Origin of the sequence: Bacillus sp. FJAT-27245, from assembly GCF_001273955.1 — a bacterium.
Lineage (GTDB): Bacteria > Bacillota > Bacilli > Bacillales > Cytobacillaceae > Bacillus_D.
Genome location: NZ_LIGI01000001.1, coordinates 3,968,403 through 4,023,733, shown reverse-complemented (window position 1 = coordinate 4,023,733; position 55,331 = coordinate 3,968,403). Strand labels below are relative to the sequence as shown.

50 protein-coding genes, 1 pseudogene and 1 riboswitch (1 of these 52 only partly in view) are annotated in these 55,331 nt (G+C 47.6%); of the genes and pseudogenes, 38 read left to right on the top strand and 13 right to left on the bottom strand.

The features are described 5' to 3' along the window. Positions 1-186 (bottom strand): annotated as a pseudogene (locus ADU24_RS23420) (hypothetical protein); the annotation flags it as partial. Between the two features lie 395 nt (positions 187-581). Here ADU24_RS23420 and ADU24_RS19870 point away from each other — a divergent pair. The 6 genes from ADU24_RS19870 to ADU24_RS19845 all read left to right on the top strand — a co-directional run bounded on the left by ADU24_RS19870 (position 582) and on the right by ADU24_RS19845 (position 7,276). Next, the gene (locus tag ADU24_RS19870) at positions 582-1,448 is read left to right on the top strand and encodes a YitT family protein (RefSeq protein WP_053368264.1); all 867 of its coding nucleotides are present in this window, start codon (positions 582-584) and stop codon (positions 1,446-1,448) included. Between the two features lie 51 nt (positions 1,449-1,499). Beyond that, positions 1,500-1,805: a cytochrome c551 gene (cccB, locus tag ADU24_RS19865; protein WP_053368263.1), complete on the top strand. Its 306-nt coding sequence runs from the start codon at positions 1,500-1,502 to the stop codon at positions 1,803-1,805. Positions 1,806-2,296: 491 nt separating this feature from the next. Then, the gene (ftsE, locus tag ADU24_RS19860) at positions 2,297-2,983 is read left to right on the top strand and encodes a cell division ATP-binding protein FtsE (protein WP_053368262.1); all 687 of its coding nucleotides are present in this window, start codon (positions 2,297-2,299) and stop codon (positions 2,981-2,983) included. Next, positions 2,973-3,857 carry a permease-like cell division protein FtsX gene (gene ftsX, locus ADU24_RS19855; protein WP_053368261.1) on the top strand — a complete coding sequence of 295 codons (885 nt, stop codon included), beginning with the start codon at positions 2,973-2,975 and terminating at the stop codon, positions 3,855-3,857. The genes ftsE and ftsX overlap by 11 nt, the downstream gene beginning before the upstream one ends. 169 nt (positions 3,858-4,026) lie before the next feature. Continuing rightward, positions 4,027-5,367: a murein hydrolase activator EnvC family protein gene (locus tag ADU24_RS19850; protein ID WP_053368260.1), complete on the top strand. Its 1,341-nt coding sequence runs from the start codon at positions 4,027-4,029 to the stop codon at positions 5,365-5,367. A 457-nt stretch (positions 5,368-5,824) separates the two neighbouring features. Continuing rightward, on the top strand, positions 5,825-7,276 hold the full coding sequence (locus tag ADU24_RS19845; protein WP_053368259.1) for a S41 family peptidase: 1,452 nt from the start codon (positions 5,825-5,827) through the stop codon (positions 7,274-7,276). A gap of 444 nt (positions 7,277-7,720) precedes the next feature. Here ADU24_RS19845 and ADU24_RS19840 read toward each other — a convergent pair whose 3' ends face one another. After that, complete coding sequence (locus ADU24_RS19840) at positions 7,721-7,984, bottom strand: excalibur calcium-binding domain-containing protein (RefSeq protein WP_053368258.1); 264 nt, start codon at positions 7,982-7,984, stop codon at positions 7,721-7,723. 362 nt (positions 7,985-8,346) lie between these two features. Between ADU24_RS19840 and treP the strand changes: the two genes are divergently transcribed. The 6 genes from treP to ADU24_RS19810 all read left to right on the top strand — a co-directional run bounded on the left by treP (position 8,347) and on the right by ADU24_RS19810 (position 16,181). Beyond that, positions 8,347-9,768: a PTS system trehalose-specific EIIBC component gene (treP, locus tag ADU24_RS19835; RefSeq protein ID WP_053368257.1), complete on the top strand. Its 1,422-nt coding sequence runs from the start codon at positions 8,347-8,349 to the stop codon at positions 9,766-9,768. A gap of 206 nt (positions 9,769-9,974) precedes the next feature. Beyond that, a complete protein-coding gene (gene treC / locus ADU24_RS19830; protein ID WP_053368256.1) occupies positions 9,975-11,651 on the top strand; it encodes an alpha,alpha-phosphotrehalase in 1,677 nt (558 codons plus the stop codon). A gap of 156 nt (positions 11,652-11,807) precedes the next feature. Beyond that, on the top strand, positions 11,808-12,524 hold the full coding sequence (gene treR / locus ADU24_RS19825; protein ID WP_053368255.1) for a trehalose operon repressor: 717 nt from the start codon (positions 11,808-11,810) through the stop codon (positions 12,522-12,524). Positions 12,525-12,810: 286 nt separating this feature from the next. Further along, on the top strand, positions 12,811-14,004 hold the full coding sequence (locus ADU24_RS19820; protein WP_053368254.1) for a PDZ domain-containing protein: 1,194 nt from the start codon (positions 12,811-12,813) through the stop codon (positions 14,002-14,004). A gap of 288 nt (positions 14,005-14,292) precedes the next feature. Continuing rightward, positions 14,293-15,207, top strand: coding sequence for a VOC family protein (locus ADU24_RS19815; protein ID WP_053368253.1), 915 nt, complete (start codon positions 14,293-14,295; stop codon positions 15,205-15,207). 65 nt (positions 15,208-15,272) lie between these two features. Further along, positions 15,273-16,181: an aminoglycoside phosphotransferase family protein gene (locus tag ADU24_RS19810; RefSeq protein WP_053368252.1), complete on the top strand. Its 909-nt coding sequence runs from the start codon at positions 15,273-15,275 to the stop codon at positions 16,179-16,181. A 57-nt stretch (positions 16,182-16,238) separates the two neighbouring features. Here the strand turns inward: ADU24_RS19810 and ADU24_RS19805 are convergent, their stop codons facing one another. Further along, positions 16,239-16,469, bottom strand: a complete 231-nt coding sequence (locus tag ADU24_RS19805; protein WP_053368251.1) for a hypothetical protein — start codon at positions 16,467-16,469, stop codon at positions 16,239-16,241. Continuing rightward, positions 16,469-16,789: a YbjQ family protein gene (locus ADU24_RS19800; RefSeq protein WP_053368250.1), complete on the bottom strand. Its 321-nt coding sequence runs from the start codon at positions 16,787-16,789 to the stop codon at positions 16,469-16,471. The genes ADU24_RS19805 and ADU24_RS19800 overlap by 1 nt, the downstream gene beginning before the upstream one ends. A gap of 304 nt (positions 16,790-17,093) precedes the next feature. Between ADU24_RS19800 and ADU24_RS23415 the strand changes: the two genes are divergently transcribed. Next, positions 17,094-17,627, top strand: coding sequence for a CueP family metal-binding protein (locus ADU24_RS23415; protein ID WP_197277536.1), 534 nt, complete (start codon positions 17,094-17,096; stop codon positions 17,625-17,627). Between the two features lie 167 nt (positions 17,628-17,794). Here ADU24_RS23415 and ADU24_RS19785 read toward each other — a convergent pair whose 3' ends face one another. After that, entirely contained in the window at positions 17,795-18,622 is an 828-nt protein-coding gene (locus ADU24_RS19785; protein WP_053368247.1) for a sulfurtransferase, read from the bottom strand. Positions 18,623-18,719: 97 nt separating this feature from the next. Here ADU24_RS19785 and ADU24_RS19780 point away from each other — a divergent pair, with 97 nt between their 5' ends. The 8 genes from ADU24_RS19780 (at position 18,720) to ADU24_RS23195 (ending at position 27,564) form a co-directional block, all read left to right on the top strand. After that, positions 18,720-19,229 carry a GNAT family N-acetyltransferase gene (locus ADU24_RS19780; RefSeq protein WP_053368246.1) on the top strand — a complete coding sequence of 170 codons (510 nt, stop codon included), beginning with the start codon at positions 18,720-18,722 and terminating at the stop codon, positions 19,227-19,229. A gap of 90 nt (positions 19,230-19,319) precedes the next feature. Then, the gene (locus tag ADU24_RS19775; protein ID WP_053368245.1) at positions 19,320-19,658 is read left to right on the top strand and encodes a YmaF family protein; all 339 of its coding nucleotides are present in this window, start codon (positions 19,320-19,322) and stop codon (positions 19,656-19,658) included. A 110-nt stretch (positions 19,659-19,768) separates the two neighbouring features. Then, positions 19,769-20,512, top strand: a complete 744-nt coding sequence (locus tag ADU24_RS19770) for a DUF3221 domain-containing protein (protein WP_053368244.1) — start codon at positions 19,769-19,771, stop codon at positions 20,510-20,512. Positions 20,513-20,748: 236 nt separating this feature from the next. Further along, a riboswitch (cyclic di-AMP (ydaO/yuaA leader) is annotated at positions 20,749-20,880 on the top strand. Positions 20,881-21,002: 122 nt separating this feature from the next. Then, on the top strand, positions 21,003-22,829 hold the full coding sequence (locus ADU24_RS19765; RefSeq protein WP_053368243.1) for an APC family permease: 1,827 nt from the start codon (positions 21,003-21,005) through the stop codon (positions 22,827-22,829). A 204-nt stretch (positions 22,830-23,033) separates the two neighbouring features. Then, the gene (locus ADU24_RS19760) at positions 23,034-23,390 is read left to right on the top strand and encodes an STAS/SEC14 domain-containing protein (protein ID WP_053368242.1); all 357 of its coding nucleotides are present in this window, start codon (positions 23,034-23,036) and stop codon (positions 23,388-23,390) included. 240 nt (positions 23,391-23,630) lie between these two features. After that, positions 23,631-26,459 (top strand): response regulator, encoded by a 2,829-nt coding sequence (locus tag ADU24_RS19755; RefSeq protein WP_053368241.1) that lies wholly within the window; start codon positions 23,631-23,633, stop codon positions 26,457-26,459. A gap of 12 nt (positions 26,460-26,471) precedes the next feature. Next, complete coding sequence (locus tag ADU24_RS19750) at positions 26,472-27,284, top strand: CheR family methyltransferase (protein WP_053368240.1); 813 nt, start codon at positions 26,472-26,474, stop codon at positions 27,282-27,284. 142 nt (positions 27,285-27,426) lie between these two features. Then, positions 27,427-27,564 carry a hypothetical protein gene (locus tag ADU24_RS23195; protein WP_156324645.1) on the top strand — a complete coding sequence of 46 codons (138 nt, stop codon included), beginning with the start codon at positions 27,427-27,429 and terminating at the stop codon, positions 27,562-27,564. A 591-nt stretch (positions 27,565-28,155) separates the two neighbouring features. Here the strand turns inward: ADU24_RS23195 and ADU24_RS19740 are convergent. Next, a complete protein-coding gene (locus tag ADU24_RS19740) occupies positions 28,156-29,298 on the bottom strand; it encodes a PP2C family protein-serine/threonine phosphatase (protein ID WP_053368238.1) in 1,143 nt (380 codons plus the stop codon). Positions 29,299-29,864: 566 nt separating this feature from the next. Between ADU24_RS19740 and nhaC the strand changes: the two genes are divergently transcribed. Then, a complete protein-coding gene (gene nhaC, locus ADU24_RS19735) occupies positions 29,865-31,268 on the top strand; it encodes a Na+/H+ antiporter NhaC (RefSeq protein WP_053368237.1) in 1,404 nt (467 codons plus the stop codon). Positions 31,269-31,340: 72 nt separating this feature from the next. On the opposite strand, the gene ADU24_RS19730 is transcribed toward nhaC, so the two are convergent. The 3 genes from ADU24_RS19730 to ADU24_RS19720 all read right to left on the bottom strand — a co-directional run bounded on the left by ADU24_RS19730 (position 31,341) and on the right by ADU24_RS19720 (position 33,291). Next, complete coding sequence (locus ADU24_RS19730) at positions 31,341-31,910, bottom strand: peroxiredoxin family protein (protein WP_053368236.1); 570 nt, start codon at positions 31,908-31,910, stop codon at positions 31,341-31,343. Further along, the gene (locus ADU24_RS19725; RefSeq protein WP_053368235.1) at positions 31,903-32,514 is read right to left on the bottom strand and encodes a hypothetical protein; all 612 of its coding nucleotides are present in this window, start codon (positions 32,512-32,514) and stop codon (positions 31,903-31,905) included. Before ADU24_RS19725 ends, ADU24_RS19730 begins: the two co-directional genes overlap by 8 nt. A gap of 333 nt (positions 32,515-32,847) precedes the next feature. After that, positions 32,848-33,291 carry a hypothetical protein gene (locus ADU24_RS19720; protein ID WP_156324644.1) on the bottom strand — a complete coding sequence of 148 codons (444 nt, stop codon included), beginning with the start codon at positions 33,289-33,291 and terminating at the stop codon, positions 32,848-32,850. Between the two features lie 105 nt (positions 33,292-33,396). Here ADU24_RS19720 and ADU24_RS19715 point away from each other — a divergent pair, with 105 nt between their 5' ends. From ADU24_RS19715 to ADU24_RS19695, 4 genes are all read left to right on the top strand, one after another. Then, positions 33,397-34,026: a nitrite reductase gene (locus ADU24_RS19715; RefSeq protein ID WP_053368233.1), complete on the top strand. Its 630-nt coding sequence runs from the start codon at positions 33,397-33,399 to the stop codon at positions 34,024-34,026. Positions 34,027-34,400: 374 nt separating this feature from the next. Next, positions 34,401-34,745, top strand: a complete 345-nt coding sequence (locus ADU24_RS19705) for a metal-sensitive transcriptional regulator (RefSeq protein ID WP_053369021.1) — start codon at positions 34,401-34,403, stop codon at positions 34,743-34,745. Positions 34,746-34,772: 27 nt separating this feature from the next. After that, positions 34,773-34,979, top strand: coding sequence for a copper chaperone CopZ (gene copZ, locus ADU24_RS19700; protein WP_053368231.1), 207 nt, complete (start codon positions 34,773-34,775; stop codon positions 34,977-34,979). Between the two features lie 116 nt (positions 34,980-35,095). Further along, positions 35,096-37,528 carry a heavy metal translocating P-type ATPase gene (locus ADU24_RS19695; protein WP_053368230.1) on the top strand — a complete coding sequence of 811 codons (2,433 nt, stop codon included), beginning with the start codon at positions 35,096-35,098 and terminating at the stop codon, positions 37,526-37,528. A 109-nt stretch (positions 37,529-37,637) separates the two neighbouring features. Here ADU24_RS19695 and ADU24_RS19690 read toward each other — a convergent pair whose 3' ends face one another. After that, entirely contained in the window at positions 37,638-38,216 is a 579-nt protein-coding gene (locus tag ADU24_RS19690) for a hypothetical protein (RefSeq protein WP_053368229.1), read from the bottom strand. A 269-nt stretch (positions 38,217-38,485) separates the two neighbouring features. On the opposite strand from ADU24_RS19690, the gene ADU24_RS19685 reads away from it, so the two are divergent. From ADU24_RS19685 to ADU24_RS19670, 4 genes are all read left to right on the top strand, one after another. Further along, entirely contained in the window at positions 38,486-38,869 is a 384-nt protein-coding gene (locus ADU24_RS19685; protein ID WP_053368228.1) for a hypothetical protein, read from the top strand. Further along, the gene (locus tag ADU24_RS19680; RefSeq protein ID WP_231689651.1) at positions 38,823-40,214 is read left to right on the top strand and encodes a 4Fe-4S binding protein; all 1,392 of its coding nucleotides are present in this window, start codon (positions 38,823-38,825) and stop codon (positions 40,212-40,214) included. The genes ADU24_RS19685 and ADU24_RS19680 overlap by 47 nt, the downstream gene beginning before the upstream one ends. Before the next feature lie 22 nt (positions 40,215-40,236). Next, on the top strand, positions 40,237-41,175 hold the full coding sequence (locus ADU24_RS19675; protein WP_053368227.1) for a F510_1955 family glycosylhydrolase: 939 nt from the start codon (positions 40,237-40,239) through the stop codon (positions 41,173-41,175). A gap of 137 nt (positions 41,176-41,312) precedes the next feature. Continuing rightward, complete coding sequence (locus tag ADU24_RS19670; protein ID WP_053368226.1) at positions 41,313-41,645, top strand: four-helix bundle copper-binding protein; 333 nt, start codon at positions 41,313-41,315, stop codon at positions 41,643-41,645. Positions 41,646-41,891: 246 nt separating this feature from the next. On the opposite strand, the gene ADU24_RS23590 is transcribed toward ADU24_RS19670, so the two are convergent. Both ADU24_RS23590 and ADU24_RS23585 read right to left on the bottom strand, forming a co-directional pair. Further along, the gene (locus ADU24_RS23590; RefSeq protein WP_269432244.1) at positions 41,892-42,344 is read right to left on the bottom strand and encodes a PCYCGC motif-containing (lipo)protein; all 453 of its coding nucleotides are present in this window, start codon (positions 42,342-42,344) and stop codon (positions 41,892-41,894) included. Positions 42,345-42,628: 284 nt separating this feature from the next. Continuing rightward, positions 42,629-43,090: a PCYCGC motif-containing (lipo)protein gene (locus ADU24_RS23585; RefSeq protein WP_442853745.1), complete on the bottom strand. Its 462-nt coding sequence runs from the start codon at positions 43,088-43,090 to the stop codon at positions 42,629-42,631. Between the two features lie 229 nt (positions 43,091-43,319). On the opposite strand from ADU24_RS23585, the gene speD reads away from it, so the two are divergent. The 3 genes from speD to ADU24_RS19640 all read left to right on the top strand — a co-directional run bounded on the left by speD (position 43,320) and on the right by ADU24_RS19640 (position 46,894). After that, positions 43,320-44,216, top strand: a complete 897-nt coding sequence (speD, locus tag ADU24_RS19650) for an adenosylmethionine decarboxylase (protein WP_053368222.1) — start codon at positions 43,320-43,322, stop codon at positions 44,214-44,216. A gap of 284 nt (positions 44,217-44,500) precedes the next feature. Further along, positions 44,501-45,961 (top strand): spore germination protein, encoded by a 1,461-nt coding sequence (locus tag ADU24_RS19645; protein ID WP_053368221.1) that lies wholly within the window; start codon positions 44,501-44,503, stop codon positions 45,959-45,961. Positions 45,962-46,048: 87 nt separating this feature from the next. Then, positions 46,049-46,894, top strand: coding sequence for a YwqG family protein (locus tag ADU24_RS19640; RefSeq protein ID WP_231689650.1), 846 nt, complete (start codon positions 46,049-46,051; stop codon positions 46,892-46,894). 67 nt (positions 46,895-46,961) lie between these two features. Here the strand turns inward: ADU24_RS19640 and ADU24_RS19635 are convergent, their stop codons facing one another. Further along, positions 46,962-47,768: a YqjF family protein gene (locus tag ADU24_RS19635; protein WP_053368219.1), complete on the bottom strand. Its 807-nt coding sequence runs from the start codon at positions 47,766-47,768 to the stop codon at positions 46,962-46,964. Between the two features lie 224 nt (positions 47,769-47,992). On the opposite strand from ADU24_RS19635, the gene ADU24_RS19630 reads away from it, so the two are divergent. From ADU24_RS19630 to ADU24_RS19605, 5 genes are all read left to right on the top strand, one after another. Continuing rightward, entirely contained in the window at positions 47,993-48,838 is an 846-nt protein-coding gene (locus tag ADU24_RS19630) for an STAS domain-containing protein (protein ID WP_156324643.1), read from the top strand. 31 nt (positions 48,839-48,869) lie between these two features. Further along, positions 48,870-49,103, top strand: coding sequence for a CsbA family protein (locus ADU24_RS19625; RefSeq protein WP_082306983.1), 234 nt, complete (start codon positions 48,870-48,872; stop codon positions 49,101-49,103). 523 nt (positions 49,104-49,626) lie between these two features. Beyond that, positions 49,627-51,606: an excinuclease ABC subunit UvrB gene (gene uvrB, locus ADU24_RS19615; protein ID WP_053368216.1), complete on the top strand. Its 1,980-nt coding sequence runs from the start codon at positions 49,627-49,629 to the stop codon at positions 51,604-51,606. A 7-nt stretch (positions 51,607-51,613) separates the two neighbouring features. Further along, the gene (gene uvrA, locus ADU24_RS19610) at positions 51,614-54,496 is read left to right on the top strand and encodes an excinuclease ABC subunit UvrA (RefSeq protein WP_053368215.1); all 2,883 of its coding nucleotides are present in this window, start codon (positions 51,614-51,616) and stop codon (positions 54,494-54,496) included. 402 nt (positions 54,497-54,898) lie between these two features. Further along, on the top strand, positions 54,899-55,331 hold the 5' portion of the coding sequence (locus ADU24_RS19605; protein WP_053368214.1) for an ABC transporter permease subunit. It continues 515 nt past the right edge of the window; 433 of the gene's 948 nt are visible here — the first part of the coding sequence; the start codon lies at positions 54,899-54,901; its stop codon lies beyond the right edge, outside the window.

Sequence of the window (55,331 nt, the reverse complement as noted above, 5' to 3'; positions counted from 1 at the left end):
GTCAATACCGTCGAGCCGTTGATCAATTCCATCAAACCGTTGGTCAATACCGTCGAGCCGCTGATCAACTCCATCAAACCGCTGGTCCATTCCATCGAACCGTTTTTCCATTTGTTCAAACTGCTTGCCCATTAATTCGAACTGATTATCGATTTTTCCCATAAACTCTCTTAATAATTCTTCCATCTTTTCACCTCCTTTTTGTCAGTATACCACAAATTTTTCACCTTCAAAGCCTGGAGATAAATGTGGAAATCTGCTGATTTATCAACAAAAAACAGTGGATAACCGCCTTATCCACAACAGTTCAATCCCTCTTTCTAAAGTTATTCACAAAAAGTCTTGAAGGAGAGGCGAAGATACGGATTATCAACAGGTTTTTGCTGAAAAACGTCTAACCTTATCCACAGGTATGGTGAAATATTTTTATGTAAATTTGCGTGGTCTCCAGGTGAATGCTATACTCTTGCTTTGGTATGGGTATATTTTTCATAAAACGAATCTTCCATCAGTGATATTTTTTCAAATCACAACGCCTAAGAAATGTGGATAAATCGAATAACGAGAAGGAGTGCGTCCTCTTGGGAAAACGCAAAAAGGCCTCGCTTGTTGAAACGCGTGCTGAAAAGGTGCTTGAATATATTTATATCCTGATTGGATCCGCTATTGTCGCGCTATCGTTTAATTTATTCCTGCTGCCAAACAGGATTGCCTCAGGCGGGGTTAGCGGGATTTCAACGATTCTGGATGCGGTACTTGGCTGGGAGCCGGCATATGTACAGTGGTCGCTTAATATCCCGTTATTTATAGCGGGGGTCATTTTGCTTGGCAGGAATTTTGGCATTAAAACGCTAGTCGGGACGATTTTCCTTCCGTTTGTTGTCCTTGCCTCCGGGCATCTTGAGCCGTGGACGAATGATCCGCTCCTGGGTGCGCTATTTGGTGGAGTGGGGGTAGGGCTTGGCCTTGGAATTGTTTTTCGAGGGAGGGCTTCAACTGGCGGCACCGATCTGGCAGCGCAAATCATTAATAAATATACAGGGCTTACACTTGGCCGCTGCGTGGCGTTGATTGATGGCTTGATTGTGCTGTCCGCTGCGATTGTATTTGATATTGAACGGGGACTGTATGCATTGATTGGCCTGTATGTGACAAGCAAAACAATCGATCTTGTCCAGGTTGGTTTCGGCCGTTCAAAAATGGCAATGATTATTACCGATAAACAAGCTGAAGTCCAGGAAGGAATCCTGAATAAGATTAACCGTGGTGTAACGAGATTATCGGCACATGGCGGTTTTACTGATTCCGAGAAGCCCGTCATTATGTGCGTCGTCGACCAAACAGAGTTCACAAAGTTGAAACAATTGGTCAAAAGCATTGATCCGTCAGCATTTGTGATTGTAATGGATGCGGCGGAGGTTCTTGGAGAGGGTTTCAAACGGGACTAGTATTGGTATAATTATGTATGGTTTAATAACTTTGCTAAAGGGGTTATTTGGATGAATAAAAAACTACTTGCCTTGCTCATGGGGGCATCAATGGTAATGGCTGCATGCGGAGGCGGCGGAGACAAGGATTCCGCTTCAGAAGTAAATCCTGAAAAGCTTTATAACCAGAAATGTTCAGGTTGCCATGGCGGTGACCTGAAAGGCGGAACTGGTCCGGATTTAAGCAAAATCGGGGCTGCGCTTTCCAAAGATGAAATTCAGAAAATCATTGAAGAAGGAAAAGGCGGCATGCCTAGTGGCCTATATAAAGGTGAGGAAGCATCCAAGGTTGCCGAGTGGCTTGCCGAGAAAAAATAATGATAGAAAGCGTCCTGTCAATTGGCGGGGCGTTTTTTATATTAAAATAAAGATTCACTTGGCTCGGCCTATTAAACAGCAGTTCCTATTTAACTGAAAATTCGAATATTTATAGTCATCGTTTCTTTTAATAAAAAATTTTGAAACAAGTTTGCAATAAAGACTTCGTAATGAAAAGATATTGAAGAAAAACTTTTTTCCTGCAAAAGCCTCCTCGCCTTGCATACCACCAATAATTAGCAATTTATTTTACTATTTTCAAAGAGAGTAATTAATGATATATTCGCCAATAGAGGGTATATTTGCCATATTTCGACGCACTTGAAAAGAAACTGTAATATTTGAACCCCTTTTTTTACGAGTTTTCAGTGTTATAATGGGTTTGGGTTATTAAACACATTGGTTTTTTGTCAAAAATGCGAGAATAGTGTCCAACTAGATCAGTCAACAAGCAAGTAGTTGTCGACAAAACAAATTAGGTGATTGTTTCCATGATAGAAATGCAAAATGTTTATAAAAAGTATCCGAATGGCGTTACGGCTGTAAGCGGCATTGAAGTCCGGATCAACCAGGGAGAGTTCGTTTACGTGGTTGGGCCGAGCGGGGCCGGGAAGTCAACGTTCATTAAAATGATGTACCGCGAGGAAGTACCTACATCCGGGACAATCCTTATAAATGGTGTAAATATCGCAAAGCTTAAATCGAAAAGGGTACCAATTTTCCGGCGCAATCTTGGAGTGGTCTTTCAGGATTTCAAGCTGCTTCCAATGAAGACGGTTTATGAAAATGTCGCCTTTGCGCTCGAGGTAATTGAAGAACATCCAAAGTACATTAAGAAAAGGGTTATGGAGGTGCTCGACCTCGTCAACCTTAAACATAAAGCCAGGATGATGCCGAATGAACTTTCAGGCGGCGAACAGCAGCGTGTGTCAATCGCCCGCTCGATCGTCAACTCCCCAAAAGTTGTGATTGCAGATGAGCCGACCGGGAACCTGGACCCGGATACATCATGGGAAATCATGAAAATATTCGAGGAAATCAACACGCGCGGCACGACGATTGTCATGGCGACCCATAACCGGGAAATCGTCAATACAATCAGGCACCGTGTCATTGCGATAGAAGAAGGCAGAATTGTCCGTGATGAGCTAAAGGGGGACTACGGCTATGAAGCTTAGAACCCTGGGACGCCATACACGCGAAAGCTTGAAAAGCATTGGAAGGAACGGGTGGATGACGTTCGCGTCAGTCGGCGCGGTCACTGTCACGCTCATTCTTGTCGGTGTCTTTTTCATTATTATGATGAATCTTAACAAGGTGGCGGAGACCATCGAGGAGGACGTGGAAATTCGCGTACACATCGATACTACCGCCAATAAGGACCAACAGGCAGCATTGAGGAAAAAAATTGAGGCACTTCCGGAAGTCGGCAGTATTAGATACTCATCAAAGGAAGAGGAACTGCAGATTTTAATCAAAAATCTTGGTGAATCGTACAAACTTTTTGAGCAGGACAATCCTTTGAACGATGTATTGATCGTCAAAACGAAAAATCCTGAAGATACGATGAGGGCCGCGGAAAAAATCAAGAGAATGGATTTTGCCTATAAAGTGCAATACGGGCAGGAGAGCGTTGAAAGGCTGTTCAAATTCATCGCCGCGAGCCGGAATGTCGGCCTCGCGCTGATAGCCGGGCTATTCTTCACGGCCGTGTTCCTCATTTCAAACACAATTAAAATAACGATTATTGCAAGAAGAAGAGAAATCCAGATTATGAGATTGGTAGGGGCAACAAATGCCTTCATCCGCTGGCCATTCTTCCTTGAAGGGTTGTGGCTGGGGATTCTCGGATCGGCCGTCCCAGTCGTCCTGATTTCAATGGCGTACTATCAGGCTTACAGTTATATCGATCCATTGCTTGAAGGCCATTTTATTCAAATCCTTCCGTTTGACCCATTCATGTACCAGGTATCAGGACTGCTTATCCTAATGGGTGCGTTTATTGGAATTTGGGGAAGCATGATGTCGGTCAGGAAGTTTCTTAGGATTTAAAATAGTTGTTTTTTTAGGCAGGATTACGGAAACAAGGTTCAGGAATATAGACCGCAGCTTACGGAACAAAGTTTCAAGAATTTCGAACGCAGGCTTACAGGACAGAGGGTACCAAAAATAGAGACGATTTACCTGTACATGGGTTGCAGTGGAAAGGAGAAATCGGGAATTGAGAAGATCAGCCATGGCGCTTGCCGCGTCCATCGTGGTAGGCATAGGGAGTATATTTGGGGGTTCGATCATTCACACAGAAGCTTCAAAACTATCGAACTTGGAAAATCAGAAAACAGAAATTCAGAAAAACCGCTCAGAAGTGAACTCGCATATCAATGAAGCGGACGAGAAAATCAAAAAGCTCCAGTCCGAGCAGCAAAAAGTCAATGCGGAAATCGAGAGGCTGGACACCGCAATTAGCGATACAAACAAGAAGATTCGTGAAAAAACACAGGATATCAATGAAACACAAATGGAAATTAAAAAGCTCCAGGGGGAAATCAAGGTTCTCGAGGAGCGGATTGCGAAGCGGAATGAGCTTCTTAAGGACCGCGCCCGTAACTTCCAGGAAAATGGCGGAATGGTCAGCTACATGGATGTTTTAATGGGTGCGACAAGCTTCAGTGATTTCGTCGACCGGGCAACCGCGGTTGCGACAATTATGGAGGCGGACAAGGACATCCTGGAACAGCACAAGGCTGATATGGAAGAACTTGAGCAAAAAAAGCAAAAAGTTGAGAGAGACCTTGCAAAGCTTCAACAGATGCTCGCCGAACTTGAAACGATGAACAAGCAACTCAGCTCACAGCGTGCCGCAAAGGACAAGCTGATGAAAGAGCTAGTGAAACAGGAAGAGGAAGAGCATGACCATAAAATGGAGCTGCAGGAGAAAAATAAAATCCTGAAAGCCCAGGAAGCTGCAATGGCAAAGGCCATCCAGCTTGAAAAAGACCGGATTGCACAGGAAGCTGAACGCGCACGCCGTGAAGCTGAAGCCCGTGCCGCTGCCGCACGTGCTGCAGCTGCGCGAGCAGCAGCCCAAAAGGCGAATAGCGGCGGGGGAGTTTCACATGAATCTCCTTCTGCACCAGTGGAAGCCCCTCCGGTTACGTCTGGAAAATTCATGAAGCCGACGACTGGTGTCAATACATCTGGATTTGGCGCCCGCTGGGGAACGTTCCACTATGGCGTTGACTGGGCAAACAGGGCATCGAATGTCCCTGTTGTCGCCGCGGCAAGCGGAGTTGTTATAAAGTCCTATTATTCAAGCAGCTATGGCAATGTCGTTTTCGTTGCCCACTATATTGATGGACAAACGTATACAACCGTCTATGCTCATATGGATATGCGCGGGGTCGAGGATGGAGCGGTTGTCTCTAAAGGACAATTCCTTGGCTATATGGGAAATACCGGCCATTCGACAGGGAAACATCTTCATTTTGAACTTCACAAAGGCGAATGGAATGACAGCAAATCAAACGCAGTCAATCCGTTTGCGTATGGCGTGCCGCGCTAAGCACGCACTGACAATTCCATTATGCAAGGGTAAAGAGCGGAGGAAGTATGGCTTCCCCGCTCTTTTTTTGCACCCGGCTTTTGTCAATCATGATGTCGGAAGCCGGGCCTTCATTCTATTTATTTCCTTTTTGTGAATCAGGGAAACTAGTCCTTTTTTCGTGTTTTCGGTTATAAGCCGCCATATTTCCTTTTTTGCCGAAAAAGAAAAAGGTGTTTGCGATGCACTGAATGAAGGCAGGGCAGTTGTGTGCAGGCTTTTCTAATGAAGTGCGTGCCTGTGGCATAGGTGGTGTGTGCAGGGCTTTGAGTGAAGGAGTGCCAGATGGCATGGGCCCATTTTTCCAAAAGCAGCTTAATCATAACTCGTCCAGGCCGGCATATATGTATAGTAACGGGCATCGCTTGTATGGCGGTGCTTTTTTACAAAAATGGCGTGGGATGTTGGGAGTGAGGGCATGAGGCGGAAGTGGATGGCGCTGTTGGTGGCGGGTGCGCTCGCGGCGGGGTCCGGAGGGACGTTTGCCGGGATGAAGTGGGCGGAGTCGCGGGCCGAGGGGTTTGCTGTTGATGCGGCAGCTGTTCCGAAGAAGGGGAAGGAACGGCCGACGGATTCGGTGCTGCTTGATAAGGTGGACCAGGCGTACGAGTTGATTGTGAGCCAGTATGTGGAGAAAGTGGAGCGCGAGGAGCTTGTTGAGGGTGCGATTCAGGGGATGCTGGCTTCGCTTGATGATCCTTATTCGGTTTATATGGACAAGGAGACGGCACGGCAATTCAATGAATCCTTGGAATCGTCGTTTGAGGGAATTGGGGCGGAGATTGGGATGGAGGACGGCAAAATCGTGATCGTGTCGCCTTTTAAAAATTCTCCGGCTGAAAAGGCGGGGTTGAAGCCGCATGACCGGATTCTTAAGGTAGACGGCAAAAGTGTTGAAGGACTTGATTTAATTCAGGTGACCGTGAAAATTCGCGGTAAGAAGGGGACGATTGTGCGTCTTGAGGTTGAACGGAAGAATGTAAAGGAGCCGATGACGGTTGAGGTAAAACGCGACCAAATCCCGATTGAGACGGTTTTTTCAAAGGTGAAGATGGTGAATGGGAAGCGGATCGGTGTAATCGAGATTTCTTCATTTGCCGAGGATACTGCGAAGGATTTTAATAAGCAGCTGAAGGCGCTCGAGGAGAATGGGATTACCGGGCTTGCAATCGATGTGCGCGGCAATCCGGGTGGTTTGCTTTTAAGTGTGGAGAAAATCCTTCAGGAATTTGTTGAAGGCGATAAGCCGTTTGTCCAGATTGAGAAGCGGAATGGGAAGCGTGAAAAATATTTTTCAACACTGAAGAAGGGGAAGCCGTATCCTGTGGCGGTTCTGGTTGATAAAGGAAGTGCTTCTGCATCGGAAATTCTTGCCGGGGCGCTTGCTGAGGCAAAAGGGTACCCGCTTGTCGGAGAGAAGACGTTTGGCAAAGGGACGGTGCAGCAGGCAATGCCGATGGGTGATGGCAGTAATATTAAGCTGACGCTTTTCAAATGGCTGACGCCTGACGGGAATTGGATTCACCGGAAAGGTATTAAGCCTGATGTGGAAGTTGCGCAGCCTAGTATTTTTGGGACGCATCCAATCCAGGTGGATGGCGCGCTTGAGGCGGATATGAACAATGAGCAGGTGAAGAACGCCCAAGTCATCCTTGAGGGGCTAGGGTATACGCCTGGGCGGACGGATGGTTATTTTAGTACGGGGACTGTGCGGTCGGTGAAGGCGTTCCAGCAGCAGGCCGGGTTGCAGCCGACTGGAAAAATTGACGGGAAGACAGCCATGGCGCTTGATGAAGCGAGGGTGGCGGAGACGAAGAAGGACAAAAACGACCTTCAGCTGCGGACGGCGCTACGGCTGTTGGCAAAATAGGTTGTGTGCTTGATGTAAGGGTATAGGGTGGACTTGGGCGGGGAGAAAAATCCCTGCCCTGTTTTTTTGAAGTGGAAAAAATGCCAAAAAGTGCATTAAAAATGCGAACTGGCACCGCCAGAATTTTCTTGTTTCATGCTAATTGTTTCACGAAAATTGGGGGGCTGCCTTGAACTGGAGAGAGAATTTGAGTGGGTATTGGGTTTGAAAAGTGGTTCGCTCGTCTTGTTGGTGATTATGAAAAGGTAGTAAGGATTTATGAACCTGTTTTTGGATTTATAAACCAAGTTTTGTCGAATATGAACCGAAAAAAGAATTTATGAACTGGAAGGGAGCTTTTATGAACCGTTTCGGGTGGTGGAGCCTATTTTTCGATATGGAACCGCTTGCTTGAGGACGTTCATTTTATAAAAACAAAAAAGAGCCCCAGGTTGGACTCCGGAATTAACGTTCGCAGGCAATGCCATCTTTGTCGCGGTCTTTTGATTTGTTCGCTTCGTATAGCTCTTTGGAGACAAATGGTTGGTAGCGCGTTTTCCCTCCTATGTTTTTAACTTTGGAGTCTTTTGCAACGCCGCCTTTGTAATCTTTGTTCAATTCTGTGCAATTGGCATATTTTTTTGCAGCGCCTTCTGCTATGGTCGCAGATCCGTAGGCTAGTCCAAAAAACAAAGCGGATGAAAGGATAATCTTCAAACCTTTTGCCAAATTACCAGCTCCTTAAGCTTTATTCCCTTTCATTTTACAATATGAAGATAGTGTAAACAACGGTCAATTGTAATAAAAGGAAGAAGTCCAAGGAATTACCACGGTGCATGGATTGAATATAGTTCCCTATTGTTGACCAACTTGTATATACAGGATATACTTAATGATGTAACCTGTATATACATGTTAGTCATATCCAAAATTATGAATCCGTTTGCTTGTATGTAGGAAACCTGATTAAATGCGATCCATCCTACTGATTCGCCGCCATCTGGGATAGGTACGGAAACTGCATGAAGGCAGGATTTATAATCGATAAAAAGAAAACGCTGTCATTCATTTATTTTTAGGAGGGGAAAAGAATGGATTTAAAAAGAACGGCTTCCGAAATTATTGAAGCAGTCGGAGGCAAAGAGAACATCGCTGCCGCAACCCATTGTGTCACACGGCTGCGTTTTGCGCTGAAGGACGAGAGCAAGGTAAATAAGGAAGAACTTGAAAAAATTGATCTTGTGAAGGGCTCGTTCTCAGCAAGCGGGCAGTACCAGGTGGTAATTGGCCAGGGAACTGTCGACAAGGTGTACAATGAACTCGCCTCGCAGGCGGGCATTGCCCACGCGAGCAAGCAGGAAATCAAAGACGCTGCGGCGCAAAACCTGAATCCTTTTCAGCGTGCGATCAAGACGTTGGCTGATATTTTTATCCCGATTTTGCCAGCGATTGTTACTGCGGGTTTATTGATGGGGATTAACAACGTCCTTACAGGGCAGGGGATATTTTATGAAGGAAAGTCATTTGTAGACGTTCACCCGAATTTCGGTGATTTCGCTTCCATTATCAACCTGATTGCCAATACGGCGTTCGTATTCCTGCCGGGATTGATTGGCTGGTCGGCGGTGACTAGGTTCGGCGGTAGTCCGCTGCTTGGAATCGTGCTCGGCTTGATGCTTGTCCACCCGGATCTTTTAAATGCCTGGGGCTGGGGAGCGGCGAAGGCTGAAGGAGATATTCCAACATGGAACCTGTTCGGGCTAGAGATCCAGAAGGTCGGCTACCAGGGACAGGTATTGCCGGTACTTGTTGCTTCGTATGTATTGGCGAGAATTGAACGCTTCCTGCGCAGCAAGATCGCAGATGCGTTCCAGCTGTTGCTTGTGGCGCCGATTGCGCTTTTGGTTACTGGTTTCCTTTCGTTTATCGTTATTGGTCCGATCACTTTTACAATCGGCCAATGGATTACAAATCTGTTCACTGGCATTTTTGATACGGTTCCGGCGATTGGAGGACTTGTTTATGGAGCCCTGTATGCGCCGCTTGTCGTAACCGGTATGCACCATACGTTCCTGCCGGTTGACCTGCAGCTGATTTCAAGCACAGGCGGAACATTCCTATGGCCAATCCTCGTTATGTCAAACGTTGCACAAGGGTCCGCGGCGCTTGCCATGATGTTCCTGCTGAAGGATGAGAAATTGAAAGGCTTGTCTGTAACTTCCGCGGTTTCCGCATATTTGGGAATTACCGAGCCGGCTATGTTCGGGGTGAACCTCCGTTTCCGCTTTGCCTTTATCTCCGCGATGATTGGCGCGGCGCTTGCCGGAATGTTCATTACCCTTAATAAAGTCATTGCACCATCGATTGGTGTAGGCGGCCTACCAGGCTTCCTGTCTATCGTTCCGCAAAAATGGGCGCCGTTTTTCATTGGCATGGCGATCTCCATCGTCGTACCACTCGCCCTAACCTACGTATGGGGAAAAACAAAAGCCCGTAAAGGCGAACTTGCTTAAAAACTGACCGTTGGAAGTTGAATAGCGATAAATTCATTCAAGTTAGATTGAACGTGTTAAATTGACGGTGCCAGGCACCAAACCTGGACGTTTTTCGTCCCACTTGGGTGCCAGGCGCCAAACCTGGACATTTTTTGTCCCACCAGGGTGCCAGGCCGAGTTAAGGCTGGCACCAGTAAGGAACCATTACAAATGAGGTGATCAGCATGAGGGAACCGTGGTGGAAAAGGTCGGTTGTGTATCAGATTTATCCGAAGAGTTTTAAGGATACAACGGGAAATGGCGTTGGGGATTTGCAGGGTATAATTGACAAGCTGGATTATTTGAAGGAGCTTGGCGTGGATGTGATTTGGCTGACGCCGATTTATAAGTCGCCACAGCGCGATAATGGTTATGATATTAGCGATTATTTTTCGATTCATGAGGAATACGGCACGATGGACGATTTCGATCGCCTTCTTGATGAAGCCCACAAACGCGGCATCAAGCTAATCATGGATATCGTTGTCAACCACACGTCCACGGAGCATCCGTGGTTCCAGGAATCACGCAAATCGAAGGACAACCCGTACCGCGATTTCTATATTTGGAAGGACGGCGTCGATGGCGGACCGCCGACGAACTGGGAATCAAAGTTTGGCGGCAACGCATGGGAGTACGATGAACAAACCGGGCAGTACTACCTGCATTTGTTTGATGTTACTCAGGCCGACCTCAATTGGGAAAATGAAGAAGTCCGCGAGAAGGTCTACGCGATGATGAAATTCTGGTTTGAAAAAGGCGTCGATGGTTTCAGGCTTGATGTTATCAACCTGATTTCCAAAGACCAAAGCTTCCCGAACGATGATAAAGGCGATGGCCGCCGCTTCTACACAGACGGCCCGCGCGTCCATGAGTTCATGAAGGAGATGAATCGGGAGGTATTTTCCAAATACGACAGCATGACCGTTGGTGAAATGTCTTCGACGACAATTGAAAATTGCATCCAGTACAGCAACCCGGAGAGCAAGGAGCTCAGCATGACCTTCAACTTCCATCACTTGAAGGTCGATTATGAGGGCGGCGATAAATGGACGCTTGCCGACTTTGATTTCATTGCATTGAAACGAATCCTGTCCACCTGGCAGGAGGAAATGAACCGGGGATGCGGCTGGAATGCGCTATTCTGGTGCAACCACGACCAGCCAAGGGTTGTTTCCCGTTACGGCAATGACGGTGAATACCGGGTCGAATCTGCGAAAATGCTTGCGACAACCATCCATATGATGCAGGGGACGCCTTACATCTACCAGGGTGAAGAAATTGGGATGACGAATCCTGGTTTCGAATCAATTGACGATTATCGGGATGTTGAATCCCTGAATATTTTCAAGTTAAAAAAAGCCGCTGGCATGGATGAAAAGGAAATACTCGAGATTCTGAAAAGCAAATCGCGTGACAACTCGCGAACCCCGGTTCAATGGGATGGTTCCCCGAGCGCCGGCTTTACGACAGGGACCCCATGGATTGGCGTAGCCGAAAATTATCCGGAAATCAATGTGGAAAAAGCCCTTGAGGACCGCGATTCTGTTTTCTACCATTATAAAAAACTGATTGGACTGCGGAAAGAATACGACATTATTACGCACGGGGATTACAAGCTCATTCTTGCCGATGACCCGCGGATATTCGCATACACACGCTCATGGAACGGCGAAACCCTGCTCGTTGTGCATAATTTTTATGGCGAAAATGTGCAGTTTGAACTTCCGAATGACGTCCGAATCGATCGTGATGGCGGGGAAGCCAACGTGCTCATCTCCAATTACGAAGACCATCCAGAAAATTACCGTAGTTTCACATTGCGCCCGTATGAATCGATTGCATTCCATTTGAAAAAGTAAAATACGGACAGTGCCGTCCGAAAAATCTTGTTTCACAGCTATTGTTCCACGGAGAAAACGAATTAGGTTGCTTCTTCATAACAAAAAGCAGCAATGCTACAATGAACGGGAGGCAGGCGATACTGCCTCCCAATTTTATAGAGCCGGGTGAGAGCCATGGTAAAGAACAAATACGATAGCATCTACCAGGATATTGCCGCCAAAATTGAAAGCGGTGCTCTTAAAAAGCTCACAAAACTGCCGTCGGAGAACGAGCTAGCGGAAATCTATGAGACAAGCAGGGAAACGATTCGCAAGGCGCTCAACCTCCTCTCGCAGAATGGCTATATCCAAAAAATAAAGGCAAAAGGGTCGGTCGTACTCGACATTGGCCGCTTCGACTTCCCGGTTTCCGGCCTAACTAGCTTCAAGGAGGTCGCCGGAAAAGTTGGCAAAGCATTCAGCACGACCGTCCATGAATTGTATGCCATGAAGCCGGACAGATTTTTGCAAAACGAATTGAAAATTCCTTCCAGGGAGGAAGTATGGAAGGTAGCGCGAACCCGTGAAAAGGACGGCGAGCGCATCATACTCGATAAGTCGTTTTTCGTAAAAAAAATCGTACCGGGGCTGACGAAGGAAATCTGCGAAGACAGCATTTATGAGTACATCGAAGGTGAATTGAAACTGAACATTTCGTTTGCCCGGAAGGAAATCACTGTCGAGGAATGCACGGAAGAAGATCGCCGTTACCTTGATTTGAAAGGATATGACCACATCGTTGTCGTCCGCAACAATGTTTTCCTCGATAATGCGTCCGTAATTGAATTCACGGAGTCCAGGCATCGCCTCGACAAATTCAGGTTCGTCGATTTTGCGAGGAGGAGCAGGTAGGGTGGATAGCGTTTTTAAAAAAATGACCACTTTTTCCTCCTTCTTTCATTCGAAACCACTGGCAAACTCAATTAACAATGAAAAAGCCGTCCTCGACGGCTTTTTGCCATTTTCCATGAATTCATAGGAATTGGTGAATAACTGAATTTTTTCACTTGCCAAAGAATCTAGCAATATGTTTTACTGTCCTTTTTTGATAGAATGGTAGTAAATCAAATGGTTTACGAATGAGTCATACTTAAAACAAAAAATTTAACGATATTTTACATACAGGGCGGTGCGGGATTTGATCGAGCAATGGGGTATAGAAGTGCTGAAAGGAATAGGGAGGATGCTGCTGCATCCAGTTTTCTATTATGTGTTTTTCCTGGCGGCCGTGCTTGGAGTAAGCCGGGTCAAGCGGGAGCGCAAGAATTTCACTGTCAGGGCGCAGGATGCGTATTTCGAGCTTAGGCAGCTGGTGCCGGCCGGGCTGATTGCCGGGCTTGTCCTGTCGCTCGTGTCGCTGGCGTCCGGACTTGCTGTGCCGGTTGCGGCCATCATGCTTGCGGCCCTCTTCACGCTCCTTTTCAGCCTGACCGGAAATATGCGCCTCATCGGCCCTGCCTACACGGTTGGCGCCGCGTTTTTCGCGCTTATTTACCTGGGGGGGAAAAGCTTCAATGTCCCATTCGTCCGTGAAGCATTCGAAGCCGCTTCCGGCAGGATTTACCCCTCCCTCGCCGTCCTGCTCGCCCTCCTGCTCATCGCCGAAGGAACCTTGATTTTAAAAAGGGGAAGCATCGCAACCTCGCCGAAACTCATCACCAGCAAACGCGGCCAGCGGGTCGGCGTCCACGAAGCAAGAAGGCTATGGCTCGTACCCGTGTTCCTGCTCATTCCGGGGAGCACCCTCACATTGCCATTCGACTGGTGGCCCGTGTTTACCATCGGCGAAAACACGTATTCCTTGTTCCTCGTCCCATTCGCAATCGGCTTGCACCAGCAAATCCAGGGCATGCTTCCGGCTGAAGCTGTTAAGGGTTATGGGAAAAATGTGACAACGCTCGGGGTGCTTGCCCTGCTCGTTTCAATAGCCGGCTACTGGTACCCGGTTGCAGCCATTGGCGCGGCGGCCCTTGCCATCCTCGGACGCGAAGCGATAGCGTTTTTCCGAAAAGTGAAGGAAGAGAACCGTCCATTCTATTTTGCGCGAAGAAATGAGGGCTTGATGATCCTTGGCGTCCTTCCAAATTCGCCAGCGGACAAAATGGACCTGAAAGTCGGCGAGCTGATCAGCAAGGCAAACGGCCTACCGGTTAGCAACGAAAATGATTTATACGAGGCGCTTCTCCAAAACCGCGCCCATTGCAAGCTGGAGGTTTTCGATACAAACGGACAAATCCGTTTCGTCCAGCGCGCACTCTATGAAAATGATCATCACGAATTGGGCATCCTTTTCGTCCATGATGACAGGAAGTGGGATGACAAGGCGGTTTAATAAATTTAGGTCATCTTAGTGAATTTTTGAAATAAGGCAGTCCTTTGAGATTATAATCTTGAAGGGCTTTTTTTTTGGAGTTTTCCTATTAGTAGGGGTTTTCAAGGAAGGATTAAGAGGCGGTGTGTTGAATTCTTTTTAATAATTGGTAGCATATGACTCGATAGATGAGAATAGAGAATTCAGCAAATGATAAGAAATTATAACAGGATGAAGGTGGTAAAATAATTTGCAATGAAACTCCACTTGGAATTTTTATCGTCGTATCAAAATTTAGGAGGAATTACGTTGTCCAAAACTAATCAAAAAATTGTTCCGCATTTATGGTATGACAAGGAGGCAAAAGAGGCCGCGGAGTTTTACGCTTCCATATTTCCGGACTCAAGAATTACAAACGTAAGAACACTCCACGACACACCATCAGGCGACGCCGATCTAGTTTCATTTGAGCTTTGGGGACAGAAGTTTATGGCTATTAGTGCAGGGCCATACTTCAAGATCAATCCTTCGGTGTCTTTTTTCGTCAATTTTGATCCATCGCGGGATAAAGATGCGAAAGAAAAATTAACTGAGGTTTGGAACAAGTTATCCGAAGGGGGCACCGGGTTAATGCCACTTGGTAAGTATCCGTTCAGTGAGTGGTATGGCTGGATCCAGGATAAGTTTGATTTGTCCTGGCAGTTGATCCTTACCAATCCGGAAGGGGAAGAGCGGCCTGCAATAATACCTTCATTTTTGTTTGTCGGCGATAAATGCGGCATGGCGGAAGAAGCGATTAATTTTTATCTGACGGTATTCAAGAACGCTAAACAGGGCCTTATCGCCCGTTACCCTGCAGGCATGGAACCTGATAAAGAAGGAACAATCATGTTCTCTGAATTCATGCTTGAAGGCCAGTGGTTTACCGCAATGGATAGCGCGCATGAGCATAAATTCGGTTTTAACGAGGCAATCTCATTTATTGTCTACTGCGACACGCAAGAAGAGATTGATTACTACTGGGAAAGGCTTTCGGCCGTTCCTGAAGCAGAGCAATGCGGTTGGCTGAAGGATAAGTATGGCATATCGTGGCAGATTATACCGAGCAATATGAATGAGAGAATGAGCAAGGGAACACCTGAGCAGATTGCCCGTGTAACGAATGCATTTTTGAAAATGAAAAAGTTTGATCTAGAGAAATTAGAGGAAGCATACAGGGGATAAGTAGAGACCAAGTAGGCTTTAGGTGAAAGTAAGTTTTAAAACTTGAATTTAGTGAGAGTGATTCAATGGAAAAATGTATTGATCAATCTATTCCATTCCTGCAAGACGCCAAGTCTATTACAAAGCTAAACAAAGGGTATTCAGACGATGAAAAGTTTGTTGTTGACGGAAAGTATCTTGTAAGAATTTTTCCAAGTGACAACGAACAAAAGAGGAGAGAAGAATTCGATACCATTCAAGCACTAGCTGAATATTCCAAGTATGTGCCGAGTGGGCTGGAGTTTGGGAGAGTTGAAAATAGCGATCGATCTTATATGATCCTAACCTTTCTGCCTGGGGCCGACGCGGAGGAAGAATTAAGAAATTTAACAGGAGAGGAACAATATTCAGCAGGTTTCCAGGCGGGAAAAGAGCTTAGGAATCTCCATAAGCTGCAAGCTCCAGCTGAAACTCCAACCTGGTATTCCTTTAAAAAGAAAAAAAGTGACCGGTACCTGGCTGAATTCAGTAAATTGGATTTGGATCCCGAAATGAAAAATATCCTTGAAAAATATATAACGGAAAATGAATCACTAATGAAAGATAGGCCAAACACTTTCCAGCATGATGATTTCCATCCTTCCAATCTACTGATTAATAATCGCAAATTTTCCGGGATTATTGATTTTCAGCGAATGGATTGGGGAGACCCGATTCATGACTTACAAAAACTTGGGTTCTTTTCAAAAAAGGTAAGCATCGAATTTACAAAGGGAATTATAGATGGATATCATGGAAACGAAATTTTAGATCAAACGTTTTGGGAACTATTTACATACTATAGTGCCATGCATATCGTTTCTGCTTTGGTTTGGGGGAGGAAGTTAGGTGGGAACAACTATGAAAGGCTATTAAAATACTCCCTTGAGGTTATGGATGATCACGATGACTTTAGAAGCATGGTCCCGAGATGGTATGTTTTAAGGGAAAATTAGAATCAAAAAAGATGCTCCGGATACCTTGTACCGTGAGCATCTTTTCTTGCCTAAACCTTAAATTTTCCTGTAAAACCGCTCGCCTGTTTCAGGGTTGAAGTACACCCTTGTCTTATCCCCGGTCACGGGATCCACGTTGATTTCGTCAGTCGCTATAAACCCGGCGGGAACTTTTGCCCCCTGGTTCTTCTTGTACCGCTTGTCATAAATGAAATAGCCAAGCAGGATGCAGACAATGACGCCGAGGAGTTGCAGCCCGTAAAAACCTGCCGCAATCAGCCAGCCCATTAAAGCTTCTCCACCACGGCCGCAGTGCCATAAGCGACGATTTCGCTCATGTTTTGCCCAATTTCCCCGGAATCAAAGCGCATCATGATGATGGCGTTGGCGCCCATAGCTGTAGCGTTCCGGATCATCCGGTCCATTGCTTCCTTCCTTGAGTCCTCAAGCATGGAAGTGTACTGCTTGATTTCACCGCCGACAAGCCCCTTAAGCCCGGCCATGATGTCGCCGCCCAATCCCCTGCTTCGCACAATCAGCCCAAAGGCAGGGCCTTTAATTTCCTTTACCTGATACCCTTCGATTTTTTCCGTCGTCACGACTATCATTTTTAATCACCTCATTTAACTATTTCGCTAAAGATTACAACATTCCTTTTCCCTATTACAAAAAAAGGATTCACCCTGGCCTGTTAACCTTTGATACTTGCGCTATTAATAAATTATAGGAACTAATTACCCTTGTAACCTACATTAAAGTATTTAACATGGAGTTGTAAGGTTAACTTTTTCAACAAAGGGTCTGAAACAATTACTTCCGAGGCTATGAAAAGTGTAAATTATGTGAAAACATTAACAAGTAGAAATACAAAATGATATAATTGTTATAGTAAAGACAAGGTGGTGAATGCCGATGAAATTTAAATTTTTGTTGATTAGTTTATTAGCCGCATTGGCGCTGGCTGCCTGCAGCAGTGTAAGCTCGAAAGAAAGCAATGGTGCAAAAGGGAATGAAGCCATTGATATCAAAGAAATGGTGCAGGGATACAGTACGGATGAACTGCAGGCTGACTCAGCTTCCATTACATCCAGCCAGCTAATTGTCAAAAAGGACGGAAGCGAGAAAGTCTACAATCTTCCAAAAGACGAGTTTTTTGTTTCGATTGCGCCATACGTCAGCACAACCCATCCTTGAACGAACCATAGCTTGACAGGTTGTCAAGGCGAATTAGCAAATGAAGAGTTTGACGTTTACATTGAAGATGAAAAAGGCAATGTTGTGCTTGATGAAACTGTGAAGTCGCTGGCGAACGGCTTTATCGACCTGTGGCTGCCGCGTAATCAGACGTACAATGTGAAAATCGCCCACAGTGGGAAAACGGTTGAAGCGGAACTATCCACTTTTGAAAACGACCCTACTTGCATTACAACCATGCAACTGATGTAAATATTAAAAAGGGCTCCAAAAGCTTGGACAACGCTTTGGAGCCTCTTTGTATTCTTATAGGTTTTCAGTTTTTCCTTGCATAGTTGTCCGAAGTTGTATCATCTTCGCCCGGGCCAACCGGCATTTATTTAAAAACAGCGGGGAACCTCCCGCTGCTAACCTGAAAACTATTCAATCTCATTTTCCTCATAAGAAATCCAATCACTGAAGCTGCCCAAATAGAGTTTCACATTTTCATAACCCGCTTCCTTCAATGCGAGGAAGTTCGGGACAGCGGTGACGCCGGAGCCGCAATACACCACAACCTGTTTTTCCGGGTCGATGTCGGCAAATCTCTTCTTCTGTTCTTCGATAGACTTATAATGGCCTTCCTCAAGCCCATGCATCCAAGGTTTGTTGACCGCACTCGGGATATGCCCCTTCTTTTTATCAATCGGCTCCTCGATGCCCTGATATCGCTTTTCTTCGCGGGAATCAATCAGGACGGCGTTTTCGGCTAGGCCCATGGAAAGTGCCTTTACCTCTTCCATATCGGCCAAAAGAGCGTCCTGAATGGCAGGCTGAAATGAAGCCCTATTAAATACAGGCACTTCAGCAGTAACAGGATAATTGGCATCAATCCAGTTTTTGAAGCCGCCATCGAGTACATACACATTATTATGGCCTAAATACGTAAGCATCCACCAAAAACGGGCTGCAAAAGCACCTTCACCGTTATCATATGCCACAACGGTTGTGTTTTTCCCGATGCCTGCCTGTTCAAGCTTTTCGATCAATCCATCCAGTTGAGGCAATGGATGCCTGCCGCCGTGATCGGCCACGTTTCCCGAAAGGTCCTTTTCCAAATCAAAATAAACCGCTCCCGGAATATGTGCTTCTTTATACTCGTTCCCGCCCTTTTCAGGGTTTGCTAGCGAAAATCGGCAATCGACAACTCTTACATCTTCTTCATTTAATTGTTTCAGCAGCCATTCTTTTTCGACGATATGCTTCACACGGATTCCCCCAGGTTTGTTAAAATGAAAAAACACTTGTACCCAAAGTTTACACGATTTTCAAAAATCCATGAAATAATAAATGGGGGCTGAAGGAATGGCGATCATTTATGAGACGGAAAGATTGTATATAAGAGAGTTTACAGATGAAGATTTTCCTCCCCTCCATGCACTATTTTCAGACCCGGAAACAATGAAGCATTACCCGGCTCCTTTCAGTGTGGAACAAACGAAGAACTGGATTGCGAGAAACCAATTGAGATACAAGCGTAACTGCTTTGGATTATGGGCGGTTTGCTTAAAGGAGACAGATGAGGTGATTGGCGACTGCGGCCTTGTGAAGCAAACTGTCGACGGCAAGGAAGAGGTCGAAATTGGTTACCATATCAACAGGAGCTATTGGTCAAAGGGCTACGCGTCGGAAGCCGCCCTGGGAAGCAGGGAGTACGGCTTTCGCCGGTTGGGATTAGAACGGCTAATCAGCATCATTGCTCCGGACAATATCCCTTCCATAAGGGTTGCCGAGAAGATTGGCTTTACGCTGGAGAAGGAGTCATTCATTTTTAACAAAATCCATCACATCTATTCCGGTTTCCCAAAAGGATAGATACCAGCCTTTGTACAAAGCGGCCATGCCAACCTGTCATACTCCCCGCTTTCCGGAAATAAATATAGAAGGACAATGTTTTTAGGGGGTATGAGAGTGGCGGGAAAAGATGATTTTGTGCCAGGATTTGTGCCAAACCACAATCACGGGTCTGTCGATTATACAGGGGTTAGTGACGGCCATGTCCATCAATGCCTGGATGTGACATCTCCTCCGATTATGTCTCAGGATGGGAGCCATATCCATTATACGGAGGGGTATGTTGTTTTCGAAGACGGCCATTACCACCAGTACAAGGCATACTCGGGACCGGCGATTCCAGTTGGCAATGGCATGCACGTCCACTACTATGATTTTTACACGACTGAAAACAATGGCCACCGCCATCGGGTAAGGGGCGTCGACCATCCGGCTCCGGGCACGAAATAAGCTCATAAAGGGCGCTTGCGTTTAAAGCAGGCTGCTTTTTCTTTTTGAAAAAGTAATCTTTTCCTCCCACTAAACGTCTAATTAGTAGATGAAAATTGGAGGACTGGGGCATGAAAAGCGCTGTGGTAACTGTCGGGGTTTTATTGCTGGCAATATGCACAAGTATATTTTTTACCTTAGCGGGCGGGGAAGGCGAGGGTAACCGTTATGCGAGGAGCAGCAATGCGGGTGATGAACTGGAAGAGTTAGGCGAAGGAATTCGCCTCGGGATGGACAAGGAAGAAGTAATTCAACTATGGGGTGAACAGCCGACAAATTTTGATGGAATAATGGATGGGAAACCTTATACCGCCTTTCAGTTCAGGACAGGCCAATGGGACATCACCGGATCGAAAGAAATCGCGCTTATCGGCAGGGAAGCCCATCAGTTTGGCAAAACCGGCAAGATTATTTTCGTTTTTTGGAATGGGCACGACACGGCCAGTGATGTGGCAATCTGTTACCGGATGGAACGATCGGAGAAATTCCGCTCTTTTAATACGGGCGAGGCCGGGAAAGAGAACGCATGCGGGACAGATGGCTATGTCATTGTTAAGAAGGGGGAAATGTTTTTTGTGAATGCTGAAAAAGTGCCTCTTTTTAAAAATAAGGAAGAAGCAGTGCTTTATTTTAAAAAGAAGGGCAACACAGGTGTTCCTATTTATTTCCCAAAACAATCGAATCTGCCGAGGTTTTTAGAAACCGGAGATAAGGTGAAGATTTGGTACGACACGAAAAAAGTTGCCGCCCCTGCAGCAAATCTCCTCATAAAAGAGCTTTACATCATGGATGAGTCGCTAAAGAAGAAGGATTGAGAACACCGGCATCGTTTGCTGAATGAATTCTGCGGTAGGAAGGCGGAATAAGAAGAGCCGGCAGTTCAATAAGATTTAACGAGGACACCCTTTTTTTAAGGGTGTTTTTCTTTTAAAATAACGTACAATTCCCTTACTGAAAAAGTTGCTCACCAAACCATTATTTTCTTAAAAAAATTTGGATTTTCCATCTTTACAACGAAATGCCGCAGGAGTATAGTAAGTAGCAGTTTCAAATTTCTGAATCGCTGAAACCGAATGGTGCGGGGGACCCAAACTGTTTTATCAAGGGGTGAATCCTTTACAGGTAGGGCTACTCACAGGCCCGAATCCGGCAGCTAACCTCGCAAGCGTTTTTGGGAAGGAAGTTGAAGCTTGCACGACGGGAGATCAATGTCGGCAAGTCTATTCGTTAATGGCTTGCGGGCATTTTTTTGTGGTGTTTTTTCATAAAGAATAATTCAATTCATACATCTGGCGGTGAACATAAGTGAAATCTTCAATTAAGCGGTATTTGATCGGAAGGCCGTTAAAATCGAACGAACTCGGTGAGCAGAAGCTGAACAAAACAAAGGCGCTCGCCATCCTGTCATCGGACGCCCTGTCGTCGGTTGCCTACGGCCCGGAACAAATCCTGCTCGTCCTGGTGACAATCGGGGCGGCCGCTTTCTGGTACTCGATTCCGATTGCGGTGGGCGTTCTCGTGCTCCTTTTGGCGTTAATCCTCTCCTACCGGCAGGTCATCTATGCCTATCCGCATGGCGGCGGGGCGTATGTCGTATCGAAGGAAAACCTTGGGGAGAACTATGGCCTTGTAGCCGGCGGTTCGCTTCTTGTCGACTATATTTTGACGGTGGCCGTCAGCGTGTCGGCAGGKACGGATGCGATAACATCCGCTTTTCCAAGCCTGCATTCACATAACGTCCTGATTGCCGTCGTATTTGTCCTGCTTATTACGACACTGAACCTGCGGGGCGTGACCGAATCGGCTTCCATCCTTTCCTACCCGGTTTATCTGTTCGTTTTTGCCCTAATCATCCTGATTGGCACAGGAATGTATAGGATTTTAACAGGGCAGGTTACGGACGCCCTGCATTCGCCAATCGGCACCCCGGTAGCCGGCATTTCCCTGTTCCTGCTGCTTCGGGCATTCGCATCGGGGAGCTCGGCGCTGACCGGGGTGGAGGCAATCTCGAACGCTATTCCAAACTTCAAGGACCCTGCTCCAAAAAACGCGGCGAAAACACTTGCCGCGATGGGAACGCTTCTCGCGATCCTGTTTTCGGGCATCGTGCTGCTGGCGTATTATTACGGGATTTCCCCGAACGCAGAGGAAACGGTCGTTTCGCAAATTGCCGAATCCGTCTTCGGAAGAAATCCAATGTATTATTTTATCCAATTCACAACCGCGCTGATTCTTGTATTGGCGGCGAATACCGGCTATTCCGCATTCCCGCTTCTTGCCGTCAACCTGGCGAAAGACAAGTTCATCCCGCGCATGTTTACAATCCGCGGGGACAGGCTCGGCTATTCCAACGGCATCATCACCCTTGGCCTGGCATCGATCCTGTTAATCATTATTTTTAAAGGGCATACCGAAAGCCTCATTCCGCTTTACGCAGTCGGGGTCTTTATTCCGTTCACCCTTTCGCAGAGCGGGATGATTTTAAAATGGCTCCGGGAAAAGCCGGCGGGCTGGCGAGTGAAGCTTGCCGTCAATGCGACCGGGGCGGCCATTTCGTTCATCGTGTCATTGATGTTCTTTTTGACAAAATTCACACAGGTTTGGCCGGTGCTGGTGTTCCTGCCGATGATCATATTGCTGTTCCATCGGATTAAGAAGCATTACGAGGCGGTTGGCGACCAGCTGCGGATAGGTTCCTGCGAATCCGCCCCCAAAATTGAAGGCAATGTGATGATTGTCCCGGTCGCAGGTGTTACCCATGTCGTTGCGAACTCACTGAACTACGCAAAGTCGCTGAACGCAGACCAAATCATTGCGGTTTATGTCGCCTTCGACCGTGAAGAAGAAAAGAAATTCGCGGAGAAATGGGAGAAATGGCAGCCCGATGTCCGCCTCGTTACGCTTCATTCGCAATACCGGAGCATCATCCAGCCGCTGACAAAATTCGTCGATATAGTTGAGCATAAGGCAAGAGAGGCGAACTACCGGGTATCAGTCGTCATCCCGCAGTTCATCCCGAAAGAAGGCTGGCACAACATCCTTCACAACCAGTCCAGCTTCCTGATTAGAGCGTTCCTGCTATACCGACGTGACGTAATCGTTACAACCGTGCCTTACCATTTGAAAAAATAAATCCTTGCCTTTGTGGCAATCGATTATCATGGATAAATCTAAATTTGAGGCGGTCATTTTTTTAAAAAAAGGCCGTCTTTTCAATTAATGCATGCTGATGAAAAAATGGGTGAAATCTCTATAAAATTGCCAGGAATTTGATAGTTTCAAAGCGATTGAAACGGGGAATTCAAGAAAGGATACACTTTTGGGGGAGGCTTCAAAATGCTTACGATAATTCCTAGCAGGGATGAATCGACCATCGCTGTTGAATTCTCCGGCACGGCAACACGGGAAGATGCCGAAAAGCTGGAGCAGTTTGTAAAAAGCACGATTGGCGATCATCGGGAGTTTAATATATTTGCAAAAATGCATGAAGTGGATGGAACAACGCTGATGGGGCTTGCCTATGGCATGAAATTTGATGCGAAACGGTGGGGCCAATTCAGGAAGTTCGCCGTTGTAACGGATTTGAAGTGGCTTGAATCGGTGACAGAGCTTGGGAAATTCCTTCCCGGCCTTGAGGCAAAGCATTTTGCGAATGGCGAGGAAGATGAAGCCTGGGCGTGGATTAAGGAATAGGTGCAAAAAGGATTGGGCTGGAAAGATCGCAGCCTTTTTTTCGTGGCGGTTTTCTCTAAAAAGGTTTCATACTTGCTATAGAGTGATTTGCAAGCAAATTTGGCCATTCTCCATGGAAGAGGTTGCTTTTATTAGAGAATCCTTGGGAATCACGTCTTTATTCTCGATAAACGTTAACACCATTGTTATAGTAATAAATAGAAGACTAGACCGAAGTTTAGGGAAAGTGTGGGAATAGCTGTGACTTTTAAAAAGAAACAATTTTTTGGACTCGGTTTGACGCTTTTATTTATGATACTGCTTTTATTTGTCATATTATCGTTTACCGGAAAAATCAAGACGAATATGTTGTTGATTGTCGAGGACCGGTACGAAAAAGTGAATGAAGCTATGAAAATTCGCCAGGCTGTGCTCGTAACGGACAGGGAACTCGTAAATGCGATTCAGGAAGGGAACGAGCCTAATCTTAAAACGTTGATTCCATTGTTGGAGTCCAATCAGCAAATTGTCCAAGAGTCGATTATTAAGCTTGACGGAATTCTGAGCAAGTCGAAGTCTAGAACTTTGCTCAAAGAAATAGATGTCGCCTACCAGGAGTATTTAGGGATGGAGAAAGAGCTGGTTGCCGGGCTAAAGGCAGGTGCGAAACCAGCGGACCTGCGAAGCATTTATTATGGCTCTGTAGGTGAAAAGGGAGAATTGGTTAAAAAGGTTAACGATTTTAAAACGTATCAGGAAAGCCTTATGAACAAGTCATTAAAAAGTGCCAACAAGGCCTATGACCAGTTGTTTGCCTCGCTATTTATCTCCATTTCTACCGCAGCGGTCTTAATCACCGGTGTAACACTTTGGGTGATCCGCAGCACGAGCAGAAGATTGGATTCTGTTGCTGAAGGCATCAACATGATTGATCATGGCAATCTTGGCGAAATTCCGCGGATAAAGGTTGAGGCGGATGATGAAATTGGCCAGATTGCATCTGCCTTCAACTCGATGGCTGTGTCACTTGAGACATACTACCAGAAGGAACAGAAATTTACCGCAGAAATTTCCGAGCAGAACTGGGTTCAAACCCAATCCGCAGAACTCATCAATCTGTATCACAAAAGCACGGAAATTGAGAGCCTTGCCGAACAGCTGATGGCGAACCTGGCTCCGGCAGTCGGGGCCAGCCTCGGGGCATTTTACCTTATGGAGAACCAATCTTTAAAAAAGGTAGGTTCGTATGCTGACGGGGGCGGAACAGCAGGCCGTGCTGATATCGCGCTCCGGGAAGGCCTTGCCGGGCAATGCGCTGTGAAAAAAGAAGCTATCTATATTGAAGATATACCGGAGGATTATTCAGTAATTTCCACGGGACTGGGCGAAATGAAGCCGAAAAGCCTCCTAATTGCCCCGGTTCTCGTCAAGGATGAAACGGTGGCGGTTATCGAACTTGCATCCCTAAAACCATTCACCGAGGCTGAAAGAATGCTGGCGAATAAAGTATTTGAAACGCTTGGCATGGCTGTAATGAATACCCTTAGCAGAATGGAAATTGAACGCCTTCTCCTTGAGTCTCAGGCCCAGGCAGAGGAGCTTCAGTCCCAATCCGAGGAATTGCAGTCACAGTCCGAAGAATTGCAAACCCAGGCGGAAGAGCTGCGCATGATCAACGAGCAGCTGGAAGAACGGACAAAGGATGCGGAAATCAAGTCGGCCGAGCTGCTAAAAGCGAAGGAAGAACTCGAGGAAAAAGCGAAAGAGCTGGAGCTTAGCTCGAAATACAAATCCGAATTCCTGGCGAATATGTCCCATGAATTGCGTACCCCGCTAAATAGCATTTTGCTGTTGTCGGAAATGCTGGGGGAAGATTCGGATGAAAGCCTGACGGATGAGCAGAAGGATTTTGCAAAGGTTATCCATACATCAGGCCAGGATTTGCTCAACCTTATTAACGATATCCTTGACTTATCCAAAGTCGAAGTCGGAAAACTGGAAGTTGTTTTTGATGGAGTCAATATCGCAGATTTCGGGGGAAGGCTCGAGCATCTATTCTCCCACCATGCTGTCAGGAAGGGTCTCGGATTCATGGTCGATATTGAAGATGATTTGCCTGATCTTTTTTACACGGATGAACAGCGCCTGCAGCAAATTGTTAAAAACCTCCTATCGAATGCCTTTAAGTTTACTGAGTCTGGCGCTGTTATTGCCAGCATAAAAAGGGCCGAGCAGAATGAGATACCAGCCTATCCAGTATCGGATACATGGTTGAAACTTTCCGTCAGTGATACAGGGATTGGCATCGCGAAGGATAAACAACGGCTTATTTTTGAAGCTTTCCAGCAGGTCGACGGTGCGACTATGCGGAAATATGGCGGCACCGGGCTTGGGTTATCGATTTCAAGCGAGTTTGCCCGCCTCCTTGGCGGAAAGGTTACAGTCGAAAGCGAGGAAGGTAAGGGTAGCACCTTCACACTTCTAATCCCAAGCCTGCCTAATGGCCTCCCTGCACCCACGGAGACGGAGACTGCTGAAGTGGAAAATGGACCTGAAAGTGAAATGGCTGCAACTAATGTCTCCGTTGGCAGAGGAATGATTTCGGAGACAGTTGATGCAGCAAGTATAGAAGTGGCTGCAGGATCTTCCGCGGATGTGGGTTCCGTGGGACTTGCGGCTGGATCGGATGATGGCGGCGAGCCTCCATTTAATAACCTTCGCGGCAAAACGGTCGTTGTCGCCGATGATGACCACCGCAATATTTACGCGCTTGAAAAGGCGCTTGCCAGGGAAGGCATGAATGTCCTATCGGTTGAGAATGGAATGGAGTGCCTGGAACTTCTCAACAGGACCGATAACGTCGACATCGTTCTGATGGATATTATGATGCCAGTCATGGACGGTTATGAAACGATGAAGCAAATAAGGGAAATGGACCGCTATGGGAACATTCCAATCATTGCCTTGACTGCGAAAGCGATGAAGGGCGATAAAGAAAAATGCCTGGAAGCGGGCGCCTCGGATTATATCAGCAAGCCGCTCAAGATAGATCAATTATTTTCAGCAATGAGGGTTTGGCTCGCCAGATAGAGGGGGATTTTTTTGCAAAAGGAAGAACTTGAACTTGAATTATTGCTGCTGGCGGTCTACAGGCTCTCCGGCTTCGATTTCCGGCAGTACATGAATTCATCCATTATGCGCCGTGTACAGAACCGGCTGAGGCTCGAGCAGCTTCCCGGTATCTCCCGCCTCACGGAAAGGGKGATCGAAGACGAATCTGTCCTTAAAAAATTGCTCGATGATTTCTCGATCAACGTTACGGAGATGTTCCGTGATCCAAGCTTCTTTGCTTCGTTCCGGCGAAATGTCGTCCCCCATCTGAAGGGGCTTCCTGAAATCCGCATTTGGCACGCCGGCTGTTCAACGGGCGAAGAGGCGTATTCGATGGCGATCTTGCTCGAGGAAGAAGGGCTCGGTGACAAGGTCAAAATCTATGCGACCGACATGAGCGAAAAAGTCCTGCGAGCCGCAGAAAAGGGAATAATTCCATTGTCCAAAATGCAGGACTATACAAAAAATTACCTGCAAGCGGGCGGAATTCGCTCATTTTCCGAATACTACACGGCTGACAGCCACTTTGCGACACTCGATCCGTCGCTCCGGGAAAAAATTATTTTTGCCCAGCATAATCTAGTGACGGACGGGTCATTTAACGAATTTCATGTGGTCATCTGCAGGAACGTCCTCATCTATTTCAACCAGGACCTTCAAAACCACGTACTCAGGCTCATCGACGCGAGCCTCGGCCAGGGAGGGTTCCTCGGGCTTGGCAGCAAGGAAGCCATCCGGAGCGAAGTCCATCCCTATTTCGTGGAGTTTGATGCATCAGAAAAGATTTTCAGGAAAATGAATTGAAAATAAAGACGCACCGCTTTCTTCGGAGAGCGGTGTTTTTTTTCGGGAAAGACTGCTGGTTTAGGTAGGGATGGGCGGTAAATGGGGGTGAAGGCTGACATATAGGTTGGGAGTGCTGTATAAGCGGGGGGGGGGAAAGCTGGTGAGCGGGTTGGAGATGCTGATAAGTGGTTGGGAAGCTGATAAAAGTCGTGTGAGTGCTGATAAATGGGGGACAAATACTGATAAAAGTGCTGTGAATGCTGATAAACGTGTGCGAATGCTGATAAACACGACTTAAATGCTGATTGGTGATTTTAGGAAGCTAATAAACATGGTTCAAATGCTATATAGGTTGAACTTAATAATGACACCTTTTAGTTTGGGAAGATGGTTGATTGGAGCTCAGGCATGTAGACTCCTGCGGGATTGAGCGGCAAGGGGAGACCCCGTAGGAGCAACGCGACGAGGAGGCTCCACTGACGCCCCGCGGAAAGCGAAATGCCCGGAGCGGAGATCAACCACCTCCTTCACATTTGGAAACCAATCTTTATTTCAACCTATATAGTAAAAACTACTCCAATGCTGGTAAGTGGAATACAAATGAGGATAAACCTAACTATGTTCATGAAAACTTCATTCGCTGTCCGAATCCCTGGCTTATTTAGACAGCATAGGTACGAAAGCTTCAATTGCTGTCCAAATCCCCGCTTCATTTGGACACGCATTCCAAGAAAATCTTTTTTGCTGTCCAAAGATCAGTCAACTTTGGACACGGATCCCAAGAAAATTCACTTAGTAAAAACCATAATTCGGATTCCTGACAAATGATTGAAACTGAGCAAAAAAAAAAAGCCCGGATCTGGTTTCCAGGCTTCTGTGAGTAGTTCACTTATGTAGCTTTTATTAATATGACACACATATCGTCATTGGCCGACGATTGCTGCTCTTTAGAAAGAAGAAGGTCGATTGGTTCGCACTCGGCTAAACCTGACCATTCTGACGAAGCAGCCAGTTTTAAATACTCCATTCCGTCAAGGCCGTTTTTTTCAGCAGTTTCCGGAACGCCGTCCGTAAAAAGAAGCAGTTGGGCAGAGCCTTCGTATGCAAGGACCTTTTTTTTCACGGTAATGGCATCAAAAAAGCCTACCGCGCAAGTTGTCGATTCGAGAGCTTCAAGCCGCTGTCCATCAATAAGTGCATAGCCGGAAGGATGCCCGGCATTCACGTATTCAATTGTTTTTTTGCCAGCATCAATAACCGAATAGACCGCAGTGAAATAATAAGGGATTTGCTGGTTACGGCTGTTTAGCGAATTCATCCAACGATTAAGTTCGCGTATTACATGCTCGGGATCGGGATTCACACGGATTAAATCGCGTAGTACCGAGGAAATGAACATGCACACGAGCGATGCTGAAATCCCGTGCCCCATCATATCCAAAAGAATAATCGCATAACGGTTTTCATCAATTTTATGCCAATAATACAGATCGCCCGCCAATGTATTTGCCGGCAGATAAGAGGCTTTTATTTTCAAATTTGGATCATTCACAGGCTCGCTAAGCAGGCTGGTTTGCACCTGCATCGAGAGTTCCAGCTCATTGCGGATTTTCTCGTCATGCTTCTTATGCCAATCCTTTTCATACTTAAGCCGGAGGACAACACGAATGCGTGCAAGCAGTTCGGTCTTGTTGATTGGCTTCATCACATAATCCATACCGCCGACATCAAGTGCTTCCGCGACCTTGTTCGAATCCTCAAGCGCGGTAACGAAAATGACAGGGATATCCTTCGTATGGGGCGTCTCCTGCAGCTTCCGGCATGCCACAATCCCGTCAATTTCCGGCATCATAATATCCATCAAAATTACATCCGCAGGCCGTTCAACCGGATGCGGACTGTCAATCTGTAAATAATCAAACAGTTCGCGCGCGGAGGTAAAGGACAGATAATTCTCATACCCCGCCCGCTTTAAAATCTTTTCTATTAAAAACAAATTTACCTGGTTATCATCAACAATCAAAATTGCCATAATCCTACCCCTTCACCTGCTACAACCCTAAATTTATCTCTTTAAACTATATCCTTATTCATTACCCCAAACCGGCAAGCAAAAACCCCGTTTCACCCAATTACCAAAAATTATCGCCATTCGTGAACCTGTTTTCGCAATGCCACTTCGTAATGTCGGTGCCATGACCCTTATTTCTATTATGGTACTATTTTCTTTTTGACGGCAAGGGAAAAGGGGTGTATAGTAGTTTTGTAGAGTTGCTTTAGCGCTTAAAAGCGTTTGTGTGAAAAAGTATATTCTTTACAGTAAGCCACAAAGTAAATAGGATGCCTGCAGTAATAGTAGGATTGCCGTTAGCAGCAGAAAGAGACCGGATGGAAGGTGCGAATCCGGGCGATGGCAATTTCGAAATACGGCTGCTTTGACCGGGCATATTTTGTTAAGTGGGCAGGCTAACCTGCCAAGTAGGGTGGTACCGCGGAGCCTTTTCGTCCCTAACGGTGAAAGGGCTTTTTGTGTTGAAAAGAGTTGCGGGAAATCCAAGTGCAACTAGAGAAACCAGCGAATTCATTGGAGGAGTTTGTATGCTGCAGGGACAAAAACAGCTTGCTATCAAGCCGCTAGAGGCCGCTATCATTACGCTGCTATTGATGGGGCTTGTCGGGTACCTGATTATTGGGATGGAGGTCGTCCCGCAAATCGCGATTATTTCCGGGATTGCCCTTTTGCTCGGGTATGGGGCAATTAAACGGGTAAGTTTCAGGGATCTTGAAGCCGCGATGGCGGAAGGGGCCAAATCGGGCATTGCCGCCGCGATGATTTTCTTTTTTATCGGAATGCTTATTAGCAGCTGGATGGCGAGTGGAACGATTCCGACGTTCATTTACCTAGCCATTGATTTTGTATCGGGAAAATTCTACTATGCGATTGTTTTTGCGGTTACATCTATCATCGGCCTTAGTATCGGCAGTTCGCTGACGACAGCCGCAACACTTGGGGTCGCCTTTGTAGGGGCGAGTACTGCGCTCGGGATCTCGCCCGTCATCACTGCGGGGGCAGTCGTCTCAGGGGCATTCTTTGGGGATAAGATGTCGCCTTTATCCGATACAACCAACCTGGCATCAAGTGTTGCCGGCGCGGATTTATTCGAACATATCAAAAATATGGCCTGGACAACCATACCGGCTTTCATTCTGTCATTTATTGTCTACATCTTGATATCACCTGACGATACCCATCAAAGTATCAAACAGATGGACATTATTAAATCCGAATTGCTGGACCTGAACCTTGTCCATTGGTACTCGCTCGTGCCTTTTGCCATACTTGCCGTGCTCGCTGCGAAAAAAGTGCCCGCGATTGCTACTTTATCGTCGGGAACCCTTTCGGCGTTGCTTGTATCGTTTATCATTAATGGAGGAGTGGACGGAAAAGGATTCCTTGGACTTCTTTACTCCGGCTACAAGTCAGGCAGCGCGATCAAGGAAGTGGATGCGATGCTGTCGCGGGGCGGAATTGAAAGCATGATGTTCAGCATCTCCGTCATCCTGCTCGCGCTTAGCATGGGAGGGCTCTTGTTCAAGCTCGGCATCATCCCGGCTTTGTTATCAGCTGTTCAGCGGTTCCTCGTCCGGGTATCCATGCTGATCAGCGCAACCGCAGGCATGGCAATAGCTTTAAATTTCATGATTGGCGAACAGTATTTATCGATCCTGTTACCGGGGAACGCGTTTAAAGAGAATTTTAAAAAAGCAGGCCTGCAGCCAAAGCACCTTTCACGAGTCCTTGAGGATGCGGGTACAGTCGTCAATCCACTTGTTCCTTGGAGTGTGTGCGGGGTCTTCATCGCATCGGTTCTTGGCGTGCCGGTGACGGATTATGCACTGTTTGCCTTCTTCTGCCTGTTCTCGCCGCTCCTGACCATTTTGTATGGCTTTACAGGCCTTACCCTGCCGAAGCAGCCCAAACAGGCTTTGCCAGAAAAATAAACAAAGTTTATATATGTAAAAACAGCCTGAACCGGTTAAGCATCCGGTTCAGGCTGTTTTTTTAAAAAAAGGTCAGTTCGCCTCTTTTAAAAGCTTGTCCATAAGTTCCTCATCCATCGGACCAATGTATTTTTTGGAAATCCTGCCATCGGTGCCAATAATATAACTTGTTGGAATCGTTACTGCTTCATAAAGTGTTCCGATCTTATTTTTCTCATCAAGAGGGATAGGGAATGTTAAGTTGTATTCCTTTACAAACGTATTAATTGCTTCCGGCCCCTTGTCAAGGGCGGTCAGGTTAACAGCCAGGATCGTCATGCCTTTGTCTTTGTTCTTTTCATAATAGTTTTGCATATGGGGCATTTCCGCTTTGCACGGCGGGCACCACGTTGCCCAGAAATTAAGGATCACTTTTTGTCCCCGGTAGTCGGAAAGCTTTACCTTTTCACCTGAAAGGAGGGCGAGTTCAAAATCCGGAGCTATGTTCCCCGCTGCGGTGCCAACGGCCTTCGAGCTTGCCACGGAATCGCCTGCTGGAGGTGCTTTTTTCTCCCCGGATGAAAGTGATGGTTTCCAAATATTCACCGCAATAATCGCGATGGCCAGAATGAGGATGATGCCTGTAAATGTTTTTTTATTCATGCTTCGAACCCCCCATCGTTAAGTATGCCATTAAACTGAGGAAAAGTCCTGCGGCAAGTACAGCCAGATTGCCAGGGCTGAAGATGGAACCAAAAATACTCACAACAAGTAGCTCCGCCAAATACAGCATAACAAAGGCTTCAACACCAGGTTTCCTTTTTTGGCAAACAACAACTAGTGTGCCCACGAGCAAAAGAAAATACACAGCGGCGGCGAGCCAACCCTTGGCTAATGCCGACTGAATCAAAAAATATGACAGCGTAAATAAGTGGAATAAAGGAAGAAATTCGCTTGCGCCAGGGGACTTTCCTTTTTTATATAAGTAGAAAAGGTATACAAATACGGCCAACAGGGCGAGCAACATTCCTTTGGCGCCTCCATGAAAATAAAGGAGAGATACCGGAGATTTACTAAATATATGCCAATTAAAAAGGACGTAGGTCATTTTTGTGGCAAGGAAGAAAACAAAGAAGGCATTCCAATACCAATCGCCAGCCTTTGTTTTTGCGAAAACCTTCAAAAGGAGCGGTGCCAGAAAAACTGCCGCCACTGCCGCGGCCAAACCTGCCGGCACGGTCACCTTTCCTATTGTGATTAAATCCATGAACTGGCCTCCAAACGTGTTGTTTTACTTATTGTACCCCATGGGGTATAATCAAGCAAATAAGAAAAGCTGGGAGGGATGAGGTTGCAGAAGGAATTGAATAAAAAAGAAGATTGCCAAAAAACAGGTTCCTGAGGAATCCCCCTTGGGCAAGCATCCGGTCAGGGTGCCAGAAAAAGCAAAGGAACCATTCCGATATGACCAGGTGTTTATGTCTGGCTCCTGGCAGGAGTCGTTTACTTGGTGTATAAATTATTTTCATAATAATAGATGGCCTCCGGGAAGCCGGGGGCCATTTTTAAAAACAAGCTTTCATCCCATGGACGGAAAAAGCTAGCCGAATAATTGGAGAATTCCCCAGCCCATGATGAACAAGGAGCTGACAGCCCCGGCGAACAGCGCAATCGCTTTTCGATCATCCTTCTTTTGCATCCGCTGATAGTCATTATAGCTAATTTCACCCTTCGCAAACCTCAATCCACTGTCCGAGGGTTCCACTTCATAGATGTTTCCTACCTTATCCTGCAGGATCAACTTTTCGATAAAACCAACCGGATATACAAATGGGTTGTCGAAATTCACCCGTTTCCCTCCAGAGTACACAACAGCAACAGGGGTATAAATTGAGTTCTTCCTGATTTCCTCACTTAGCCTATAGGATTGCATCTCAAACGCGTTATTGGAAACACACATCGCCGCCACCTCATTATCAGCATATTTGGATAGGAACAATGGTGTGAGAGTCCTTGCCAATAGCTTATCATATTCAGCGGACACGGGAAAATAACCTGACTACAAGTCGCTCCCTTTCGATATAATGATAGAAAGAAAGATTTGGCAGGGGTATTTATATTTTTAATAAATCCTTAAAGGGAGAAACTCATGGAGAAAAAGATAAAGATAGCCGTAAATGGCGGAATCGGCTTTGGTGCAAAACTGACGGCCAAGCAGCTTCTGATCCTGGCGAAATACCTAGGGGAAAACGAGGAACTCGAACTGACTACCTTCCAACAGCTATATATTGAAATTTCCGAGGAAGGAAAGGAAGCCATTATAAGGGAATTTGAAGAAGCGGGCCTAAGCTGTTATCCGGTGGGGAATTATGTGAAAAGCCTGAGAACGTGCAATTTTTGCAAAGGGGAAATAGAAGAAGGCATGCCGGTTGCGATTGAACTAAATAAACGGATTGCCGGGACGCCGGTTCCTTTCACCCTGAAACCAGCTTATACCGGCTGCCCGGTTGGCTGCGGGGAGCCGATGGTCAATGATATTGGAGTCATGAAAGTAAATGACCATTACAACCTTTACGTTGGCGGCAAATCAAAAGGGACGGAAGCGGAAGCGGGAACGTTGTTCAAGGAAAGGCTGAATCCGGATGAATTATACGCCACAGTTGAAAATCTTCTCGAAATCTATGGCTCGCTCGGTAAAAAAAGAGAGCCTTTTCACAAGTTTTTGAAACGGGTTGGAATCGATGAGGTTACCCGCCTTGTTCAGGAAAAGACAGTATGATTGCCTGAAAGTGAGAAACCCGGCTGCATTGGTAGCCGGGTTTTTGAATGGGTTATTCAGCAGGGGAAAGCTCGCTTTCCGGCTGTTTTATTTAGGAAAATACCTTTACATAGCTGGATGTCACATAATGTTCATTCTTTTTGCAGAGTTTCACGGCTTTTCTTTTATATCATTAAAAACATACAATCAAATTTTTTTGGGAAAAGATAAAGTGTTAAGGCTTGTCGAATTTTTACCACAAAATTGACAAACAATCTCATTGATATACCATATGGGGGTATGGTACTATTTAATCAGGAGGCGATGGAATGAATCATTTAAATCCTGAAGAGCTTGGACCTGAAACGGAAAACAGCTTGGAGGAGCCTGTCCAAATGAATGAGGCCATACCCGAAATTGGCCGAGGTTCCGAAGACCATTGCGCTACCGAAGATTCCGTCCGCAAAAGCCACCATTCGGAAAAAACGAAAGGCAATTTGGTGGCGAGGCTGAACCGGATTGAAGGACAAATCCGCGGAATAAAAGGCCTGATTGAAAAAGATACGTATTGCGACGATGTCATTACGCAGATTTCGGCAACACAGGCTGCCCTTAATTCCGTCGCGAAACTCCTTTTGGAAGGCCATATGAAAAGCTGCGTCGTTGAACGGATCCAGGAAGGCGACCATGAAGTTGTCGATGAACTCCTTGTCACGATCCAAAGGCTTATGAAAAAATAAAAAATTATTTTGAGAGGGGACTATCTCATGGAAAAAGCACTTTTGAATGTTGAAGGCATGTCTTGCGGCCATTGTGTGAAAGCAGTTGAAGGAAGCGTCGGCGCTCTTGAAGGCGTTGAGCGCGTGCTTGTCGATTTGAAGGAAAAGACAGTTGCCGTCGAGTACAAGGGCGATGCCGTTTCAATCGACAAAATTAAGGAAACAATCGAAGACCAGGGTTATGATGTAGTATAAGGGTTTAAGCGGAATTTCCCGATTCGAAGATTATCCGCAGTAAAGGCGCGTGCTCGTTCAGGCACGTTCCTTTTTTCACTAAAATATACCCCTTATGGGTATAAGGAGTTGAGACCATGAGCCAAGCAACCGCAACAGCAAATAAGGAAACAACGATGCAAATCACAGGGATGACATGCGCGGCCTGCGCGATCCGGATTGAAAAAGGGCTGAACAGGCTGGAGGGCGTCCAGGAAGCAAGCGTCAACCTGGCTCTAGAGCGGGCGGCGGTCAAGTTCGACCCGGCTGTCACCAACGTTGAAGTACTGGAAAAAAAGGTCCGTGACCTCGGCTATGATGTTGTCGCCGAGAAGAAGGAATTTGACATTAGCGGAATGACGTGCGCGGCATGCTCCACCCGGATAGAAAAAGGGCTGAACCGGATGGAAGGCATAACAAAGGCATCCGTGAACCTGGCGCTTGAAAAGGCGACTATTGAATACAATCCATCCGTCCTATCCGACCGTGACATTATTAAAAAGGTGGAAGCCCTTGGGTATGGGGCGATTTTAAAAGAAGAGAAAAACGAGAAGGAATCCGCTGACCATCGCCAGAAGGAAATCAAAAGGCAAACGAACAAGTTTATTATCTCACTCATTCTTTCGCTGCCGCTCCTTTGGTCGATGGTTGGGCACTTTTCGTTCACATCTTTCATCTATGTTCCCGACATGTTCATGAATCCATGGGTGCAGTTTGTCCTGGCAACGCCGGTCCAGTTCATCATCGGCCGACAGTTTTACATTGGCGCCTACAAAGCGCTTAAAAATGGCAGCGCCAATATGGATGTGCTTGTGGCGCTCGGAACGTCGGCAGCCTATTTTTACAGCCTTTATCAGGCTATCGCTTCACTTGGAAGTAGCACGCACATGCCCGAACTCTATTTTGAGACGAGCGCGGTCCTGATAACACTCATCATCCTCGGGAAGCTGTTTGAGGCAAAGGCGAAGGGCCGTTCCTCGGAAGCAATCAAGAAATTGATGGGCCTTCAGGCGAAGACGGCAATTGTCGAGCGGAATGGGGAAGAAGTGGAAGTGCTGCTTGAGGATGTACTCGTTGGCGACATTATCCACGTAAAGCCTGGTGATAAAATTCCGGTTGACGGCAAAATTATCGAGGGGCTATCAGCGATCGACGAATCAATGCTGACAGGCGAAAGCGTCCCTGTCGATAAAACGGTGGGCGACTCTGTCATCGGCGCGACGATTAATAAAAACGGTTTTATTAAAATAGAAGCTACGAAGGTCGGCAAGGACACAGCTCTCGCGCAGATCATCAAGGTGGTCGAGGAAGCTCAAGGTTCAAAGGCGCCAATCCAGCGGCTTGCCGACAAAATTTCCGGTATTTTTGTACCGATTGTCGTCGGGATTGCAGTTGTTACCTTCCTTGTCTGGTACTTCTGGGCAAGTCCTGGCAATTTTGCCGAAGCGCTTGAAAAAATGATAGCTGTCCTCGTTATTGCCTGCCCATGTGCTCTTGGCCTGGCGACTCCAACATCAATCATGGCCGGGTCAGGACGCTCAGCTGAGTACGGCATCTTATTCAAAGGCGGCGAGCATCTAGAATTGACCCACCGCATTACAACGGTTGTTTTGGATAAAACAGGGACGGTTACGAATGGCGAGCCGGTTTTGACTGACGTCATCCTTTCCGGAGCAAGTGAGGAGGCTGAGCTGCTCACTCTTGTCGGCTCCGCGGAAAAGCAGTCCGAACACCCGCTTGCACAGGCAATTGTCCAGGGAATACTGGAAAAAGGGATTGCGCTGCAGCCGGTCGAATCGTTTGAAGCGATACCTGGTTATGGGATCAGGGCAGTTGTGTCCGGCCGCGAAATGCTTGCGGGCACACGCAAGCTGATGGAAAAATTCAACGTTAGTGCGTTGTCCGCTTTTCCGAAAATGGAAGAGCTTGAACGGGAAGGAAAAACAGCGATGCTGATTGCTGTTGACGGGGAGTATGCAGGCATTGTGGCCGTTGCCGATACGATCAAGAAGACGTCAAAAGCGGCGGTGAAACGCCTGAAGGATATGGGCCTTGAGGTTATTATGATGACGGGCGACAACAGGCAGACGGCGCTCGCAATCGCTTCGGAAGCGGGCATTGACGATGTTATCGCTGAAGTCCTTCCGGAAGGCAAGGCGGAGGAAGTGAAAAAGCTGCAGGCTGCCGGTAAAAAAGTCGCAATGGTCGGCGATGGGATCAATGATGCGCCTGCGCTTGCGGTGGCCGATATCGGTATGGCAATCGGAACAGGAACCGATGTAGCGATGGAGGCGGCGGACATTACGCTCATCCGCGGCGACTTGAACAGCATTGCCGATGCGATTTTCATGAGCAAGCTGACAATCCGAAACATTAAGCAGAACCTGTTCTGGGCGTTTGGGTACAATACGCTCGGCATTCCGGTAGCGGCGCTTGGATTCCTCGCGCCATGGCTAGCCGGGGCGGCGATGGCATTCAGTTCCGTATCCGTCGTACTGAACGCATTAAGGCTGCAGAAGGTAAAGCTGTAGGATTGAGTAAATACTATGAAAAAAGCTGATTCAGCGAGGCTGGATCAGCTTTTTTATCCTTACAGACGCAAAATGGTTCTTGGATCTTAAAGTTAGCCCTTTTTTGAAATTAGTGATCATGTTCATTCCGTTTATCAAGTTGGTAATCGCCTTTCATTTTTTGCGCCGAGTATTTGGCCCATTGGCTGCCGCCGACGAGTAAACCACAGATTAGCAGAAACACGGTTACGGGCTTCCATAACCATCTTTTTGAAGGGAGTGAAGATTCATTTCTTGAAGGAAGAACTCCATATAAAAGAAGGGAACTGAATGTTAATACAAGGAGGATGTTCACGAGTTTTATAGATTGAGCAATAGAAACCATTTCCCCAAGCATCGCCCCCATCATTCCACCCATCAAGCCTGCCCCAAACCCTTCAACTGAAGCTGATATACCTAATGGAAAAGCGCTTGCCACTCCCGCTGATGCCCCGAACAGAACCGCGTATAACGTGGCGGTATACAAATCCCCCTGAAACACGGTACCTAACGCTGTTCCTGCCGCCAACCCCGCCAGCATCCCGAACAGCATCGCCATCGCCATCCCTTCAGAATGGCCGAGCCGGGATTTGAGCTTCCAGGAAAGGAAGGCGGCAGCAACAGCCGCAAAACAAAGCGAAAACAGCACAAAAGGAAGCAACATGGACATGGCTTTCATCACCTCGTTCATACATATGAAAGCCGGCCGCGAGACATGCTTCGTTTTTTACAAGCCAAGGCTCTTGATATAGGGCTTTTCCTTTCTCTATTTATAACTTAATAATGGTTGAAAACTCTATTTTTTACAAAATGGTGGCAAATGGTTGTTTCGAAGCCCATCTCCACATTTTATTCACAGAAAAAGCAAACAATCTGCACAGTTTCTCCTTACAGTGTACCTATAAAGAAAATTAAAAATAAATTGCAGAGGTGAGGCGAGTGGAAAAATGGTTACCTTTGTTGGCGGCTGTGGTGCTTATCTTTTCCTTTAGTTTAAACACATCAGCGGATGCAGGGCACAGCCATGAGCAGGATGTTTTGAATGCGGCGCAGAAATTCCGGAATGGCGGAAAGGATTCTCCCCATTCGGGCCATGAATCGGGGAACAAGGAAGCAACTGGGCATAGACATGATGGCAGCTCAGGGGGTGGAAGCCATAGCCACGGTCCTGTGACTGAAACCCCGCCTAATATGAAAATACTCGGCACTTTTGGCGGCATCAATCTAGTATTCATTTTAATTGGCATCTGGAATAAATGGTCCAGAAGGAAAGGTGATGAACATGGCAATTCCGGAAAAAAACCTCCCCGCACCTACAACTAAAGAAAACGGGGCCAAACAGCCGTTCAATCTGCTCTCCATACCGGTGATTAAAAAATTCATGCAGAGCCGCTGGTATCCCGGAATATTTCAATGGATGGTCATTGTCGTATTTTCCTATATCGTTTTCGAGCTTGTTGCAGGAACGGCGAATCCTTCGAAGAATTTTGGAACGACAATGACGTGGGTCCTCTGGTGGCCAATCATTCCCGTCCTGTTTATCGTCCTTGGCCGCTTCTGGTGTGCAATCTGCCCGTTCGGGAAATTAAGCGATATTGTCAGGAAGCTTGTTGGAAGCCAAAGGCCGATGCCGAAATTCCTGAAAAAATATGGGATATGGCTAATCGATATTTTCTTTATTATTATCACCTACAGCGACCATGTCTGGGGAGTTGTCGAGTCCCCAAGAGGATCAGGCTACCTGCTGCTCGTTCTTGTCACAATGGTTGTTGCGACATCGGTCTATTATGAAAGAAGAACCTTCTGCAAAACTCTCTGTTTCCTTGGCGGGCTGGCTGGAAACTATTCACGGGCCGGTTCAATTGAATTGAGGGGCACGCCGGATATTTGCAAATCGTGCAAATCACAAGCTTGCTTCAAAGGCAGCGAGAAGGCGGAAGGCTGTCCGATGTTCCAGTATGTCAGGACGATGGATTCAAGCGCGGAGTGCAATGTATGCGCGAATTGCATCAAGAACTGCCCGAATGATTCAATCCGGCTATCTTTTAGAAAGCCGACAAAAGAATTGTGGTTTATTAAAAATCCGAAACTGGAGCATGCGGCACTGGCGGCGGTTATCATGGGCATTGTTTTTGTTCAAAATATCACAATGCTCGAAATTTGGGGCGAAATCCTCGGGGAAATAGGAAGCATTACCGGTACAAGCAGCTATATTATTAACTTTACAATCGCCTATGTCATTTCGATGGCGTTGCCAATCGTCCTTCTTCTTGGCACCGCCAAGCTGGCAAGCAGAATGGGCATGGCTGATACTGTAAAACGGAACTTTATTCGCTTCGGTTATGCGATTATTCCGCTGGACCTTGCTGGGCACCTTGGCCATAACCTTTTCCACGTCATCACGGAAGGAAAGGCAATTTGGTATAACTCACTCACCGTATTGGGAGTGGAAAATTACCCCGGCAGCCTTGCCCTGTTGCCTACATCATCGGTTCAGCTGCTTCAATACGCCATTATCGCGGTCGGATTCGTTGGGTCAATGTTCACTGTTTATAAAATGGGCAATAAAGCAGCCTTCAAAAGCATGCTGCCAATCTATGGGCTGATGCTTTTGCTGGCGGTGATTAACATTTACTTATTCTCGCTCCCGATGAGCCATCGGGTGTAAAAAATGAAAAGGGGATATTAGAATGAAAAAGTTGAGTGTCCTTGCAGGTTTGCTATCAATAGGGTTGGTCATCAGCGGATGCAGCTCGGCTTCATCAAAGGAAGAGGGCAGCGCGAAGAAAGTTAGCAAAGGCTTTAAGGCTGAGCATCTGCACGGAATAGCCTATGCTGCCGACCAAAATATTTACATCGCTACCCACGAAGGAATGCTGGTGACTGAGGGCGGAGAAAACTGGACCTTTAAAGGGAACTACGATTTTGATTTTATGGGCTTTAATGTAATGAGCGACGGGACAATGATTTCAAGCGGGCATCCGGGAAAAGCATCCAATCTCCCCAATCCGCTTGGGTTTATGGTAAGCAAAAATAACGGGGGAAAATGGGAGCCTATTTCATTGCTTGGCAAGGTTGACTTCCACATCCTGTCCTCAAATTTCAGCAAGCCCGATGTCGTTTACGGAGTAAACCAGATGGACAGCGGCAACTATAAAGCAGGGATCTATAAGAGCACAAACGGGGGCGAAGACTGGGAGCTCCTGAAGTCGTCCGGGCTCCCTCAGGATTTGCATACCATTTATTCAATAGTTTCGATGCCAGATAACGAAAATGTGCTGCTCGCGGGTACCGATACCGGAATCTTGAAATCAGAGGACGGCGGCGTTACATGGAGCCAATATGACCAAACCCGCCTTATTACTGCGTTCGGCGTACTTCCGGAAACAAAAGAATTGATCGGCTACTCGATTACCAACCAGGGAGCGGGCATCATGACAAGCTCTGATATGGGCCAAACCTGGTCGGACAAAGGATTTGACCTTGGCCAGGATGCCGTTGCTTATTTCGGCATCAACCCGAAGGATTCAAAGAAAATCGCGATTTCAACATTCGAAAACAGTGTATTTTATACAGAAGATGGCGGCGGGGACTGGAAACCATTGATGGATAAAGGCGTTGTCCAGTAAGCTATCATTTTACTAATAATACCCAGCGATAACCTGGCTCCCTGGTTGTTTTGAAATGCATTTCGCGTATGGAATCCACTGTTTAGCCTTTCTTTACATGGGGAACTGAAAATAGTGACTCGAAGGAGGTGAACTGAATGGAAGCGCAAATGTACCAGGAGTGCATTGATGCCTGTTTTGAATGCATGGAGGCGTGTAATTCGTGCTATGATGCGTGCCTGAGGGAAGAGGATGTAAAGATGATGGCAGACTGCATCCGGACTGACCGGGAATGCGCTGATATATGTGCTTTCGCCATTAAGGCAATGCAATCCAATTCCCCTTTTGCAAAACAAATTTGCGCACTTTGCGCGGAAATTTGCGAGGCGTGCGGGGAAGAGTGCCAGAAGCACAGCCGCCACGACCATTGCCGAAGATGTGCGGAAGCGTGTTTCCGTTGTGCCGAGGTATGCAGGAAGATGGCAGCGTAAGGATTATGTTACAGAAGGCATTCCTTTTAAGATTACGGGGAATGCCTTTTTTAATAGAGGAAGTAGGTGGGCTTAAGCGAAGGAAGTACCGGCAACAGTTTTTCAATTGTAAAGTTTTATTAGCGGAAAGCATGTGCCAAGAGTGGAAAACAACAGTCCAATTTGAATGCCTAATTGTAAAAATGCCGCCCCGAAATTGGAGCGGCATTGTCACTTTAATGATGGCGATGTAATTGGCAACAGTTCTTATTTTGCCGGAACAGGTGTCGGCGTTCCTTCACCGTACGATTTATAATGGTCGACAATTGTTTTGTTGATTTCCTTCAGGCTTTTTCCATCTTGTTTCAGCATTACCGCCTCCCGGGCGATATTGACACAAATGTCTCAAGAAATGCCGTGGGGATCCCACTCGGTAACGGCCATATTGCCATCCATCCCGCCAATGAAGCAGTCAAGGTTGTTTTCATGGCCATCAGTCGCGCAGCCGCAATAGCATGGTACAGATTCCAGAACTTCTGGGTACTGAGCAGCCAGGATGTACGTTTCCTGGATTTTTTTAGAAGATTTCATGACATAATCCGGCAGGGCTGCATGCTTGGAATCAAGAGCTAAGTTTTTGGTATCCAAGGAGCCGCAGGCGGAAATGACGCCGATGGCAAGGATCACCGCGATAAGCAGTAAATAACGTGGTATTTTCATGGTTCTCCCTTTCGTGTAGGTTATTTTTGTAGGAATTCAGCAGAAAAAGCTTAACTTCTGTCCTGGTGTGTTCCTTAAGTAAAGATGAATTAACCCTATCCCAGAATGAACGAAAATTGTGCAGAAAGTATCGAGAAAAGGTTAAGGAATTTCGAACAATGAAACGGCACTTATTTTGCCATGGTTGGCGGTATCTGCTAGCTGAAAACAAAAGCCTCCCTAGGAAGAGAGGCTTTTAACATTCAGTACAGGATTGGGAAATTTTCCGTCTCAGCAAGTAAGAATTAATCCGCTGGGACCGGCGTAGGTGTTCCCTCACCATAGGATGAATATTTGTCGACGATTGATTCATGGATTGCCTTCAGGCTTTTTCCGTCTTGTTTCATTTGTACCGCCTCCCGGGCGATATTGACACAAATGTCTCAAGCGGTGCCGTGGTTATCCCACTCTGTTACCGCATTATTGTTTCCGATGCCTTTGACAAAGCAGTCGAGGTTGCTCTTATGCCCGGCGCCTGCGCCACAGCTGCAATAGCAAGGGACAGATGCGAGCACTTCCGGATACTCGGCTGCCATTACATACGTCTCCTGGACCATTTCAGGGGTTGCCAGGACATAATCAGGCAGCGGCGCATGCTTCGAATCAAGCTTCAGCTCATCGGACTTAGCCGAATCCGAGCTGCACGCCGAAACCACGCCAATGGCAAGAATGGCACACATTAGCAGCAGATACTTAAAATTCCTCATAGCCTTCTCCCTCTCAGTAATGTATAAACATATTTTAACAAGGAATCCATGATGGAAACCTAACCCTTTTCAAACGTTTTGTGACACCACCTCTTGAGTGGCAATCTGAGGAGCAATCCGAGATGCCACTCCTGGGTGTCAGGCACCGCCCTGTTTTAAAGTTCTGTTTTTTTCGTTGGAAGGTTGGGTATTATAACAATATTTACTGTTTGTGGAGGGGGATTGCATCGTGGATTTGACGCCGCAGCAGCGGGTGGAGCTGCATGGATTTAATAATTTGACGAAGAGTTTGAGTTTTAATATGTACGATATTTGCTATACGCAGACGAAGGAAGAGCGGGAAGCATATCTTGAGTATATTGATGAAAGATATAATGCCGATCGCCTGACTAAAATTTTGAAGCATGTCGCTGACATTATTGGAGCGAATGTGCTGAATGTGGCAAAGCAGGATTACGTACCGCAGGGGGCGAGCGTGACGATGCTTGTCTCGGAGGGTCCGGTTGTCGAGGTGCCGACCGAGGTGTTCGAGGAGTCTCCCGGTCCGCTGCCATCCGCTGTTACGCTAGCACTCGACAAAAGCCATATCACTGTCCATACGTATCCAGAGTACCATCCGGATGAAGGAATCAGTACTTTCCGCGCGGATATTGACGTATCGACGTGCGGGGAAATTTCGCCGTTAAAAGCGTTGAACTACCTGATCCATTCATTCGAAACCGATGTAATGACGATGGATTACCGGGTCCGCGGGTTTACGCGCGACAAGGAAGGGTACAAGCTGTTCATCGACCATGAGATTTCATCCATTCAGAATTATATTCCCGATGAAGTAATCGACCGTTACGATATGATTGACGTAAATGTGTACCAGGAGCATATTTTCCACACGAAATGTAAGCTGCGCGAGTTCGACCTGAACAATTATCTGTTCGGCTATACAAAGGACAAGCTTACGGAAGAGCAGCGCCAGGAAATCACCGAGAGCATCAAGTGGGAAATGGATGAAATTTTTTACGGGAAAAATATTTACCAGGGCAGCTTTGTTAAAAATGCTGAAAAGGCCTTCCGCGACAATCTCGAGCAGGAAGTACAAAAGAAACAGACCGGCAAGGAGCCTGAATAAGGCTGCCTTGCCGGTCTATTTTTCAACCCGAAATGAATGCCACTGCCATACGGCTCTTGGAACCTAAGGTTAAATACCTCCCCGCAAACCCCGCCTAACTCCCGCCAACAATCCCTAAACGGGACTCATACCTAACCGCACCCACGCCATTCATCTCCTCTATCGGATATGTTTCGTGATTTTCAGCGTTAGCCCGATCGGCCGATAAAGTATGAACGGCCGGCCCGATGGCTAAGATGGTATGTATATTATGGAAGAACGGGCAGTGGGTGCCGAGGTGGAAAATGAAAGAGGACGTGAAAAATAAAGTAAGCACTAGCCTTGGGGCGAATGTGGATTTTTTTAAAAAAGAGCTTGGGGTAGGCAAAAGCTTCGACGTCATCCATCTGGAAGTCGAGTATGCGGGCCGGAAAATGGCGCTGTTCATGGTTGACGGCTTGGTCAAGGACGACATGCTCCATCTCCTTTTGAAGTTCATGGCGAATTTGAAGGAGGACCAGCTTGAAAGCGTGACCATAAAACAGCTCATGAAGTCGTACCTCCCATACATCGAGCTTGAAGCGACAGATGACCTCGACAAGGCTGTAGACATGGTGCTCGCGGGCCCGACCGCGCTAGTTGTTGACGGGGCATCCGAAGTTATTCTAATCGATGCAAGGACATATCCGGTCAGGGGGCCTGAAGAACCTGACATGGAGAGGGTCGTGCGAGGGTCACGAGATGGTTTTGTTGAAACGATCGTGTTCAATACGGCTCTAATCAGAAGGCGGGTGCGCGACCGGACGCTCAGGATGGAGTACATCCAGGCAGGGCGGCGCTCAAAAACCGACATGATCATTTGCTATATCGAGGACATCGCCGATGGGGAGCTTGTCGATAAGATTAAGAATAAGCTGTCCAGCATCGATACGGACGGGCTGCCAATGGCTGAGAAAACAATTGAAGAATTCATTACCGGCAGCTATTTGAACCCATTCCCCGCGGTAAGATACACGGAGAGGCCGGATACAACTGCGGTTCACCTGTACGAAGGGCATGTTTGCGTCCTCGTTGACGGGTCGCCAAGCGTGTTGATTACGCCGACAACGTATTGGCACCATCTCCAGCACGTAGAAGAATACAGAAACAAGCCGCTTGTCGGTGCCTATTTGCGGATTGTACGGTTTGTTGCGGTATGGGCATCCCTATTTTTGCTTCCGCTTTGGTATTTGCTCACGATTGACCCGAGCCTTGTGCCGAAAAGCATGAAATTCATCGGGCCGAATGACCCTGGCAAAATACCATTGTTCCTGCAATTTTTTATGATTGAACTTGGAATCGACATGCTGCGGATGGCGGCGATCCATACACCGACCTCGCTTGCGACGGCTCTGGGACTTGTCGCCGCACTAATGATCGGGCAGGTCGCCGTCGAAGTTGGACTTTTGACGAACGAGGTCATCCTGTATTTGGCGCTCGCAGCCATTGGCACATTCGCGACCCCCAGCTATGAATTGAGCCTTGCCAACCGGCTTGTCCGGCTATTTTTACTAATCGTAACCGCCTTGTTCCATACATTTGGGCTCGTCGTCGGGTTCACGCTCGTCATTCTTTATATGGCGCGCATGAAAAGCTTCGGCGTTCCGTATCTATGGCCGTTTATCCCATTTGATATCCGCGCCTTCCGTGACGTGCTGTTTCGGTCGCCGATCCCGTTAAAACACAAGCGCCCCAGAATCCTTAAGCCCAAGGACCCGGACAGGTAAAGAGAAGGGAACAGCATATTGGTGCTGTTTCCTTTTTTTTTGGTTTGGCAGTGGAGCGAATATTCAGATAAACTGGAATGTGTGAAGATGACTAAAATAACGACCAAAAAAGACACGTACAAAGGAGGACGACAAAACATGCCCCACCCCTCACTAAAGTTGCCAAAGGAACTTGAGGCTTACCGGAGCCAAATTGAAAAAACGGCTAGGCCAAGCGTCAAAATCACGACGGAAAAGGGGAAAGCCGCCTTGTTCGATAGCAAATTCGGCGGGKTTCCGTATCTCCCCAAGACAGCAAGCCATCCAAAGGATGAAAAGGGAAATCATATGGCGCTGCTTGCCCAGATCAATTTAAGCGAAATCCCGCATATCAAACCCATGCCTAAAACGGGAATGCTGCAATTCTTCTTGTCTCCTGTCGATGAAGTGTACGGCCTTGATTTCGATGACCCATACGCACAAAAAAATTACAGAGTCATATTTTACGAGAATGTCCTAAACGATGAGTCCGCACTCATAACCGATTTTTCCTTCATACCTGACCTAGGCGGTGAGTACGGGCCAATTGTGGAGGAAGGCCGGATGAAATTTGAACTCACAGAAGTCCCTGTATCGGAAGGGGATTACCGCTTTGAAAAGCTGCTCGATATTGATCTCTCCCAGCCTATCAGCCACAAGGAATATGAAGATTTATTCGAACTTTATGCCGGGGAACTAAGTGCGGAGGGGCACAGGATTGGCGGATATCCCTATTTTACCCAGGAGGACCCGAGGGAGGAGGGTGATCCGGAATTCCTTCTTTTCCAGGCGGACACAGACGATGAAATCGGACTAATGTTCGGCGACAGCGGCGTCGCCAACTTCTTCATAAAGGAAGAGGACCTGCGCCGTAAAAACTTTCAGCGTGTCTACTATAATTGGGACTGCTGCTAGAAAACCGTTTTTTTCGGAAAGTTGGCAGCCTACATTCTGATATGAGGGCTGCCCTTTCCATCCCTTTCTAATCCTCCACAAACGGAAACATCAGCACCTTCTTCGACTCGCAATACTGGAGAACCGGCTCCCCCGGAAGCGGCACCGGGCTCATCGTATTCACATCAACCACAGCCTCCGCAACCGACACATCCCACGGCAAGTGATGAATATCGCCCCTCAGCACCTTTCCATCCCGGACCGTAAACAAGCAATACCGCTCAACCAGCCAATGCTCCAGCGTCCCCGCCCTGCACACCCCCGGCTCCGACACCGGCAGATACGAACAATCCAATCGGCCAAACCCATCCTCGCCCGCAATCCGCCTATTCAAAAACCGAAACCCTTTCCTTTTGTGAAAATCGGCCAACGCGCCTGTTCTACTTTCCGGTACACCCAAAGCTTCCGCAACAAGGCCTCCCCCCGGAATCTCATTCTCAACCGACATCTCCGCATGTTTATACGGAAGCGCAAGCAACCCGTTTGCCGCAAACACCGCCGGCGCCAAATTCGCATCCAGGGAAAAGAACCAGACGCCCTGTCTCCCATTCCGTTTCACATACGTCCTCACATTCAATTCCAAATACTCATTCAGCATTGGGATTTCCGGCAGTGCCCTGAACCGCTGGTGCCTGATCCGGAACGGCGAAATCGAAATCCACGCCTGGCCTTCCCACGTATCAAGCTCAAGTTCGGGCGGGACATGCGCCCTGGCCATGGCGGCATCCACGGGCCAATGCATAAACATTAGATTTTCCCACGTTTGGGTCATCAGCCACGGCGCATCCGGCAGGGGATAGGGCCGATGAGCCGTCTGCCTTAGCAACTCGTCCATATTCGTGAACCACCTTTCACTTTGCAATTCCTCGGGTATTGGAACGGGGTATCAAAGTGGATGCCAGAACCCCCACTAATGGAAGGTTCACTTTACCTTACCCGATTTTCAGGACAGCCAGCTTGAAAATCCGCAAAAAATCAAAAACAGGCGCCCCGTATGCAAATGAAGAGTATTTCGGGTATGATAGAATAAATAATTACAAACATTTGCAGGGGGGAACCATGAAAGACTTAGACCACGCACTTTATACATATCTACTTTCCCATTCGTCCGATATGACGGAGGAGTGGCTTAGCCGGAGGGGTGAAAAAGCCGGGTCGCCTTACTCAGTCGATGCATCCCCTGAACTCGTCAACAAAATTCGCGAACAAAACAGGCTATTTACTGAACGGATAACCAAGGTTTTTATTGAAGAGGAAGAGGAATTCAAAAAGGGCATTATCCCCTGGACCCGTATGGTTTCGGAGGACAGGGTGAACGCTGGCGTCCCGCTCCACCATGTAATTGAACAATTCGGGATATTCCGAAGCGTCATCATCCTCTTTATCGAAAAATTTGCGCGTGAATCCCGGGAACTCCATGGCCATGACGATATTTTTCGCTGGATCAATCAAATCAATCTCGCCTTTGACAGAGTCATTGGTTTATTTTCCAAGCATTATTATGAAGTCCACAGCCAGTTGATTTCCGAAAAGGAAAGGATCATTTACGAACTGAGCTCCCCGGTCATCCCGGTAACAAAAGGTACCGGCGTACTCCCGCTCATCGGTGAAATCGACCTTGACCGGGCATCCGACATACTGGAATCCGTCCTGAACCAAAGCGCCGCGATGCGCATCAACAAGCTCGTCATCGACATGTCCGGCGTACCTGAAATGGACGCCGCGGTCGCATGTGAGCTGTCAAAATTAATCAAAGGATTGAACCTCATTGGCATCCGGGCCATCCTTTCGGGCATAAAGCCAGAAGTCGCCCAGGCCGCAGTCACCCTGGGAATCAGTTTCAACAACACCGAATTCGAACCGGACCTCGCCGCAGCATTGTCAAAACTCAACTGGCAAAACTAGCTCACGAACCAAATCAAAAGGGGGATAAAAGGTGATTCAATACTTATCGGCATTCTTCCTGCCCGGCCTGGCCGTCATGCTGTTCGCAAGGGTCACCTACAACCGCGTCATCGCACTCGCCCTGACAGTCGGCCTCATCGCGGCATCCGTCTACAAAGGCTACACAAACAGCTGGGGGCTCATCATCGTCGACGCCTTCTCGCTCACCGCAGGCTTCTGGGCCGCCACATTCCTAAAGACCAAGCCAACCAAAAACGAAGCCTGACACCCGCCAAGAAGACTCCGGCGGGTTTTCCATGTTCAGGGCTTTTTTTTGCAAAAATTGGCCCCCGCACCCCTTATACTGCCAGCATAATGCAAGTGCACCCACATAATTCCCATTTTTTTTAAAAAACACCCTGTATGCAGCAGGAAATCCATAAAATAAAACGAATACTTGTTCGTATAAAGTTGGTTTGCCAGTATTCCTTTGTGGTAGAATGTTTTTATACGATTCCTGAAATGCCGGAATTCAGAATTTCGGCATCCTTTCAGTTTGTCCGCACCATCGCGGCCTTCGGGAGCATCCTTTCAGTTTGCCAGGAACAAGGCCGCCTTTGGATAACCCTTCAGTTTGCCAGCACATGGGCCACTTTGGGAGCATCCGGCCGGTTTGAAGGAGGCAGCTTGCCGGGCATACTGATTACCATATAAATTGGCAGCAAAGACAAGCCAACACACTTAAATGACAAAATCATACATCATGTTTTTCAATAGACGCTTGATTTTAGGATTGGAGGTTCGAAAACATGAAGAACCAATTTGAATTAGTGTCCAAATACAAGCCGGAAGGGGACCAGCCCGAAGCGATTAAAAAGCTGGTCGACGGCATTTATAAAAAGAAGCGCATCCAGACGCTCCTAGGCGCGACGGGTACGGGCAAGACGTTTACCGTTTCCAATGTCATCAAGGAGGTAAACAAGCCGACGCTCGTCATCGCCCATAACAAGACGCTCGCCGGCCAGCTGTATAGCGAGTTCAAGGAATTTTTCCCGAATAACGCCGTCGAGTATTTTGTCAGCTACTACGACTACTATCAGCCGGAAGCCTATGTGCCCCAGACCGATACATTCATTGAAAAAGACGCGAGTATCAATGATGAGATTGACAAGCTGCGCCACTCGGCGACATCTTCATTGTTTGAGCGCCGCGATGTTATTATCATCGCGTCTGTTTCGTGCATTTATGGCTTGGGTTCGCCGGAGGAATACAAGGAAATGGTCCTCAGCCTCCGGACCGGGATGGAAATCGAACGGAACAAGCTGCTCCATAAGCTCGTCGATATCCAATACGCACGGAATGATATCGACTTCAAGCGCGGTACGTTCAGGGTGCGCGGCGATGTTGTCGAGATTTTCCCGGTGTCCAAAGACGAGCATTGCATCCGTGTCGAGTTTTTCGGCGACGAGGTTGAACGCATCCGTGAAGTCGACGCCCTGACAGGGGAAATCATCGGCGAGCGGAACCATGTCGCCATCTTCCCGGCATCCCACTTCGTAACGAGGGAAGCAAAGCTCAGGCTCGCCATCGAAAATATTGAAAAAGAGCTGGAAGAACGGCTTGAGGAGCTCCGCGCGGATGAGAAGCTGCTTGAAGCGCAGCGCCTTGAGCAGCGGACCCGCTATGACCTTGAAATGATGCGGGAAATGGGCTTTTGCTCGGGCATTGAAAACTATTCCCGCCATCTGACGCTCAGGCCGCCGGGATCGACGCCCTATACGCTCCTCGACTATTTTCCGGACGATTTCCTGATTGTCGTGGACGAGTCCCATGTTACATTGCCGCAAATCAGGGGTATGTTTAATGGAGACCAGGCCCGGAAGCAGGTGCTTGTAGACCACGGCTTCCGCCTGCCGTCCGCGCTCGATAACCGTCCGCTCAAATTCGAGGAATTCGAACAGCATATCAACCAGCTGATTGCCGTTTCGGCAACGCCTGGCCCTTACGAGATTGAACACACTCCGGAAATGGTCGAACAGATCATCCGGCCGACCGGGCTATTGGACCCGAACATTGACGTACGCCCGATCGAAGGGCAGATCGACGACCTGATTGGCGAAATCAATGAGCGGATCAAGCGGAACGAACGCGTTCTTGTGACGACTCTGACGAAAAAGATGTCCGAGGACCTGACAGATTACCTGAAGGAAATCGGCATCAAGGTTCAATACCTGCACTCCGAAGTGAAGACGCTGGAACGGATTGAAATCATTCGCGAGCTGCGGCTAGGGAAATATGATGTGCTTGTCGGAATCAACCTGCTGCGGGAAGGGCTCGATATTCCGGAAGTATCGCTTGTCGCAATCCTTGACGCCGATAAGGAAGGCTTCCTTCGCTCCGAGCGGTCGCTGATCCAGACAATTGGCCGCGCCGCCCGTAACGAACGCGGGCATGTCATCATGTATGCGGACAGGATGACGAATTCGATGCAGATTGCGATTGAAGAAACGAAGCGCCGACGCGCCATCCAGGAAGAATACAACAAAAAGCACGGCATTACGCCGATGACGATTCAGAAAGATATCCGCGCCGCCATCCGCGCCACACAGGCCGCCGAGGAAGGTGAAGCATATTCACCGGCAAAAGCACTCGGCAAGCTGGCCAAAAAGGACCGCGAGCGCGTGATTGCCGATATGGAAAAAGAAATGAAGGAAGCGGCAAAGGCGCTTAACTTTGAACGCGCCGCCGAGCTTCGTGACCTGATACTAGAGCTGAAAGCGGAAGGATGACTGCTACATGGCTATGGATAAACTTGTCGTAAAAGGCGCCAGGGCCCACAATTTAAAAAATATCGATGTCACCATTCCGAGAGATAAACTTGTCGTTTTGACAGGGCTTTCCGGATCAGGAAAGTCCTCGCTTGCTTTCGATACCATTTACGCGGAAGGGCAGCGCCGCTATGTCGAATCGCTGTCCGCCTATGCCCGCCAGTTCCTTGGGCAGATGGACAAACCGGATGTCGATGCAATTGAGGGCCTTTCGCCGGCGATATCAATCGACCAGAAAACAACGAGCCGCAACCCGCGCTCAACTGTCGGGACGGTAACGGAAATCTATGATTATCTAAGGCTTCTTTTTGCACGAATCGGGAGGCCGGTGTGCCCGAACCATGGGATTGAAATATCCTCGCAGACAATTGAGCAAATGGTCGACCGGATTATGGAGTATCCTGAACGGACCAGGCTGCAGGTTCTCGCGCCGGTCGTATCGGGCAGGAAAGGAACTCATGTCCAGGTCCTCGAGGACATCAAGAAACAGGGCTTCGTCCGCGTCCGTGTTAACGGGGAAATGCTTGATCTAAGCGATGAAATTTCTTTGGAAAAAAATAAGAAACACTCAATCGATGTTGTCGTCGACCGTGTCGTCGTGAAAGAAGGAGTCGCACCCAGGCTCGCGGACTCACTTGAAACCGCGCTTGGCCTTGGCGACGGGAAGGTTGTCATCGACGTAATCGGAGAAGAGGAATTGCTGTTCAGCGAACACCATGCCTGTCCGCTTTGCGGTTTCTCAATTGGCGAGCTTGAACCGAGAATGTTCTCGTTCAACAGCCCGTTCGGGGCCTGCCCGGATTGCGACGGCCTCGGATCAAAGCTTGAAGTCGATCCCGACCTTGTCATCCCGGACAGGGACCTGACACTCAACCAAAATGCAATTGCCGCTTGGGAATCTGTTTCCTCACAATATTACCCGCAGCTTTTAAAGGCTGTCTGCGACCATTACGGCATCGATATGGATGTCCCGGTCAAGGACTTGCCAAAAAGCCAGATGGACCGCATCTTATATGGTTCGGAGGGGAAAAAAATCTACTTCCGCTACCGGAATGATTTCGGCCAGGTAAAAGATGGCTATATCGTATTCGAAGGCGTTTTACGGAATGTCGAGCGCCGCTTTAAGGAAACGAGCTCGGACTATATCCGTGAACAGATGGAAAAGTACATGGCCCAGCATCTGTGCCCCGCGTGCAATGGCTATAGGCTGAAGCGTGAAAGCCTCGCTGTGCTTATAAACGGGAAACATGTCGGGGAAGTAACTTCCCTGTCGGTCAACGAAGCGCATCAATTCTTTCATTCGCTCGACCTTACCGAGAAAGAAATGAAAATTGCCAGGCTTGTCCTGCGGGAGATCGGCGAACGGCTCGGCTTTCTGGTGAATGTCGGCCTCGATTACCTGACATTAAGCCGGGCTGCCGGGACATTGTCCGGGGGAGAAGCGCAGCGAATCAGGCTCGCGACCCAGATCGGTTCGCGCCTGACCGGCGTCCTATACATTCTCGATGAACCGTCGATCGGCCTCCATCAGCGTGATAACGACCGGTTGATCGGCACACTGAAGAGCATGCGCGACATCGGCAACACGCTTATTGTTGTTGAACATGACGAGGATACGATGCTTGCTGCTGATTACTTGATCGATGTCGGCCCTGGTGCCGGTGTCCATGGCGGCGAGATCGTTTCCGCAGGAACGCCGCAGGAAGTGATGGACGACCCGGCGTCACTGACTGGCCAATACCTTTCCGGAAAAAAATTCATCCCGCTCCCGCTTGAACGCAGGAAGCCGAATGGACGCTTCCTAGAAGTCAAGGGAGCCACTGAAAATAACCTGAAAAACGTTTCCGTCAAGTTCCCGCTCGGCGTGTTCATGGCGGTCACCGGAGTTTCGGGATCGGGAAAAAGTACGCTCATCAATGAGATTCTCCATAAGTCACTCGCCCAAAAGCTTCATAAGGCGAAAGCAAAGCCGGGCGAACACAAAACCATCAAGGGAATTGAACAGCTGGATAAGGTCATCGACATCGACCAGTCGCCAATCGGCCGGACGCCAAGGTCCAATCCGGCGACATACACCGGCGTGTTCGACGATATCCGCGATGTTTTCGCCTCAACGAACGAGGCAAAGGTACGCGGGTACAAAAAGGGCCGTTTTTCCTTTAACATAAAGGGCGGGCGCTGCGAAGCCTGCCGCGGGGATGGCATCATCAAAATCGAGATGCACTTCCTTCCCGACGTCTATGTACCGTGCGAAGTATGCCACGGAAAACGCTATAACCGCGAAACGCTCGAAGTGAAGTATAAGGGCAAGAACATTTCGGACATCCTCGATATGACCGTGGATGATGCCCTAGAATTTTTCGCCAACATCCCGAAAATCAGCCGAAAGCTGCAGACGATTACAGATGTCGGACTCGGCTATATTACGCTCGGCCAGCCGGCAACAACCTTGTCCGGCGGGGAAGCACAGCGTGTCAAGCTCGCTTCCGAGCTGCACCGCCGCTCAACCGGCCGTTCGCTGTATATTTTGGATGAGCCGACAACCGGACTCCATGTCGACGATATCTCCAGGCTGTTGGTTGTGCTGCAGCGCCTCGTCGAAAACGGAGACACAGTTCTTGTGATCGAGCACAATCTCGACGTCATCAAGGCCGCTGATTACATCGTCGACCTCGGCCCGGAAGGCGGGGACAAGGGCGGCACGATTGTCGCAACCGGAACGCCGGAGCAGGTGGCGGACGTACCGGAATCCCATACCGGCCGCTATTTGAAGCCAATCCTCGAACGTGACCGCGCCAGGATGCTTGAACAGGTACAAGGAAAAGAAAAGCAAGCTGCTAAAGCGAGATAGGATAACGGGACCGCCCAATTTTATGGGGCGGTTCCTTTTTGGTGTGTGGGGATAAAAATTGAATCTGGATTTGCGTAAATCAAACAGAAAGGCAATGAGCCACAAGAATCCCGAAATCCGAAGAATCATGACACAGAATCGGAGTCCTGGCCGCCTGACAGATTTTTGGTAGCTTTTTTCCTTCCAAGTTCGTCATCTAAAAGTAAATGTTCAAAGAACAACTATCTTTTTACGGCTGGCTAGTTATACATACCGTTACATCTTTCTTCCAAAATTGTAACAATTCTGAAGTTTGTGTAAAATATATGTAACAGAAAAGTAAGAAGGAGTTAAAAAAGACGAAGTGGCTCCATAAAAAGGGTCCTGTGTGCTGTTTTTCAGGCCAGGGGGGATGTGAGAAAGATGTTAAAATTTTTGATTAGTCAGGTAACAATGTGGGTGTTGGTCATGGCGCTATTTATGGCGCTGCTGTTTTTGCCTCGGGATATCATCTATCTGGAGGCCGGTGCCGGGAATTATCTTGGGGCAAAATATGAATATTCCCTTGAGAAACATGCCGGCCAATTCAAGGAGTTCTTTACATATATAAAGGAAAACAAAGGCCTCGGGGACGTAATGGAGGGCTATTCGCGGGTTGAGAGCATTAAGCGCACTTTTATAAAGAGCATGAAAATTGCAATCCCGGCGTTATTCATCGGCCTTTTTGGCGGAGTGGCCAAAGGGGTTTTTGATTATCGGATAAGATACAAGAAGACGAGCATCTTTGGCGAAACATTAACAAGGTTCTTCCTGTCAATCCCGGACCTGTTTTTAATTATTATGATTCAGATTGGAG

Excerpts from the sequence above, each read along its gene's own strand:
- cccB (WP_053368263.1), top strand. The coding sequence starts at position 1,500 with ATGAATAAAAAACTACTTGCCTTGCTCATGGGGGCATCAATGGTAATG.
- ADU24_RS19780 (WP_053368246.1), top strand. The coding sequence starts at position 18,720 with ATGGCGATCATTTATGAGACGGAAAGATTGTATATAAGAGAGTTTACA.
- ADU24_RS19695 (WP_053368230.1), top strand. The coding sequence starts at position 35,096 with ATGAGCCAAGCAACCGCAACAGCAAATAAGGAAACAACGATGCAAATC.
- ADU24_RS19680 (WP_231689651.1), top strand. The coding sequence starts at position 38,823 with ATGAACATGGCAATTCCGGAAAAAAACCTCCCCGCACCTACAACTAAA.
- uvrB (WP_053368216.1), top strand. The coding sequence starts at position 49,627 with ATGAAGAACCAATTTGAATTAGTGTCCAAATACAAGCCGGAAGGGGAC.
- ADU24_RS19760 (WP_053368242.1), top strand. The coding sequence starts at position 23,034 with ATGCTTACGATAATTCCTAGCAGGGATGAATCGACCATCGCTGTTGAA.
- ADU24_RS19635 (WP_053368219.1), bottom strand. The coding sequence starts at position 47,768 with ATGGACGAGTTGCTAAGGCAGACGGCTCATCGGCCCTATCCCCTGCCG.
- treP (WP_053368257.1), top strand. The coding sequence starts at position 8,347 with ATGGATTTAAAAAGAACGGCTTCCGAAATTATTGAAGCAGTCGGAGGC.
- ADU24_RS19675 (WP_053368227.1), top strand. The coding sequence starts at position 40,237 with ATGAAAAAGTTGAGTGTCCTTGCAGGTTTGCTATCAATAGGGTTGGTC.
- ADU24_RS19725 (WP_053368235.1), bottom strand. The coding sequence starts at position 32,514 with ATGGATTTAATCACAATAGGAAAGGTGACCGTGCCGGCAGGTTTGGCC.
- ADU24_RS19800 (WP_053368250.1), bottom strand. The coding sequence starts at position 16,789 with ATGATAGTCGTGACGACGGAAAAAATCGAAGGGTATCAGGTAAAGGAA.
- ADU24_RS19715 (WP_053368233.1), top strand. The coding sequence starts at position 33,397 with ATGGAGAAAAAGATAAAGATAGCCGTAAATGGCGGAATCGGCTTTGGT.
- ADU24_RS19670 (WP_053368226.1), top strand. The coding sequence starts at position 41,313 with ATGGAAGCGCAAATGTACCAGGAGTGCATTGATGCCTGTTTTGAATGC.
- ftsX (WP_053368261.1), top strand. The coding sequence starts at position 2,973 with ATGAAGCTTAGAACCCTGGGACGCCATACACGCGAAAGCTTGAAAAGC.
- copZ (WP_053368231.1), top strand. The coding sequence starts at position 34,773 with ATGGAAAAAGCACTTTTGAATGTTGAAGGCATGTCTTGCGGCCATTGT.
- ADU24_RS19845 (WP_053368259.1), top strand. The coding sequence starts at position 5,825 with ATGAGGCGGAAGTGGATGGCGCTGTTGGTGGCGGGTGCGCTCGCGGCG.
- ADU24_RS19630 (WP_156324643.1), top strand. The coding sequence starts at position 47,993 with ATGAAAGACTTAGACCACGCACTTTATACATATCTACTTTCCCATTCG.
- ADU24_RS19775 (WP_053368245.1), top strand. The coding sequence starts at position 19,320 with ATGAGAGTGGCGGGAAAAGATGATTTTGTGCCAGGATTTGTGCCAAAC.
- nhaC (WP_053368237.1), top strand. The coding sequence starts at position 29,865 with ATGCTGCAGGGACAAAAACAGCTTGCTATCAAGCCGCTAGAGGCCGCT.
- ADU24_RS19730 (WP_053368236.1), bottom strand. The coding sequence starts at position 31,910 with ATGAATAAAAAAACATTTACAGGCATCATCCTCATTCTGGCCATCGCG.
- uvrA (WP_053368215.1), top strand. The coding sequence starts at position 51,614 with ATGGCTATGGATAAACTTGTCGTAAAAGGCGCCAGGGCCCACAATTTA.
- ftsE (WP_053368262.1), top strand. The coding sequence starts at position 2,297 with ATGATAGAAATGCAAAATGTTTATAAAAAGTATCCGAATGGCGTTACG.
- ADU24_RS19645 (WP_053368221.1), top strand. The coding sequence starts at position 44,501 with ATGAAAGAGGACGTGAAAAATAAAGTAAGCACTAGCCTTGGGGCGAAT.
- ADU24_RS19810 (WP_053368252.1), top strand. The coding sequence starts at position 15,273 with ATGGAAAAATGTATTGATCAATCTATTCCATTCCTGCAAGACGCCAAG.
- ADU24_RS19770 (WP_053368244.1), top strand. The coding sequence starts at position 19,769 with ATGAAAAGCGCTGTGGTAACTGTCGGGGTTTTATTGCTGGCAATATGC.
- treC (WP_053368256.1), top strand. The coding sequence starts at position 9,975 with ATGAGGGAACCGTGGTGGAAAAGGTCGGTTGTGTATCAGATTTATCCG.
- ADU24_RS19690 (WP_053368229.1), bottom strand. The coding sequence starts at position 38,216 with ATGTCCATGTTGCTTCCTTTTGTGCTGTTTTCGCTTTGTTTTGCGGCT.
- ADU24_RS19805 (WP_053368251.1), bottom strand. The coding sequence starts at position 16,469 with ATGGGCTGGCTGATTGCGGCAGGTTTTTACGGGCTGCAACTCCTCGGC.
- ADU24_RS19705 (WP_053369021.1), top strand. The coding sequence starts at position 34,401 with ATGAATGAGGCCATACCCGAAATTGGCCGAGGTTCCGAAGACCATTGC.
- treR (WP_053368255.1), top strand. The coding sequence starts at position 11,808 with ATGGTAAAGAACAAATACGATAGCATCTACCAGGATATTGCCGCCAAA.
- ADU24_RS19740 (WP_053368238.1), bottom strand. The coding sequence starts at position 29,298 with ATGGCAATTTTGATTGTTGATGATAACCAGGTAAATTTGTTTTTAATA.